63 protein-coding genes and 1 tRNA gene (1 of these 64 only partly in view) are annotated in these 54,251 nt (G+C 64.3%); 28 read left to right on the forward strand and 36 right to left on the reverse strand.

Features of this window, described 5'->3' with window-relative positions; all coding sequences use genetic code 11:
- Positions 1–608, forward strand: the 3' portion of a protein-coding gene (locus NX862_RS14340) for a Gfo/Idh/MocA family protein (protein ID WP_264494613.1). The gene continues 526 nt to the left of window position 1, outside the view; the window shows 608 of its 1,134 coding nt (coding positions 527–1,134); its start codon lies off the left edge, out of view; its stop codon occupies positions 606–608.
- Here the strand turns inward: NX862_RS14340 and NX862_RS14345 are convergent.
- Positions 605–1,576 (reverse strand): LacI family DNA-binding transcriptional regulator, encoded by a 972-nt coding sequence (locus NX862_RS14345; RefSeq protein ID WP_264494614.1) that lies wholly within the window; start codon positions 1,574–1,576, stop codon positions 605–607. The two genes, NX862_RS14340 and NX862_RS14345, sit on opposite strands and share 4 nt — an antisense overlap.
- Positions 1,577–2,059: 483 nt before the next feature.
- Positions 2,060–2,776, reverse strand: coding sequence for a LysR substrate-binding domain-containing protein (locus NX862_RS14350; protein ID WP_264494615.1), 717 nt, complete (start codon positions 2,774–2,776; stop codon positions 2,060–2,062).
- 156 nt (positions 2,777–2,932) lie between these two features.
- Here NX862_RS14350 and NX862_RS14355 point away from each other — a divergent pair, with 156 nt between their 5' ends.
- The 4 genes from NX862_RS14355 (at position 2,933) to NX862_RS14370 (ending at position 4,666) form a co-directional block, all read left to right on the forward strand.
- Positions 2,933–3,424, forward strand: coding sequence for a hypothetical protein (locus tag NX862_RS14355; RefSeq protein WP_264494616.1), 492 nt, complete (start codon positions 2,933–2,935; stop codon positions 3,422–3,424).
- A 96-nt stretch (positions 3,425–3,520) separates the two neighbouring features.
- Positions 3,521–3,919 (forward strand): (R)-mandelonitrile lyase, encoded by a 399-nt coding sequence (locus tag NX862_RS14360; RefSeq protein ID WP_264494617.1) that lies wholly within the window; start codon positions 3,521–3,523, stop codon positions 3,917–3,919.
- Between the two features lie 129 nt (positions 3,920–4,048).
- Entirely contained in the window at positions 4,049–4,204 is a 156-nt protein-coding gene (locus tag NX862_RS14365) for a hypothetical protein (RefSeq protein ID WP_413694578.1), read from the forward strand.
- 60 nt (positions 4,205–4,264) lie between these two features.
- Positions 4,265–4,666, forward strand: coding sequence for a hypothetical protein (locus NX862_RS14370; RefSeq protein WP_264494619.1), 402 nt, complete (start codon positions 4,265–4,267; stop codon positions 4,664–4,666).
- Here NX862_RS14370 and NX862_RS14375 read toward each other — a convergent pair.
- The gene (locus NX862_RS14375) at positions 4,609–6,480 is read right to left on the reverse strand and encodes a potassium transporter Kup (RefSeq protein WP_264494620.1); all 1,872 of its coding nucleotides are present in this window, start codon (positions 6,478–6,480) and stop codon (positions 4,609–4,611) included. The two genes, NX862_RS14370 and NX862_RS14375, sit on opposite strands and share 58 nt — an antisense overlap.
- 144 nt (positions 6,481–6,624) lie before the next feature.
- Between NX862_RS14375 and NX862_RS14380 the strand changes: the two genes are divergently transcribed.
- From NX862_RS14380 to NX862_RS14400, 5 genes are all read left to right on the forward strand, one after another.
- Positions 6,625–8,082, forward strand: a complete 1,458-nt coding sequence (locus tag NX862_RS14380) for a DUF4118 domain-containing protein (protein ID WP_264494621.1) — start codon at positions 6,625–6,627, stop codon at positions 8,080–8,082.
- The gene (locus NX862_RS14385; RefSeq protein ID WP_264494622.1) at positions 8,079–8,762 is read left to right on the forward strand and encodes a response regulator; all 684 of its coding nucleotides are present in this window, start codon (positions 8,079–8,081) and stop codon (positions 8,760–8,762) included. Before NX862_RS14380 ends, NX862_RS14385 begins: the two co-directional genes overlap by 4 nt.
- A 160-nt stretch (positions 8,763–8,922) precedes the next feature.
- Positions 8,923–9,615: a hypothetical protein gene (locus NX862_RS14390; RefSeq protein WP_264494623.1), complete on the forward strand. Its 693-nt coding sequence runs from the start codon at positions 8,923–8,925 to the stop codon at positions 9,613–9,615.
- Complete coding sequence (locus tag NX862_RS14395; protein ID WP_264494624.1) at positions 9,612–10,043, forward strand: hypothetical protein; 432 nt, start codon at positions 9,612–9,614, stop codon at positions 10,041–10,043. The genes NX862_RS14390 and NX862_RS14395 overlap by 4 nt, the downstream gene beginning before the upstream one ends.
- A complete protein-coding gene (locus NX862_RS14400; RefSeq protein ID WP_264494625.1) occupies positions 10,040–10,612 on the forward strand; it encodes a hypothetical protein in 573 nt (190 codons plus the stop codon). The genes NX862_RS14395 and NX862_RS14400 overlap by 4 nt, the downstream gene beginning before the upstream one ends.
- 33 nt (positions 10,613–10,645) lie before the next feature.
- On the opposite strand, the gene NX862_RS14405 is transcribed toward NX862_RS14400, so the two are convergent.
- Both NX862_RS14405 and NX862_RS14410 read right to left on the reverse strand, forming a co-directional pair.
- The gene (locus NX862_RS14405; RefSeq protein WP_264494626.1) at positions 10,646–10,876 is read right to left on the reverse strand and encodes a LuxR C-terminal-related transcriptional regulator; all 231 of its coding nucleotides are present in this window, start codon (positions 10,874–10,876) and stop codon (positions 10,646–10,648) included.
- Positions 10,877–10,980: 104 nt separating this feature from the next.
- Complete coding sequence (locus tag NX862_RS14410; protein WP_264494627.1) at positions 10,981–11,628, reverse strand: BON domain-containing protein; 648 nt, start codon at positions 11,626–11,628, stop codon at positions 10,981–10,983.
- Positions 11,629–11,882: 254 nt separating this feature from the next.
- On the opposite strand from NX862_RS14410, the gene NX862_RS14415 reads away from it, so the two are divergent.
- From NX862_RS14415 to NX862_RS14430, 4 genes are all read left to right on the forward strand, one after another.
- The gene (locus NX862_RS14415; protein WP_264494628.1) at positions 11,883–12,251 is read left to right on the forward strand and encodes a PRC-barrel domain-containing protein; all 369 of its coding nucleotides are present in this window, start codon (positions 11,883–11,885) and stop codon (positions 12,249–12,251) included.
- Positions 12,252–12,602: 351 nt separating this feature from the next.
- Positions 12,603–13,010 carry a (2Fe-2S)-binding protein gene (locus tag NX862_RS14420; RefSeq protein ID WP_264494629.1) on the forward strand — a complete coding sequence of 136 codons (408 nt, stop codon included), beginning with the start codon at positions 12,603–12,605 and terminating at the stop codon, positions 13,008–13,010.
- Positions 13,000–13,365, forward strand: coding sequence for a hypothetical protein (locus tag NX862_RS14425; protein ID WP_264494630.1), 366 nt, complete (start codon positions 13,000–13,002; stop codon positions 13,363–13,365). Before NX862_RS14420 ends, NX862_RS14425 begins: the two co-directional genes overlap by 11 nt.
- A gap of 8 nt (positions 13,366–13,373) precedes the next feature.
- The gene (locus NX862_RS14430) at positions 13,374–13,772 is read left to right on the forward strand and encodes a cupin domain-containing protein (RefSeq protein WP_264494631.1); all 399 of its coding nucleotides are present in this window, start codon (positions 13,374–13,376) and stop codon (positions 13,770–13,772) included.
- Positions 13,773–13,781: 9 nt separating this feature from the next.
- On the opposite strand, the gene NX862_RS14435 is transcribed toward NX862_RS14430, so the two are convergent.
- From NX862_RS14435 to NX862_RS14560, 26 genes are all read right to left on the reverse strand, one after another.
- Positions 13,782–14,441, reverse strand: coding sequence for an ABC transporter ATP-binding protein (locus tag NX862_RS14435; protein WP_264494632.1), 660 nt, complete (start codon positions 14,439–14,441; stop codon positions 13,782–13,784).
- An 11-nt stretch (positions 14,442–14,452) separates the two neighbouring features.
- Complete coding sequence (locus tag NX862_RS14440) at positions 14,453–15,658, reverse strand: ABC transporter permease (protein WP_264494633.1); 1,206 nt, start codon at positions 15,656–15,658, stop codon at positions 14,453–14,455.
- The gene (locus tag NX862_RS14445; RefSeq protein ID WP_264494634.1) at positions 15,658–16,761 is read right to left on the reverse strand and encodes an efflux RND transporter periplasmic adaptor subunit; all 1,104 of its coding nucleotides are present in this window, start codon (positions 16,759–16,761) and stop codon (positions 15,658–15,660) included. Before NX862_RS14445 ends, NX862_RS14440 begins: the two co-directional genes overlap by 1 nt.
- Positions 16,762–17,362: 601 nt before the next feature.
- Positions 17,363–17,770, reverse strand: a complete 408-nt coding sequence (locus NX862_RS14450) for a hypothetical protein (protein ID WP_264494635.1) — start codon at positions 17,768–17,770, stop codon at positions 17,363–17,365.
- Positions 17,771–17,857: 87 nt separating this feature from the next.
- Entirely contained in the window at positions 17,858–18,400 is a 543-nt protein-coding gene (locus NX862_RS14455; RefSeq protein ID WP_264494636.1) for a hypothetical protein, read from the reverse strand.
- A gap of 49 nt (positions 18,401–18,449) precedes the next feature.
- Positions 18,450–18,638: a hypothetical protein gene (locus tag NX862_RS14460; protein ID WP_264494637.1), complete on the reverse strand. Its 189-nt coding sequence runs from the start codon at positions 18,636–18,638 to the stop codon at positions 18,450–18,452.
- A gap of 134 nt (positions 18,639–18,772) precedes the next feature.
- Entirely contained in the window at positions 18,773–19,432 is a 660-nt protein-coding gene (locus NX862_RS14465; RefSeq protein ID WP_264494638.1) for a hypothetical protein, read from the reverse strand.
- 67 nt (positions 19,433–19,499) lie between these two features.
- A complete protein-coding gene (locus NX862_RS14470; protein WP_264494639.1) occupies positions 19,500–19,970 on the reverse strand; it encodes a ribbon-helix-helix domain-containing protein in 471 nt (156 codons plus the stop codon).
- A gap of 526 nt (positions 19,971–20,496) precedes the next feature.
- Positions 20,497–22,938 carry a hypothetical protein gene (locus NX862_RS14475; RefSeq protein WP_264494802.1) on the reverse strand — a complete coding sequence of 814 codons (2,442 nt, stop codon included), beginning with the start codon at positions 22,936–22,938 and terminating at the stop codon, positions 20,497–20,499.
- Positions 22,939–22,953: 15 nt separating this feature from the next.
- Positions 22,954–24,591 carry a terminase large subunit gene (locus tag NX862_RS14480; RefSeq protein WP_264494640.1) on the reverse strand — a complete coding sequence of 546 codons (1,638 nt, stop codon included), beginning with the start codon at positions 24,589–24,591 and terminating at the stop codon, positions 22,954–22,956.
- Positions 24,563–24,952, reverse strand: coding sequence for a phage terminase small subunit P27 family (locus NX862_RS14485; RefSeq protein ID WP_264494641.1), 390 nt, complete (start codon positions 24,950–24,952; stop codon positions 24,563–24,565). Before NX862_RS14485 ends, NX862_RS14480 begins: the two co-directional genes overlap by 29 nt.
- Positions 24,949–25,590 (reverse strand): hypothetical protein, encoded by a 642-nt coding sequence (locus tag NX862_RS14490; protein WP_264494642.1) that lies wholly within the window; start codon positions 25,588–25,590, stop codon positions 24,949–24,951. The genes NX862_RS14485 and NX862_RS14490 overlap by 4 nt, the downstream gene beginning before the upstream one ends.
- The gene (locus NX862_RS14495) at positions 25,587–25,901 is read right to left on the reverse strand and encodes a phage head closure protein (protein ID WP_264494643.1); all 315 of its coding nucleotides are present in this window, start codon (positions 25,899–25,901) and stop codon (positions 25,587–25,589) included. The genes NX862_RS14490 and NX862_RS14495 overlap by 4 nt, the downstream gene beginning before the upstream one ends.
- A gap of 1 nt (position 25,902) precedes the next feature.
- On the reverse strand, positions 25,903–26,334 hold the full coding sequence (gene gp17 / locus NX862_RS14500; protein ID WP_264494644.1) for a tail completion protein gp17: 432 nt from the start codon (positions 26,332–26,334) through the stop codon (positions 25,903–25,905).
- Positions 26,327–26,764, reverse strand: coding sequence for an HK97 gp10 family phage protein (locus NX862_RS14505; protein ID WP_264494645.1), 438 nt, complete (start codon positions 26,762–26,764; stop codon positions 26,327–26,329). The genes gp17 and NX862_RS14505 overlap by 8 nt, the downstream gene beginning before the upstream one ends.
- 1 nt (position 26,765) lies before the next feature.
- Entirely contained in the window at positions 26,766–27,056 is a 291-nt protein-coding gene (locus NX862_RS14510; RefSeq protein ID WP_264494646.1) for a head-tail connector protein, read from the reverse strand.
- 162 nt (positions 27,057–27,218) lie between these two features.
- Positions 27,219–27,875 carry a hypothetical protein gene (locus tag NX862_RS14515; RefSeq protein WP_264494647.1) on the reverse strand — a complete coding sequence of 219 codons (657 nt, stop codon included), beginning with the start codon at positions 27,873–27,875 and terminating at the stop codon, positions 27,219–27,221.
- Positions 27,876–28,379 carry a hypothetical protein gene (locus NX862_RS14520; RefSeq protein ID WP_264494648.1) on the reverse strand — a complete coding sequence of 168 codons (504 nt, stop codon included), beginning with the start codon at positions 28,377–28,379 and terminating at the stop codon, positions 27,876–27,878.
- A 40-nt stretch (positions 28,380–28,419) separates the two neighbouring features.
- The gene (locus NX862_RS14525) at positions 28,420–29,205 is read right to left on the reverse strand and encodes a TIGR04255 family protein (protein ID WP_264494649.1); all 786 of its coding nucleotides are present in this window, start codon (positions 29,203–29,205) and stop codon (positions 28,420–28,422) included.
- A 116-nt stretch (positions 29,206–29,321) separates the two neighbouring features.
- Entirely contained in the window at positions 29,322–29,606 is a 285-nt protein-coding gene (locus tag NX862_RS14530; protein WP_264494650.1) for an HNH endonuclease signature motif containing protein, read from the reverse strand.
- 86 nt (positions 29,607–29,692) lie between these two features.
- On the reverse strand, positions 29,693–30,289 hold the full coding sequence (locus tag NX862_RS14535) for a hypothetical protein (protein WP_264494651.1): 597 nt from the start codon (positions 30,287–30,289) through the stop codon (positions 29,693–29,695).
- 4 nt (positions 30,290–30,293) lie between these two features.
- Entirely contained in the window at positions 30,294–31,826 is a 1,533-nt protein-coding gene (locus NX862_RS14540; RefSeq protein WP_264494652.1) for a phage major capsid protein, read from the reverse strand.
- Positions 31,823–32,149, reverse strand: coding sequence for a gene transfer agent family protein (locus tag NX862_RS14545; RefSeq protein WP_264494653.1), 327 nt, complete (start codon positions 32,147–32,149; stop codon positions 31,823–31,825). Before NX862_RS14545 ends, NX862_RS14540 begins: the two co-directional genes overlap by 4 nt.
- Positions 32,142–33,344, reverse strand: coding sequence for a phage portal protein (locus NX862_RS14550; protein ID WP_264494654.1), 1,203 nt, complete (start codon positions 33,342–33,344; stop codon positions 32,142–32,144). The genes NX862_RS14545 and NX862_RS14550 overlap by 8 nt, the downstream gene beginning before the upstream one ends.
- Positions 33,345–33,434: 90 nt before the next feature.
- A complete protein-coding gene (locus NX862_RS14555) occupies positions 33,435–35,042 on the reverse strand; it encodes a site-specific integrase (RefSeq protein WP_264494655.1) in 1,608 nt (535 codons plus the stop codon).
- A 101-nt stretch (positions 35,043–35,143) separates the two neighbouring features.
- Positions 35,144–35,233: transfer RNA gene (locus NX862_RS14560), tRNA-Ser, on the reverse strand.
- A 433-nt stretch (positions 35,234–35,666) separates the two neighbouring features.
- On the opposite strand from NX862_RS14560, the gene rplU reads away from it, so the two are divergent.
- The 4 genes from rplU (at position 35,667) to NX862_RS14580 (ending at position 37,509) form a co-directional block, all read left to right on the forward strand.
- Positions 35,667–36,050: a 50S ribosomal protein L21 gene (gene rplU / locus NX862_RS14565; protein ID WP_264494656.1), complete on the forward strand. Its 384-nt coding sequence runs from the start codon at positions 35,667–35,669 to the stop codon at positions 36,048–36,050.
- A gap of 11 nt (positions 36,051–36,061) precedes the next feature.
- Positions 36,062–36,331, forward strand: coding sequence for a 50S ribosomal protein L27 (rpmA, locus tag NX862_RS14570; RefSeq protein ID WP_264494657.1), 270 nt, complete (start codon positions 36,062–36,064; stop codon positions 36,329–36,331).
- Between the two features lie 120 nt (positions 36,332–36,451).
- A complete protein-coding gene (locus NX862_RS14575) occupies positions 36,452–36,997 on the forward strand; it encodes a GNAT family N-acetyltransferase (RefSeq protein ID WP_264494658.1) in 546 nt (181 codons plus the stop codon).
- The gene (locus tag NX862_RS14580; protein WP_264494659.1) at positions 36,994–37,509 is read left to right on the forward strand and encodes a GNAT family N-acetyltransferase; all 516 of its coding nucleotides are present in this window, start codon (positions 36,994–36,996) and stop codon (positions 37,507–37,509) included. The genes NX862_RS14575 and NX862_RS14580 overlap by 4 nt, the downstream gene beginning before the upstream one ends.
- Positions 37,510–37,614: 105 nt before the next feature.
- Here NX862_RS14580 and NX862_RS14585 read toward each other — a convergent pair whose 3' ends face one another.
- From NX862_RS14585 to NX862_RS14600, 4 genes are read right to left on the reverse strand one after another with little or no spacing between them, the layout of a single operon-like run.
- On the reverse strand, positions 37,615–39,078 hold the full coding sequence (locus tag NX862_RS14585; protein ID WP_264494660.1) for an aldehyde dehydrogenase: 1,464 nt from the start codon (positions 39,076–39,078) through the stop codon (positions 37,615–37,617).
- A gap of 55 nt (positions 39,079–39,133) precedes the next feature.
- Complete coding sequence (locus NX862_RS14590) at positions 39,134–40,168, reverse strand: LLM class flavin-dependent oxidoreductase (RefSeq protein WP_264494661.1); 1,035 nt, start codon at positions 40,166–40,168, stop codon at positions 39,134–39,136.
- On the reverse strand, positions 40,165–41,793 hold the full coding sequence (locus NX862_RS14595; protein ID WP_264494662.1) for an alpha/beta fold hydrolase: 1,629 nt from the start codon (positions 41,791–41,793) through the stop codon (positions 40,165–40,167). Before NX862_RS14595 ends, NX862_RS14590 begins: the two co-directional genes overlap by 4 nt.
- A gap of 58 nt (positions 41,794–41,851) precedes the next feature.
- The gene (locus tag NX862_RS14600) at positions 41,852–42,451 is read right to left on the reverse strand and encodes an amino acid synthesis family protein (protein WP_264494663.1); all 600 of its coding nucleotides are present in this window, start codon (positions 42,449–42,451) and stop codon (positions 41,852–41,854) included.
- Between the two features lie 89 nt (positions 42,452–42,540).
- Here NX862_RS14600 and NX862_RS14605 point away from each other — a divergent pair, with 89 nt between their 5' ends.
- Complete coding sequence (locus NX862_RS14605; RefSeq protein WP_264494664.1) at positions 42,541–43,179, forward strand: GntR family transcriptional regulator; 639 nt, start codon at positions 42,541–42,543, stop codon at positions 43,177–43,179.
- Entirely contained in the window at positions 43,179–43,460 is a 282-nt protein-coding gene (locus tag NX862_RS14610) for a DUF1330 domain-containing protein (protein WP_413694576.1), read from the forward strand. Before NX862_RS14605 ends, NX862_RS14610 begins: the two co-directional genes overlap by 1 nt.
- Before the next feature lie 130 nt (positions 43,461–43,590).
- Here NX862_RS14610 and NX862_RS14615 read toward each other — a convergent pair whose 3' ends face one another.
- Positions 43,591–44,550 (reverse strand): GlxA family transcriptional regulator, encoded by a 960-nt coding sequence (locus NX862_RS14615; protein WP_264494666.1) that lies wholly within the window; start codon positions 44,548–44,550, stop codon positions 43,591–43,593.
- 68 nt (positions 44,551–44,618) lie between these two features.
- On the opposite strand from NX862_RS14615, the gene bcoG reads away from it, so the two are divergent.
- The 8 genes from bcoG (at position 44,619) to NX862_RS14655 (ending at position 54,042) form a co-directional block, all read left to right on the forward strand.
- Complete coding sequence (bcoG, locus tag NX862_RS14620) at positions 44,619–45,533, forward strand: 3-dehydrocarnitine:acetyl-CoA trimethylamine transferase BcoG (protein WP_264494667.1); 915 nt, start codon at positions 44,619–44,621, stop codon at positions 45,531–45,533.
- A complete protein-coding gene (locus NX862_RS14625) occupies positions 45,530–45,931 on the forward strand; it encodes a hypothetical protein (protein WP_264494668.1) in 402 nt (133 codons plus the stop codon). The genes bcoG and NX862_RS14625 overlap by 4 nt, the downstream gene beginning before the upstream one ends.
- 23 nt (positions 45,932–45,954) lie before the next feature.
- Entirely contained in the window at positions 45,955–47,418 is a 1,464-nt protein-coding gene (locus NX862_RS14630) for a carnitine 3-dehydrogenase (protein ID WP_264494669.1), read from the forward strand.
- The gene (locus NX862_RS14635) at positions 47,415–48,167 is read left to right on the forward strand and encodes an SDR family oxidoreductase (protein ID WP_264494670.1); all 753 of its coding nucleotides are present in this window, start codon (positions 47,415–47,417) and stop codon (positions 48,165–48,167) included. The genes NX862_RS14630 and NX862_RS14635 overlap by 4 nt, the downstream gene beginning before the upstream one ends.
- Before the next feature lie 7 nt (positions 48,168–48,174).
- Positions 48,175–49,338 carry an acyl-CoA dehydrogenase family protein gene (locus NX862_RS14640; RefSeq protein WP_264494671.1) on the forward strand — a complete coding sequence of 388 codons (1,164 nt, stop codon included), beginning with the start codon at positions 48,175–48,177 and terminating at the stop codon, positions 49,336–49,338.
- Positions 49,339–49,773: 435 nt separating this feature from the next.
- The gene (locus tag NX862_RS14645) at positions 49,774–51,759 is read left to right on the forward strand and encodes an acetate--CoA ligase family protein (protein ID WP_264494672.1); all 1,986 of its coding nucleotides are present in this window, start codon (positions 49,774–49,776) and stop codon (positions 51,757–51,759) included.
- A gap of 10 nt (positions 51,760–51,769) precedes the next feature.
- Entirely contained in the window at positions 51,770–52,558 is a 789-nt protein-coding gene (locus NX862_RS14650; protein WP_264494793.1) for a carnitinyl-CoA dehydratase, read from the forward strand.
- A gap of 281 nt (positions 52,559–52,839) precedes the next feature.
- Positions 52,840–54,042, forward strand: a complete 1,203-nt coding sequence (locus NX862_RS14655) for a UbiH/UbiF/VisC/COQ6 family ubiquinone biosynthesis hydroxylase (RefSeq protein ID WP_264494673.1) — start codon at positions 52,840–52,842, stop codon at positions 54,040–54,042.
- The last annotated feature ends 209 nt before the right edge of the window (positions 54,043–54,251 follow it).

Consider the following 54,251-nt stretch of genomic DNA (forward strand, 5'->3'; position numbering starts at 1 on the left):
ACAACCCCCGCGTCCGCTGGCGCTATGATCCGGCGATGGCGGGCGTGTCGGGCCAGTTCGCGGACTGCGGCATCCATGCCCTGCATATGGCCAGTTTCATCTGCAACGACGAGGTCACGCGGCTTTCGGCCGATTTCGCCTCGACCATTGCGTCCCGCCAGTTGGAGGATGACGCCATGGTCAACTTCCGGATGGCGGGCGGCACGGTGGGGCGGCTTTGGACCTCATCGGTTGCCATCGGGCGGCAACATGGGTTCGACATCCAGGTCTTTGGCGAGACGGGGGGCTTTCGCTGGGCATCCGAACAGCCCAACCAGTTGATCTATACGCCGCTGGGGGGCCGCACGCAGATCATGGAAAAGGGCGAGGCGGGATTGTGCGAAGACGCCCGACGTCTTAGCCGCGTGGCGATTGCCCATCCCGAGGGCTTCCCCCTGGCGGTGGCCAATATCTACTGCGACCTGGCCGATGCGATTCGCGGCGCGCCGCGCGAAGGCTTGCCCCGCGCGGCGGCGGGCCTGCGGTCGATGGCGGCGGTCCATGCGGCGGTGGCCTCGGCCAAGGCGGGCGGCGCCTGGGTTGACGCCCGCCCGCCGATGTTCCGCTAACGCAGGGTGGCGCGGTCGATCACCTGACAGGCGAAAAGCCTTGTCTGCGGCGCCATGTCGGGCGCCCCGATCGTCGCCACCACAAGGTCGATGGCCGCGTCGATGATTTCGGCAACCGGCTGGCGGATCGTCGTCAGTCCGATGTTCTGCCAGCGCGACATCTCCATGTCGTTCAGCCCGATCAGGCCGATATCCCCCGGCACCGACAACCCGGCGTCCTGAATGGCGGTCAGGGCGCCGACGGCAAGCAGATCATCGCCGCAGAAATAGGCCTCGGCCGGGGCGTCCAACAAGGCCTGCATCGCGGCGCGGCCCGCGTCAAAGGTGTAATCCGTCGCATAGGACAGCCGCACCGGCAGGCCCGCCAGCCCCTGCACAAAGCCCGCCGCCCGGTCCTGGGTCGAGGTCGCAGCCTCCGGCCCACCCAGAAAGCCCACCGACCGATAGCCGCGCTGGATCAACGCCCGCGCCGCCATCCGCCCGCAGGCGACATTGTCGATCCCCACGACATGCACATCCGGCACCGGGCGACCAAAGGCATGGACCACCGGCAGGTTCGCTGTCTTGCAGGCCAGGGCAAAGCTGGGCGGCAGGGTCGAAGAGGCCACGATGACCCCATCCACCGAATATTGCCGCAGCATCCGCACCGAGGCGGAAGGGTCGCTGGCCCCGCTAAGATTGACCAGCAGGGGCCGCAAGCCGCGGTCCTGCAGGCCGCGGGTGAACAGGTCAAAGACCTCTAATATCAGGGGGTTGTGAAAGTTGTTGGCGATCAGCCCGATCAGCTTGGTCCGCCCGGTCGTCAGGCTGGAGGCCAGCGCGTTCGGCGCATACCCCAAGTCTTGTGCCGCGGACTCGACCTTGGCCCGGGTCTTGGCCGACACCGAAGCCCCATCGGTAAAGGTCCGCGACACCGCCGATCGCGACACCCCGGCCCTTTCGGCCACATCCTTCAGGGTTACTGCCATCACCTGTCCGCGTTCTGCGCTGCAAGCGCGAGTCTATACAGGTTCGGCCCTCCGGATAAAGCCCCCCAGAAAGCCGCCCAGAAAGCCGCCCAGTCCCAGGAAACCTCCCAGAGAACTTTACAGAAGACCTCACAGAAGACCCTGTGGAAGAGCCCACAAAGAACCATCACTTGCCGGTCTGCCCTGCGGCAGGGTCAACGCCCTGCTGTCAGACACGCCGTCCCCGCTTTGGCGGGCGGGGGCAAAACGCGGGTCGCGTGACGGCCTTGGGCGGGGGCCTGTTCCTGCCCCTGGAGATGCGGTGGCCGGCCCGGATGATGCTCGGGACCCTCGGTCATCCCGGGGCGAACAGGGCGGCGCTGCGGTCGGCTTGGGCTTGGCTGCTTTGGTCAGTTGTCCCAACCCCCTCTCGCATCACCCCCGCCAGTGTAAAGCTTCGACCAGGGCGCGAAAGGCGGGGAGGTTGCGGCGGCGGCTGGGGAACTACAGGGGATAGCCGGGGAAATGCGGGCACCAGGTGTCCAGCACCGGCATAAGGCGCCCCTTTGCCACGGCTTTGGCCACCCGGGTCCTCGGAAGATAGGCTATGCCCAAGCCCGCCTCGGCGGCCCGCAGCAGGGGCAAGATCGCATTGAAGGTCAGCTGCCCCGCAACCCGGACCCGCAAGCTGTGCGCGCCACGCGCGAATTCCCAGACACAAAGCCCGCCCGAGGTCGACGGGCAGAGGTTGAAGCCCTCATGCTGGGTCAGGTCTTGCGGTTGGGCGGGCAGGCCCCGCCGCGCCAGATCGTCCGGCGCCGCCACCGTCGCCAACCGCCAATCGGCCGAGACCCGGACGGCGACACGATCGGCGGCCAGACTCTCGCCCAGCCGGATGCCGGCGTCGAAACCTTCGGCGACGATGTCGCGAAAGCCGTTGTCCTGGTTACATTCCAGCGCAATTTCGGGAGGGGCGGCCAGAAAGCCTTGCAGCCGCGGCCAAAGCAGGTTCAGCGCGTGATCCGACAGGGTCAGCCGCACCCGCCCCGCCGGGCGCGCGCCAAGCGCCATCAGGGCGGCGATCTCTTTCATCCATGGCGCAAGGGTCTGATACAGCCGCGCGCCGGCCTTTGCCAGGGCGACCCCGCGGGTGGAGCGATTGAAAAGCCCCATCGCCGCCTCCAGCCCCTTGATCCGATGCGACAGGGTGGGTTGCGACACGTCAAGCTGGCCGCCGCCCGGGTGAGGTTCAGCACCTGGACCGGGGTCTGGACCCACAAAAGGTCGTTCAGCGGCGGCGTCATTCATGGCCATATGGATCAATGCAAGCGGATTGCCGGGCAAATCATCGGGATTGGCCCGGGATAGGCAAGGCCCATGACACGCAACCTGACAATCCCCGCGATGGCGCTGTGCGCAGGCACCCTCGTCGCCTCCGAGTTCCTGCCCGTCGCACTTTTGCCCTCCATCGCCCGCGACCTTGGCATCACCGAGGGCCAGGCCGGTCAGGCGATCTCGGTCTCGGGGCTGTTTGCGGTTGTCTCCAGCCTGATGATCCCCAGGCCGCATGGACCGCAAGCGGGCGCTGGGGCTGTTTGCGCGGGCCAAGGGCGGGCGGGCGTCATCGTGACCTTGGCGCCGAACTACCCGGTGCTGATGGCGGGGCTGGCGCTGTGGGGCCTGATGCGCCAGTTGTCCGCCCTGCCGGCAAGCCCTGCGCTGCCCCTGTTGATCCTGCGGTCCTTTGCGGGGGGCTCTGGTCGGCTGGGGCGCCTGGATGACGCGGGCAATGTGGGCGCGGGCCGAGGCGGGCGGAGGTCTTCGGGTCGCGATCATGGGCGGGGCGGCTTTGGGCGGGTTGGTCTTTGATACGGCGGGCATCCGTGCCACCTTTGGGATGGCCATCGTGGCCCTGTTGGCCGCCAGCGCCCTGGCCGCCGCCACATGCCTTTCAAGGAGAGACTGATGCAGATCACCCGCGCCGGACAAACCCCTTCCCGCAAAGGCCCCGCCGCCTGGTTCACCGGCGAGATCCGGATCGACCCTCTGTTCAACCCCGAAGCCCCCGACCGCGTGCAAGGCGCGCTGGTCACGTTCCAGCCCGGCGCCCGCACCGCCTGGCACACGCATCCGCTGGGCCAGACGCTGATCGTCACGGCGGGACAAGGAAGGGTGCAACGCGCGGGCGGCCCGATCGAGGCGATCCACCCCGGCGACGTCATCACCTTTGCCCCCGGTGAACGGCACTGGCACGGCGCCGCCCCCGACACGGCCATGAGCCATATCGCCATCCACGAAGTCCAGAACGGCGAGACCGTCACCTGGGCCGACCCCGTCACCGAGGCCGATTACCTTGGCCAATAGGAGCCATCATGCGCCCCCATCCTTCACGCTCCCCATCCTTCACGCCCCCGGCGATATTCGCTTTGACGAGGTCCAAAGCCCCGCATCCTGAACCCCACCGATGCGGTCAGCAAGCTGTCGGCAAGCCGTATTTGCGGGTCTGACCTTTGGCCCTGGTGCGGGTTGCAGCCTGTCGCGGGGCCCATGCAGAGGGGCCACGATGACTGCGTCGTGCTGGTCGAGGTGGGCGCCGAGGTCAAGACGGTCAAGCCCGGCCAGTCCGCCCCGGCGTCCTTCTGCATCTGAAACAACACCTGTCCGCATGGCCGGACCGGGTTCCAGTCCTCCTGCAGCCAGCGCGAATTCATGTCGGGCGCGCAGGCCCGCTTTGCGCGGGTGCCTTTGGCCGATGGGACCCTGGTCGCCACGCCCGTGATGCCGGATGATGACCTGATCCCGGGGCTTCTGGCGGCCTCGGATGTCTTGGGCACCGGGTGGTATGCGGCGCGGGTTCAGCCCGGGGCCACGGTCGCCGTGGTGGGCGATGGTGCGGTGGGGCTGATGGGGAGGCCCCCCACTCCTCCGCTCCGCCCCTCCCGCGCCGCCGGCCTGTCGGCCGCGTTCCGGTCGGTTCCCGCCCTTGTGACTTCGGCCGGGAAACCGGGCGCCCTCCTGTTGATCGCACCCGGCCCCAAGGCGCAGGCCCCGGATCAGACGTTGACCTGGGTGCCCAGCTCGACCACGCGGCCGGCGGGGATGCGGAAATAGTCCGAGGCCGGGGCGGAATTGCGCGCCATCAGGATGAACAGTCGTGCCATCCACCCCGGGATCTCGCGCCGCGACGACAGCCGCAGCGACCGGCGCGACAGGATGAACGACGTCGCCATGATGTCGAACTTCCACCCCAGCTTGCGGCACAGCGCCAGGCCCTCGGGGACGTCGGGTTCCTCAGCATAGCCCCAGGTCAGGGTCACTTGCCGGAAGCCGGGGGCAAGATCGACCATGGTCACGCGGTCGTCGGGCGCCACGCGGGGAATATCGGCGGTGCGGATCGTCAGAACCACGTTTTGTTCGTGCAAGACCTTGAAATGCTTCAGGCTGTGCAGCAGGGCCGCCGGGGCATGATCGGGGTCCGAGGTCAGGAAGACCGCCGTGCCCGGCACTTTCTGCAGGGGTTTGGCCCCCAGCATCGCGATCAGTTTGTCCAACCCCATCTCGCCCCGGGCCTCTTTGCCCAGCACAACATCGGTTCCCTTGATCCAGGCCGTCATGATGATCACCACCAGCATGGCCAGCCCCAGGGGCAGCCAGCCGCCTTCGAAGAGTTTCAACAGGTTGGCGCCGAAAAAGATCAGGTCCAGCGCCAGAAAGGGGGTGAACAGCGCCACCGCCAGGGGCGCGGACAGGCCCCAATGCTTGTGCGCCACGATCATGGCCAGCATGGCCGTCACCACCATCGTGCCCGTCACCGCGATGCCATAGGCCGAAGCCAGCGCCGAAGAGGAGCCAAAGACCACGACCAGCGCCAGAACCGCCACCAACAGGCCCTGGTTGACGGCGGGCATGTAGATCTGGCCCTCTTGCGCCTCCGAGGTGTGGCGGATGCGCATCCGGGGCAAAAGGCGCAGTTGGATCGCCTGGCGGGTCAGGGAAAAGGCGCCCGAGATCACGGCCTGGCTGGCGATGATCGTGGCGGCGGTGGCCAGGATCACGACGGGCAAAAGCAGGGTGTCGGGGTAAAGCCGGAAGAAAGGGTTCTCCAGCGCCGAAGGGTCCTTCAATATCAGCGCGCCCTGGCCGAAGTAATTCACCAGAAGCGCGGGCAGGACAACGACGATCCAGGCCGCCTGGATGGGCCTGCGCCCGAAATGGCCCATGTCCGCGTAAAGCGCCTCGGCCCCGGTGACGGCCAGAAAGACCGCGCCCAGGACGACCAGGCCCAGCACGCCATGTGTCAGCAGGAAATGCACCGCATGCCAGGGGTTCAGCGCGCCCAGCACCTGGGGCGCGTCCATCACATGGACCAGCCCGCCCCAGGCCATGACCGCGAACCAGACCAGCGTGATCGGCCCGAAAAAGACCGCCACCGCCGCCGTGCCGCGGTATTGCACCAGGAACAGCCCGATGATGATGACGACGGAGATCAGCTCGATCCAGGGGTCGAAGGCGGTGGTGACAAGGCTTAGCCCCTCGACCGCCGACAGGACCGAAATGGCGGGCGTGATCGCCGCATCGCCAAAAAACAGCGCGGCGCCGATCAGGCCAAGCGCCAGCACCAGCGGCCTGCGCCCGCCAAGCCCGCGTTCGGCCAGGGCCAACAGCGACAGCGTCCCGCCCTCGCCCTGATTGTCGGCCCGCATCAAGAGGGCCACGTATTTCAGCGTCACGATGATCATCAAGGACCAGGTGATCAGCGACAGGACCCCCAGCACGTTGTCACCCCCGCCGCCCGAGGCCTTCATCGCCTCGCGGAAGGCATAAAGCGGCGAGGTGCCGATGTCGCCATAGACCACGCCGATGGCGGCGAGGGAAAGGGAGGCAAGCCCGGCCTTGGCGGGCGGGCTGAGTTGGGGATCGGTCATGGGGGTCTCGGATGGCACCGCCCTTGCGGCGGCCCCCCATCTGCGACCCGGACGCATAAGGAAGCGATGGGGAAGGCGTCAGGGGCCATAAGGATTGCATAAAGACGGTGGACAAACCGCGGGGGCAGGGCGACATCTTGCGCCATGACCGAGGCAAGTGACGACTTTCTGGCAAAGGCCGCCGGGCGCTGGCCGCCGGCCCCGGGGGGCTTGGCCCTGGCGGCCACCCTGGCGATTGTCGGTGGCACGGGCCTGGCCGCGCGGGTGGCCATGGCGCTTTTGCCCGCCCCTGTCTTCGCGCCCGAGATCCTGCCGCTGGTGTTCCTGGTCGCGGTGCTGATCTCGGCCGTGGTCTTCGGCTTCTGGAGCGGGCTGCTGGCCGCCATCACCGGCTTTGGCGCGCTGAATTTCCTGTTCACCGCGCCGCTTTACACCTTTCATGTGGCCCGGGTCTCGGATGTCGTGGCGCTGGTCGAGTTCCTTTTGGTGGCGGCCTTTTCCGGCTTTTTGGCGGGGCGGCTGCACGACCGGGCCCAGGCCGCGCAAACCCGGGCCGAGGCGCTGCAGGTGCTGGGCGACCTGTCCGCCGCCCTTGCCGAGGCGGGGACGGCGGATCAGGCGCTGAAGGCCGCGCTGCCGGCCCTGGCGCGGCTTTGTCAGGGGGCGGCGGTCGTCGTCACGCCCCATTCGACCTTGCCCGAGGGCGTGACGCTGGACGCGGCCACCCAGGCCGCCTGCGACCGCGCCTTGCGCAGCCAGCAGCCCTTGCCCGCCGCGGCCCCGGGATGGGAGGGCAGCCGCCTGACCTTCCTGCCCCTGGCCGAAGCCATCGCCCTTGGCCATGCGCCCCTGTCCGGCCGCGAGGCGCCAATGCGCGAGGCCGCCATCGCCGCCATGGCCCGCCAGTTGCGCTTGGCGCTGCAACGGCTGGACTTTGCCGCCCATGCAAGGGCCGAACGTCTGCGCGCCGAGGCCGAGGCCACACGGTCCGCCGTCCTGGCCTCGCTGGGCCATGACCTGCGCACGCCCCTGGCCACGATCCTTGGCGCGGCCTCGTCGCTGCGGGAACTGGACCTGTCCGCGGCCGCGCGGGATGACCTGTTGACCGCGATCGAAGAAGAGGCCGCGCGGCTGAATTCCCATGTTTCCAACCTGCTGCAGCTTTCGCGGCTGGAACTTGCGGCCGCGCCGCGCCGGGCCTGGGTCGACCTGGGCGACCTTGCGACGGCTGCCGCGACGCGGCTGCACAGGGCGGTCAAGGCGGCTGACCTGCGGCTGAGCCTGGGCGACTTGCCGATGATCCAAAGCGAGGGCGGCTTGATCGAACAGGCGCTGTTCAACCTGATGCACAATGCGCTGTCCCATGGCCGCGGCCCGGTGACGCTCACCAGCCTTGAGACGCCCGCGACCCTGCAGCTGAGGATTGCCGACCAGGGTCCCGGCCTGCCCGCGGCGCTGCAGGCCTGGTTGGACGGTCCCGACTTGCGCCCCGCGCCGGGGCAAAGCGGCCTGGGCCTTGCCGTGGCCAAGGGCATCGCGCGCCACCTGGGCGGCGGCCTGACCTGGACCGAGGGCGCCTTGACCCTGAGCCTGCCGAAATGACCAAGCCCCTGATCCTGATCGTCGACGACGAGGCGCAGATCTTGCGCTTTCTGGGCCATGCCCTGGCCGCGGCGGGCTATGACACCTGCACCGCAGCCACGGGCGCCGAGGCCCTGGCGCAGGTGGCCGCTGCCCGGCCCGACCTGATGGTCCTGGACCTTGGCCTGCCCGACATGGACGGCAAGGCGGTGATCGAGACCCTGCGCGCGGGCTCTGACATCCCGGTGATCGTCCTGTCGGCCCGCGATCAAGAGATGGAGAAGATCATGGCGCTGGACCTTGGCGCCGATGATTTCGTGGCCAAGCCCTTTGCCATAGGCGAGCTTCTGGCGCGGCTGCGGGTTTGCCTGCGTCCGGCCCGCAAGGGGGCCGAGCCGCTCTTGCGCCTGGGTCCGTTGCAAATCGACCTTGCCGCCCATCAGGTCACGCGGGAGGGCGCCGAAATCCACCTGACGCCCAAGGAATTCGACCTGCTTCTGGCCTTGGCCGAGACCCCGGGCCGCGTGTTGACCCACCGCCAGCTTTTGGCGCGCATCTGGGGCCCCGCCCATGTCGAGGACGTGCCCTATCTGCGCGTCTTCATCGGGCAATTGCGCCAGAAGGTCGAGGCCGACCCCGCCCAACCCGTCCTGATCCTGACCGAACCCGGCGTGGGCTATCGCGGTGCGCAGCCCAAATGAGCGACCCGGGCGGCGCCTGGTCGGATGCGGTCGCAGCCACCCGCAGACAGCGGCGGCTTTTGGCCTCTAGGTAGTTTCCGAGCCTGCCGCCGTGACACGCGCGGGCCTAGGCTTGACCCCGAAGTGGTCCGCCCATGCGACCCGAAGGGAAAGGTCCCCCATGCCCGAACACGAAACGCCCCTGATGCCCGATCTTGCAGCGGATGAAAGCCGCATCCTGGCGCGGGTCTTCCAGCATCCGCTGACCCATAACCTGACCTGGCGCGAGGTTGAACGGCTCTTTGGCGCCATCGGGTCCGCAACCCATGCGCCCAATGGCCATCTTGTCCTGACCGTCGGCGCCGGGCGCCTGACGCTGGATGCGGCACGCCACGGCCCGCTTGAACCCGACGACGTCATGGCGCTGCGCCATTTCCTGACCCACGAGGGCAAGGCGCAAGAGGCTGTCACCAGCGATGACCTGGTCGTCGTCATCGACCATGCCGAAGCGCGGGTTTATCCGCTGCCCCCCGCGCCGGGCCCACTTCCGCAGGAACGGCATCACCTGCACCATTCCACCGACCGCAGCCAGCAAGACTCCGACCGCGACGAAAACTTTCCGGCCGACAAGCGCTTCTTTGACGCCATCGCCACGGCGGTGGCGGGCCAGGGGCGGATCGTCGTCATCGGTCACGGCACGGGCCAAAGCAACGAGGCCCATCACCTGATGACCTGGCTTGGCGCCCACCGCGCCCCGGTCCATGCCCGTGTCGCCTGCACCCTGACGGCCGACCTGTCCCATGCGACGCTGCGCCAGCTTCTGGACGACGCGCGTCAATCCCTCTCTGCAACCCACCCGAAAGGTGCATCATGACCAAACCGCAAACCGTGCTAGAGATGGTCCGCCACGACGCCCAGGACCTGCACAGGAAGATCAGCGCCAACCTGGCCAAGGCGGCCTCTGCCAGTTGGGCCGATGTCGAGGCCGTTCAGGCCGATGCCGCCGCCCTGTCGGCCAAGATGAAGACCCTGGCCAAGGACCAGGCCCAGGCGGTGCAAGACGGGCTGAAGGCGGCGATTGCGCGGCTTGAGGCCTCGGCCAAGGTGGTCAAGACCAAAGTCGGCGCCACCAGCGCAGAAATCCACCACGCCAACACCGCGATGCTGGAGGGCGCGCATGAGGCAGCCCTTGGGCTGAGCCAGGCGGTCGCCGCCGCCCGCTCCAAGCTGGCCCATGCCATCGAGCCCAAAGCGGAACCCAAACCGGAACCCAAATCTGGCACGTCGAAGGTGCCCGCATGAACACCTATATCGCTGTCGTCTTTCATTCGGACGCCGAGGCCCGTCTCGCCTTGCGCAAGCTGTGGGTCATGGATGAGGCCGGGGACCTGACCGTCCATGGCGCGGCGGTCGTGCGCCGCGATGACCAGGGCCATATCCGGGTGGCAGACCGCTCGTCAGACCTGGGGATGAGCACCGCGATCGGCGTCGGGGTCGGCGCGCTTTTGGGGCTGCTTGCGGGCCCTGTTGGCGTGGCGGCAGGCATCGCCGGGGCAGCCAGCCTGTCGGTGGGGGCTGCGGCGGGGGTGGGCGCCATGGCAGGCGCCGCCATTGGCATCACCGCCGATGCGGTCAAGGAAGACCGGCGCGAAACGGCAATCGACGAGGCCTTCTTTACGCTGAAACATGGCCAATCCGCCATGGTCGCCGAAATCTCGGAGGACTACACCGCGCTGCTGGATGACGCGATGCAGCCCCTGGGCGGCACGGTCTATCGTTGCCTGAATACGGCTGCGACCAATGCGGCCTTTGGCGACAGCTATTACAGCCGCTACCTTTACCCCTATGATTATCCGCCGATGGGATATTGACCAAAGCCGGGCCGCAGGATGTGCGGCCCGGCCTTATCGCTTGCGGCAATCGCCCTCTTGCGCGGCCCCCAGGGCCAGCCGGGTCAGCGCCGGCAAAGAGGTCGCCCCGGTGCGCGCCATGATGGCGGCCCGGTGATTTTCGACCGTGCGCGGGCTGATCCCCAAAATCCCTGCGATGACCTTGCTGGGCCGTCCGGCCAGCACAAAGCTCAGGACCTGGCCCTGGCGCCGGGTCAGGGAGAAGGGGGAAAGATCAGGGGGCATGACGGGCTCCGGGTTGGGATGTTTCACCCTAGACCGGCGGCCCTGCCGCCCTGCTGCCCCAGATCAGGACGCCGCAGCGAAAGGTTCCGCTGCGGCGCAGGTGTTCAGTTGACGCGGATGTCGTTGCTGACCGAGGTCACGCCCGGCGCGGCCCAGGCGGCATTGCCGGCAAGCTCGCGCTCGTCCCAATATTCCACCGTCCCGGTCAGCGTCACGCGGCCATCGGTCGTGGCGACGTCGATCTTTTCGGGGCTGAACCACGACCGGTTCAGGGCGCTCATGATATCGGCCTTGATATTGACCGCGCTGGCCTGCGGCTTGATCGCGATCTGGTTCGACACCCCCGTGACGCCCCAAAGCCTGCGCACGGCATCGGCGGCCGCGTCATGCTGGAAATGCCAATGCACATCGCCCGTCAACGTGACCCAGCCCTTGTTGACCGTCACCTTGACCGCATCCTTGGGCACCGAGGTGTTCCAGGCCAGCCGGTCCACGGCCGCCGCCGCAATCTCGGCATCGCCATGTTTGACATCCGAGGGCAACTTCACCTCGATCTCTTCGGCCACCGCCTTGACATCCTTGACCCGCAAGGCCGCCGTCTCGGCGCCATGCTTTTCGGCATAGGTCGAAACCGAGCCCATCAGCGTGACGACCCCATCCTTGGCGGTGACGCCAATATGGGCGGCGTTCACCGAGGGCTCCCATTTCAATTCGTCCAGAACGGCTTGCTTCAGGTGTGTGTCATCGGACATCGCTGTCTCCTTGCGGCACCGGGGTGGTGCCTGGGTCTCAGGATAGCCGGGGGGAGGCTGGCGGGGTCGGCCTCGGAAACTACTTAGGGCGCGGGTCTGGGCGGGATCTGGCCAAGCCCCCTTGGCCGCGCGCCATCGGGGAAAGGCGATCGCATCCCGGCGCTGATCCAGGGCAGCGCGGGCCGGGGGGCTGCATGCGACAGAGGTCAAGTCCGGGCCAACCCGGGTCGCCAAGCCCCTCTCAAAGAATCCCCATGAAATACCTCTTCATCGCCGCCTCCCTTCTTTTGTCCGTCCCGGCCTTTGCCGAGACCACGAAACAGACCATCGTCCTGACCGAGGTCGATCCGGTGATCCTGGCCCAGGGCTGGCGGGCCAGCGATATCCTTGGCGCCAAGGTCTATGACGATGCCGGCACCGAGATCGGCAAGCTGGACGACATGATCGTCACCGCCGAAGGCACCGTGCCCTATGCCGTCGTCTCGGTCGGCGGCTTTCTGGGGATGAACACGCATAACGTCGTGGTGGCCGTCTCGGCGCTGGAACTGGTGGCCGACAAGCTGACGCTGCATGGCGCCACGAAGGAAAGCCTGACCGCGCTGCCCAACTTCGAGTTCAAATGACCAAGGGGGGCTTGGCCCCCCAACCCTTTCCCGGAGCCCCGGATGCGCGCCCTTTTCCTTGTGGCCCTTTGCGCCACCCCCAGCCTGGACCAATCCCCTTTGCCGGACACCCTGGGCGCCAATATCCGGGCCGCCACCTGCGCCCCGTGCCATGGCCGGGGCGCGAACAGAACGGCGTTTGGTCCCCGCGGGCCAGTCGCAAAGGCCAGCCCCCATCAGCTGTTGACCCTGACCCTTTACGGCAAGGCGCGTCGCTTGGCTGCGCGTCCAATCGAAACCCGATGCCCCTTGGGCCGATGTTGCACCCCGCCTGGCCGCCCTGCGGACCGGCGGCCAACGCGAGGACTGACGATGATTTCCTTCATCCTGAACGACCGCGAGATTTCCGTTGATGCCCCGCCCGGCACACCGCTCTTGTGGGTCGTGCGCGAGGACCTGGGCGTGACCGGCTGCGAATTCGGCTGCGGCATCGGGATCTGCGGCGCCTGCACCGTCCATGTCGAGGGCCGCGCCGCGCGGTCCTGCATCACGGCGCTGGGGGATGTGGCTGGGGCCCATGTCACGACGATCGAGGGCCTTGGCGGGGCGCATCCGGTGCAACAGGCCTGGGGGTGCGGGGCCAGGTGCCGCAATGCGGCTCCTGTCCGTCGGGCCAGCACATCGGCACCGCACTTGCCCGCATCCTGGCCGAAGAGCTCGGGGCCGCTTTGGCCCGTGTCCGTATCACCCATGTCGATACCGATCCGAAATGGGGAGTGATGGTGGCCGGGGGCAGTTGGTCGGGGCAGGGCGCAATGCCGAAGGCGCCGTGCTGCGTCAGGCCCAGGTCCTGCGCCGGTTTGGGATGGCCCTGCCCGTGGGCGCCGACGTCGCCGCAGGCCAGGGGCGTGACACCAACCTGAACACCTATACGCCCCTGCGCATGGCCGACAGGCCTGCGCTGGACATCCGCCTTGTCGCCGGCCTGGCGGCTCCGGTGGGCCTGGACGAGCCCGCCACCACCGTCGTGGCTCCCGCCATCGGCAATGCGATCTTTGCCGCCACCGGCGCCCGCGTCACCCATCCGTCCCGCAACCGTCCCGCAGCCGTGCTGGCTGCGATCGGCACCCCATAGGAGGCCCCATGAAGGGTTACATCGCTGATATCGAAAGCCTGACCGAGGACAACTCGGCCTTTCGCCGCGTGCTTTATACCGGCGTCCATCTGCAACTTGTGCTGATGTCCCTGACGCCCGGTCAGGACATAGGCATGGAAACCCATGCCACCCATGACCAGTTTTTCCGCATCGAAAAGGGCGAGGGGAAAATGGTGATCGACGGGGTCTCGCACAAGGTCGGGCCGGGCAGCGCCGTGGTCGTGCCGGCGGGCGCGCGTCACAACCTGACCAATACGGGCGACAAGAAGCTTCGGCTTTACACGCTTTATGGTCCGCCGAACCACATGGACCACCTGCAGGTGCAAACCAAGGCCGAGGCGGGCAACCTGGTCGAGACCTTTGACGGCGTCGTGACCGAAGCCTGAGGCAGGGGCCTATCCGGTCACGACCCCATCTCCCACCACGATTTGCCGCCTGCACAGGGCGGCAATCTTTTCATCATGGGTCGAGATCAGGAACGTCGTCCCCTCGTCCCGGTTGATTTCCGCGATCAGGTCCATGACCTGGCCCGCCGAGGCGCGGTCAAGGTTGCCGGTCGGCTCGTCGGCCAGCACCAGCTCGGGGCGGTTCATCAGGGCGCGGGCGACGGCGACGCGCTGTTTCTGGCCGCCCGACAGGTTGGCCGTCGGGAACTGGATGCGGTCCTTCAACCCCATGCGCACCAGCAATTCCGCGCCGCGGGTGCGGGCGGCGGCACTCTCGCGGCCCTCACGCACGGCGGTCGGGAAGATCACATTTTCAAGCGCGGTGAAGTCGGGAAGCAGGTTGTGGAACTGGAAGACAAAGCCGATGTGGCGGTTGCGGAACTCTGTCAGGGCGCGGTCATCGGCCCGGGTCAGATCGACGCCCAGCATGGTATGCGCCCCCGATGTCGGCCGCATCAGCGTGCCAAGGATGGTCAGCAAGGTGCTTTTCCCCGACCCCGAAGGCCCCAACAGCGCCGCAAGCTCTGCGGTCTTCAGCGTCAGGTTCAGCCCGCGCAACACACGGGTTTCGGCCTCTCCGGCGCCGAAGGTTTTTACCAGGTCGCTCACCTGCAACAGGGTCATTGGCCGATGGCCGTGACGGGGTCCAGCCGTGCCGCCGACCGCGCCGGCAGGATCGAGGCCAGGACCGCGCCCAAAGTGGTCAGCCAGATCGCCAGACCATAAGCGCCCTGGGTGATGTCGATGGGCAGGCCCGACCCCGAACTGAAACTTTCGCGCCCGGGAAAGGCCAGCAGCACAAGATACCCCAGCCCCGCCCCGAGCAGCCCGCCCATCACCCCGATCAACCCGCCTTGAATGACGAAAACCGCCATGACAAAGCCGCGTCCCGCCCCCATGGCGCGCATGATCCCGATTTCCGGCCTGCGCCGATAGGTCGACAATAGCAAAGCCGAGGCCACGCCGATGATGATGGTCAAAAGCGCAAAGGCCTTCAGGATGTAACCGGTCTGCGCCTGGGCCTGCAACGCGTCCAGAAGCTGCGCCGCCTGTTCGGTCCAGGATTTCGCGTCCAAGCCCGTCAGTGCCTTGATCTGCGGCGCCAGCGCATCGGCGGCGTAAAGATCGGTCAGCTTGATTTCCACCCGCGTGACGCCCTGCGGCATCTGGATCAGGACCCGCGCGGTCGCAAGCCCGACATAGGCTTGGCGCCGATCCGGCCCGCCCGAGCCCATCTGATAGATCCCCGTCACCGTCAGCAAGGCTTCGACGCCCTGGGTGCTGGTCAGCCGGACTTGCTGTCCCAGGGTGACGTCCAGATCCTCGGCCAGGGTCTTGCCCAAAAGGACGCCGCCTGATGCCAGGTCGGCAGAGCCCTGGAGAATATAAGAGGCCAGATTGGCGATGACGGATTCCCGCCCCGGCTCCAGCCCCATGATCGAGACCTGGATGACCTCGCCGCCCCGGGTCATGAAGCCCGAGCCGTTGATCTGCGGCGAGACGCCGGTGACGCCGGGCAGGGCCGCGATCAGCGGCAGAAGGGCCGCGGTGTCGCGCAGGATGGCGGTGTGTCCCGTGGCGGGGCCCTGGGCCAGCAGGACGCCTTGGGCGGGCCCAAGAAGGGCAGGGTCCTGCGCCTCGGCCTGGATGGTGACATGGGCCATGTCGCCTGCGGTGCGGGCCAGGATGAAAGAGGCCAGCCCGCCAATCAGGGCCGACATGAAGATGAAGATAAAGACCCCAAGCGCCACGCCCAGCACCAAAAGCCCGGTCTGCGCCAAAGAGGCGGTCAGATAGCGGCTGGCGATCTTTGCCGCATACAGCATCAGGGCGCCACCCTTACGGCTTGGCCATCGACCAGGCCCTTGGGGTCCAGGATGACCCTGTCGCCCTCGGTCAGGCCTTCGGTGACGATCAGACGGCTGGCGGGCCAGGGAATGACCACGACGGCGCGGCTGTGGGCCTGGCCTGCGCTTTCGACAAAGACCGCGTCACCGGTCAGGGCGGCGCGGGGGATGGTCAGCGCGCTGCGCGTGTCGATGGTGATATTGGCTGTCACGGTCAGGCCTATGGGCGCGCGGATCGGTTCGTCGGGCGTGATCTTGACCACCAGCCCCCCGGTCGACGCATCGACCTGACCCGCAACATAGCTGACATGGGCCGGGCGCACCCGGGTCTCGCCCGTAAGCTGCAGATTGGCCACTTGCCCGGCCTTGACCTGCAGGGCATGGGATTCGTCCACATCGGTCTCGACCACCAGGCGGTCCAGATCGGCGATGGTCATCAGCGCCTCGGAACTGGCCACCGTCTGCCCCGGCTTGGCGGGAAGCGACAGGACCGTCCCCGCCAGGGGCGCCCGCAGCGTGTATTTCGCAAGCAGGATCCGCGCCTGATCCAGAAGCGCGCCTTGCCGCGCCACCTCTTGCCCTGCCGAGGTGACGGCACGGGCCGAGGTTTCCAGCGTCACCCGGGCGACATTGGCGCCCATGGCCAGGATGCGGGTATAAGAGGCCTGAACCTCGGCCTTGGCCACCAGGGCGGCATCCAGACCGGCCAGCGCCTGCCGCAGGGCGGCTTCCGCCGTGGCGGGGTCTATTCGGGCCAGGACCTCGCCCCGGGCCACCACTTGGCCCTCGATCACCGGGACCTCGGTCAGGACCCCGGCGACCGAGGGCCGCAGATCAACCGAGGCGACCCCCGCCACCCGCCCGTTGACCGCCAGAACCCGCGTGGCCGGCCCCAGGGCAACTGTCTCGACGCGGACTGTGGTCAAGGCCGCGGCCCAAGGGTGCCACCAGGCCAGCCCGGCCGCGACCACAAGCGCCGCGCCCAAAACCCCAAGCGGCCACTTGCGCCGTGTCGCAGGGATGATGGCGGGCAAGACCTCGGCCCCGGAAGCGGGGGCGACAACCGGGGCGCCGGGGATCACTGTCCTTCCACCCCCGCTTTGACGGTCAACACTGTCCAACCCCTGGCACCTTGTCCTTGACCACGAGCGATCCCCATGATCCATCCGCCAGATCAAGACCCCGACACGCAAACTTACCCGGATTGTGGCAGGCCGGTTCTAACCTGCCTCAGCGTCAGGCCCGGCGCAGGATCGCCAGAGGCCGCCTTGGCCAAAGCGCGCTGCACCCGCCACCAGGGCCGCCGCGTTTGGACGAAGATGGTTCCGGGAATGGTCTTGAACCCAACGCGGCGGCCGTCAGTCGGTCCGAAGCGGTCCGGCCGGTCAGAGCCAAGCTGTCAAGCTGGATGCATCCCCGAAGTGGCAATGCGCAAACAGAGCCCCTAGGGGTCATGCATTGCCCGACGATTTCAGGGATAACTGGCGGAGAGGGTGGGAAACGAAAATACGAAATGAAAAGTGTTTATTATCAGTGGCTTGATGGCACTTCTCAGCGTAATTTTGTGGCGACCCTAGCAGCACTTCATGTAGCTTCTTGGTCACAGTCAAGCCGGATATGACGACGCCCGCAAGGGTGAACCTGCGGGCGTCGGTGGTTTGATCAGAGGTCAGGAATAGGCGGCTAAGCCAGCGCCGCGCTGATCAGCGCTAGCAACTCAGCCTCCTCGTCCGCGAGCGCCTCAGCGATCAGTCGATCAGTCGTGCGGTAGATTCCCTGCGTCGGCTTCCTCATTGTCACGATGACACTGTCATTCGGGAACGTGCCATGAATCACCAGCACAGGCCCAACCGGCGTCCCGCTGAAGACTTCGACATAGTCGACTTTCCATTCGGGCTCTTCCCAGAAGACAGCCATCTTGGTCACGACGGTCTGGTCGATAACAAGGTCCGGCTTACCCCAATCATGACCCGTGGGATTGCCGAGAAGCTCCCTCAGGAGACCGTTGAACCGTTTCCGGCCAATCGCGAAAGTTACAGTTTCACTTTCCGCCTCATGGGCGGTCGTGGTAGGCTTCATGTGTGCGGTCATCGGATTTCCTTCTGTAGGATGACGGTTGCACTAAGACGGGCGGCTTCTGATTGGACTCGGGACCGCCCGTCGCTCTTTTGGGCTTCTTCAGCCCGTGACCTTCCATTGCGGGAGGGTCCAGCGGACCTGCTTGTTAAGCTGATCCAGCATCTTGTTCAGTCGCGTCGCTTCTTTCAGCGCCGCCTTCTTCGTTTCCGTGTCCGAAAGATCGGAAGCTTCGATCTCTGCAAGGCGAGCCTTGATCTCCAGAGTCTTGTATTCCCCGACCAGCGAAGCAAGTTCCGCAGCCGCGTCAAGGAGGCAACCGACCATTACCTCGGCCCTGCCTAGTGATCCGGCTGCACCAGGAAACGGCTCATGCACCCCAACTGTCGCACCGTTCAGCACGAACTCTTCCGGGCCGCGATCATCGTCGAACGTGGGCGCTTCTACTCCAGCAAGCGCCAAGTAAAGATCGAAGTCAGTATCCGAGAGATACCTCTTGTTTCCGCTCTGGTCGTCGTCCAGGTGCCGAAAGTAATCATAGAAGGGTCGCCTGAAGGTGTCGGTGACCGCGAGGCTCGCAACCTTCTCGACCTCGCGAACACGTTCCCGATACCGTTTTTGTTTTTCTGCAGGTGTAAGGGTCATCTTGATCTCCTAGCGTCACGGTAACGTTTACACGTTACCGTGACGCTAGTCAAGCACGGCGATTTGCTTCAGCTTCGCTTTGAACACTCTGGGGCCAGATGCCGCCGACCTCGCCGAGCGCCTGCATGATCGCGCTCGGCGCATCCAGGTCATCACGGGCGGCAAGGGCGATAGCTTCGACCAGGGCGCGATAGCTCGGCTCAGTGATGAAGTGATCAGGTGGCGTTTGGTTCTTCATTGGGGTTCTCTCCTGCGTTTCTGATCGCAAAGAATCACAGGAAAGAAGTGACGGTCAAGTGAATTTTTCACCTAAGCCGTTGTTTATAAATGAATTAAGCCCTTACTTATCTATCCCGCCAGTTACCCCGCCAGTTACGCGGGGATGTTCAGTTCGGCGAGAAGGACATCGTCGAGAAGGTCATCGTCAAGGTCATCATCGGGCCTTTCGGCACTCTGCCGCGCCAGCTTTTTCCTTTCACGATATGCCTTTGCATTCGCGGCGTTCCGTGCAGCGCGCTCCTCTTTCGGCCGACCTTTCACATACTCACGGACAGGTTTTCCGGTTTCGGACAGCTTCTTACGCTCATATTCGGCTTTCTCTTCTTTGCGACGTTTCTCAACCTTCCATTTGCGGACTTTGGCGAAAATATCTCTCTGAAGGTCGGTGCAGCTACTCAGCCACCCGTCATAGGCATCGCCATGGTCCGGCTGTGTGGCACTTAGCGCGCCTGCATAGCACCATGCTGCGGCCTTAATATCTTTGTTGTTAGACTTCTTCCATTCTCTCAAGAGACGTTCGATCTCGCGATCATCTTGACCAGGATAAACATTGTTCACATCCAGCCGAAATTTGATCTTCCGCAAAGTAGTGGAAACCGCTGCCTTCAAGGTGGCAGGTTCGCCATATTTTTTCGGCAATGAGCCTTCTAATTCAGACTCGCCGTTCAGCTCCGAAGCAAACCGATCTAATTCCAGCATTGCCTGATCATCTATCGACAGGAACGGCGCATCCTGATCATTTCCATAAAACATGATATCCACATTCCATCCTTGGTGAAAATAAAGGGGCGCGACTTGCGGGAATTGCGCCACCTTTGATTTATAGCGCTGCCGTCTTTTCGATCAGGTCAGCAAGATCGCGAACAATCGTCGGAGCGAGGTTCGTTTCACACGCGCGCACCCTAACATTGACGCCATTTCCTTTGCGACGAACGCGGATTAAACTCAGTCCCAAATCGGGTGCTTGGTGATCAACGAATGCATAGGCCATAAGGCGCGGTTCACTCCCGTCCACACGCGCACGAAGGTCGCTCACAAGTTTCGCGGCCTCATCCGTCTTCATGGCGACGGCCTCGCATCCTTCAAGTCTGATGGTCACACCGCCATCTGTGCGCCTGACGTCAATGCCGGGGATGGTCGCTGCGATAAGGCCTGCGTCAATCTCCTTGCGGATCAGGTAGCCGACAGCGTCGGACAATGACTTGACGCCGAGCTTGTCCGCGATCTGCCTCAGACGCTCAAGTTGGACGGGCGGAAGCTTGATGGTGGATTGTTTTTTCGGTTCGGGCATGGCGAGCCTCCTGAATGGTGCCTACTATCGTCAACGTAAGTAGGCACCCTTTCGAAGTCAAGGCCGGACTGTAAATTTCGCTTCTTACCAGGGCGCCTTAGAAGGGCCTCTCTTGCCGGGGTAGGGGCAAGGCCGAAGGAGCACGTCGTTGCGCTGCAAGGTGCCTCCCATGGGCTCTGTGCGCGTGCGACGGCATGAGGTGCCGGAAGAGGTCTGGACCAGAGTTGACACAAGACGGGAAACGCCTGTCATATGCCGAGGAAGGTTTGGACCGGGAAACTAAGCTCTTAGCCGCGACAGGTTTCACATAGCAGGTTCCTGGGCCGAGTAGAGCAACAGGTGCGTCATCATTTTCCGGTATTAGTTTTCTTCTTTTTTAAGAACTATATTTAATATGGGAAAATGATGACGCAGCGCCTGTCGCGGTTTTGATATGCGTCATCATTTTTCCTTATAAGATAAAATGTAGCGCACAGGCGATCAGTAAAAACTTGACCGGGTGCGTCATCATTTTCCCTTCTTAGGCTCATTGATTACGATCCAGCATGTTCCCCGGGCGTGACTGCCGGATGATCTCGGACTGCACCACCTTACGCATGGTGCCTTCCATCTCACGGGCGACCTTCTGCGCGAGGTCATGGTTCTGCTCCTGTGTGCCGCCATTCGCGTTGACCGTCACGGGCGCGTTGATGGTGACAGACTGTCCGGCCTCTGACCTTTGCGCCTTCACGGCTCTCGCGGTTCCGGTCCTGTGATCGCGAAGGCCGGTGTCAGGATGGCTCGCTCGCGCCAGGGCTGTGAGGGCGCCAGAAGGGGCATCGCCGACAACGCCACCACTCGCATACCCCTTCATGCCGGTTCGGTGAAGCTCTTGCAGGGCCGGAAGGCCGATCCGTTCGACTGCCCTTTTCGGGATGACATATTCGCCCCGATGAACAATCCCGGCAGGCTCAAGAGTGTCGCCGTCGCCCGTGTAGCCGCCCGCATCGAAGCCTATGAGCATCCCGAGCTGGCCCAAGAAGCTGCCAGTTCCGGCCCCAGCGAAGAGGCCCGTGATCTGCTTCTGAAGCTGCACTTCCAAGATTTGCAACAGAAGGCCCTTCAGCGCTTCGCCCGCCGTCATGGTGCCGGAAAGAATACCTGTGAACATCCGCGCGAGACTTTCCGCAGCGCCCTTACCGGCCTCTTGCATCCGTCGCAATTTGTCGGCGGCTTCGTCCACTTTGACGCCGGCCATGACATGAGCTTGTGCGACCTCTTCAATTTGCGCCGTCAATTCCGGCGTGATCTGCTTTCCTTCTTTTTGCGCTTCGATCAGAAGTTTCGCTTTCTCGCGCGCATATTCGACAGCATCGCCATATTCTTTCCCTGCGCCCGCAGTTGCAATCAGAGCCGCAGCTTCGGCCTCAAGGGCGCGCGTTTCAGACTGCATGTCCTGAATTTGCTTCTCGAACGAATTACCCGCGCCGCCACCAGAGCGCGAATTGCGCGGCGTTTCGGAAACGCCAAAATCAATATCAGTCGGTTTTCCTTTCGGTCGCGGCGAAGTCATCGGCGAAACGCCATTCCATGCGCCGACACCGCGCCCTTTCATTCCCGGCAGTTCGGTGCGCTCGGGCGGTTCGACCAGCGTTCCGGGCGTAACACCGGCGAGACGCCCCATCTCATTGACGGCGCTTTGCGCAGCTTCGAAGACGCGATCCAATGCGCCGCCGATCCGATCAATAGCGGCGAGCGCATCAGACAGGTCAACTTTGTTGATCTTCTGCGCCTCTTCTAGCGCGGCCTTCGCCTTGGTCGCGAGACCTGACATTTTCTCGCTGTAGTCTTTCGCCGGAATCTGGCCCTGTTGCATCTTGCCGGTCAGGTCGTTCATCTGTCCTGTGATATCGGCGAGCGTGAGGGCTGTGTCAGTGTCGCCAATGTCGGCGAGGTTGGCGATCTCACCGGACATGGTGCCCGTCGCCTGCGTCACGCTGAAGGTCAGGTCGTCATAGGCCGCCGAGATGTCGGCAAGTTGCGAAGTCGTCTTTTCGACTGCACCAGGATCAACGGCCAAGACTCCCGCGACCTCGGGCGTGATAAGGTTCCCCGCATCCCCGCCCCGATCAGGCTGAAGGTTGGGCAGGTTGTCGTTCAGCGTTTGCACTGCGCCGACAGCTTCGGCGGCGTGAACGGCAACGCTCTGAAAGAAAGTCTGAACCTTCGTCGTCAGGATATCGAACTTGTCATCCAAAAGCGCAGCCGACTTGACCAGACCGTCATCCAGCACGACGCCCGCCTCTTTCGCCCCGGCGATCATGTCATCAAGCGCCTGACCGCCACCTTCCAGCGCCAGGACCATCCCTTTTCCGCCCCGCCCGAAAGCATCGGTGACGAGGGCCATTTTCGCGGCAGGATCAGAGGTCCGGTCAACAAGATCGGCGAACTCTTTCAAGAGGGTCGTCGTGTCCTTCAGCTTGCCTTTCTGATCGCGCAAGGAGATTCCCGCTCGGTCGAAGGTTGCCTTGAGCTTGCCTTCTCCCTGTGCGGCCTGCCCGATCCCATCCACGAACTTCTCAAGCGCGGAAGTCGTCTCGCCTATATCCACGCCCTGAAGCTTGAAGCCGTATTGAAGGCCCTGAAGCGTTTCGGTCGTGACGCCGAGCCGATCGGCAGCGTCGTTCAGGTCACCAAGGTCGCCGATAAGGCCGCGAATGTCGGTTGATACCGCACCCAGGGCGGAACTCAGGACACCCCCAGCGACGCCCCCCAGGAAGGGCACGGCAAGGCCTTTGAAGGCCTTGCCTATGCGCGCCCCTACGCCCTCATAGCTCTTCGCCATGGCGTCGGCGGATTGCTTCGCCCGCTTTTCCATGGTGCCAGCGGCGCGCGCTTGAAGATCGGCAGCGCGTTTCAGGGAACGCTCCAGCTTGTCGATGCGCGCTTCGACGGGAACGATCAGGCCGGGAAGGGTTGTGTCAGTCATGGGTAAATCCTCACTCTAGAAGGTGAACAGCGCCGATCCCGGCGCGCAGTAGCTGGACAAGGAAGACTCGGCAGCACAGGCCCGCGAGACGGCCATAGCGGCGGCAATTGCGCCGTCTATGCGCTCAGTTGCCCGCGCCTTGTGCATCCGGGCGAGGCCAGAGGTGCCCCGCGAGACGACGACGCTCGCGAAGTGCTGCCGAAGCACCGGATGACCGCCATGACGGATCAGACGCCCGTTGACGGTGCGCTCAAGATCACCAGCCGCGACGCCCATGATCAAAGGCGTCTGCCGCATTTCCACGACAGGAAGCCCTTCGTCGGCGAGGTGCTGCATGACGACGCGGGCGAGGTGCGGGTCAAAGGCGATTTCGCGCACGTCATAAGTCGCGCAAAGGTCGCGGATAGCAGCTTCGACCTCTTCCGGGTTGATGATCGGCCCGGCACAAACCCGGATAAGCCCTTCGTCGCGCCACCGCTCATAGGGCACGCCGTCACGCTGCGCCCTTCCGCGAAGGTCTTCACCAGGAACAAAGAAGGTAGGGCGAACGGTGATCTGCCCGTCATCATGCCGCCACGCCGCGACAATCGCGGTCAGATCGCCGTTTATGGACATATCGACGCCAAGCCAGCACGGCAGGGCCTCAAGATCGGCTTCGTCCTCTTCGAAGGTGCGGGCGTCATAAGTGCCCAGGTCAAAGAGCGGGTCACGGCTGTTCGCCTGCCAGACGTTCAAGTTGAACTGAAGGAAGGCCGCTCGGTCGGCAGGTCGGTGTTCGGCTTCGGTCGCAAGGGCGCGCAGGCTCGGCAGCGAGGGGAAGCCATGCACAAGGCCGGGGTTCACCTTCGACCACATCGCCTCATCCTGCCAGTCGTCTTCCGGCCCGGCTTCGAAGATGATCGGCAGGAACTCGGGGTTGACGATCTCGCCCAAGGCGACACGTCGGGCGTAGTCATATTGCTCGGCGCCCAGGTTCTCGCTGCCGCGCCCTGCGGTCGTTGCGATGACCAGGAGGTTAGCGGGCGTTTTGGCCAAACCGGACTTAAGGGCCTCCCAAAGGTCACGGCCTTGCCAGGCGTGAATCTCGTCTGCTAGGACGAAGGAAGGCGTCGTGCCATGTTGCGCCCGCCCGTCGCTGGATACGGCGCGTAGGGTCGCGCCGTTCACGATGTTCCTGATCTGCTTCGCCGAGTTGAAGGCGTCGTTGATTGCCGTGACGACCTTCAGCCGCCGATCCTCACGGATGATATTCGCGGCCTCGCGAAAGCCGATCCCTGCCTGTTCCCGATCCGAAGCGGCAAAGATGACCTGACCGGCAGGCACTTTCTCAGGCCCGATGACATGCAGAAGCGACAGCGCAGCGGCGAGCGAGGTTTTCCGGTTGCCGCGCGGTAGCATCAGGAAGACCGTGCGCACGATCCGCGAGCCGTCTGGGTGACGCGGCCCGTAGATGCGCCTGACGATCCGCTCTTGCCAAGGGTAAAGCTGGAAAGCCCGCCCCGGCGCGGTGCTGGCAGGATGGCGTAGCCGCCGCAGGAAGGTGACGGCGCGCTCTCCATACCCGAGCGGGTCGGGGATGGGCGAGCCGTCATAAATCCAATCAGGGAAGGTCGCGGCAGGCATGTCAGACAGCGAGGGGGTTGTCGTCATCATCCTCGGGCGCGGCGCTGCCGATCCGGGCGCGGCTTGTCGGGGTGAGGCCGTATTCAGCGGCAAGCTGCCGCGCCGTCTGCGCCGCCCGGTTCAGGACGCCAAAGAGCTTCACGTCGATATCGCCACCGGCAGCAATGCGCGCCTCTTCGATCTGCCGGACATAGCCGACAGCGGTGCAGTAGTTCTCAAGCCCTGCAAGATCGGCGCGGGTGATGATGCGCCGTGCGATCAGTTGCGGCATGACGCGCACCCATTCCGCTCGCGCATGGGTCGAAAGGTGCGACGGGCCGCGAGGAACCTTCGTCAGGGCCTCGCTATCCGTCGAAAGGGCAGGCTTCACGCCGCGAAGGTGCTTGCTCATGCTGCCCTCACGCCCGGCGCGCTGCCGAAGTTCGCATCATAGACAGCGCGTATGAACCCGAGCGGGGTGACGCTGCGCGCATTGGCGCGGTCGCGCCCTTTCCCCTTCATGTCACGAATGACATTCTCGCGCGCCGGACCAGGTAAAGGGCACTTCGGCGGCATGACAAAGCCGCCGCCCGTCCAAAGGCAGGTCTTCTTTGTGTAGTGCTCAGACGGCGCGAGCTGGGAATAGTCGCAAGGGTCGAAGGTGCAATCGGGCTTGCGCCAATAAGTGCTGATCGTGCTGCGCGGGTTCTCGATCAGATAAGGCGCGCCTATGAACTCGGCCCATTTCGACGCCACCGCGAAAAGTTCGATGGCAGTGGAGAGGGCGTGAAGCCCCTTGCCCTTGAACCAGAGCGCACCCGAGGTCGCCAGGTCATCGCAGGGCGGGAAGGCCGCAAAGAAGCGGCAGCGGTCAACCATGTCGCGCGTCGGCATCCAGTGTCGGGCGTCGGCTTTGACAAAGTGAACGTTGCCGACCGTGCGTGCCTTCTTGTGCGCGATGTCGATACAGAAGCACTCCCAGCCCGCCGCCGCGAAGGGTGCGGCAGATTGGCCGGACAGTTCATAAAGGAAGATCGCAACCGGCTTCATTGCGCCACCCCGCGCAGTTTCCAGCCCTTGCGCCGTCCGACTTCGACAATCTCCTTCAGGTCATAGGTGGCGCCTTCACAAAGGATGCGGTCGCCGGTCGTGATCGGCGACGGATGCCAACGCACCAGGAAGACCACTGTCTTCGCTTCGGCTTCACCGAAGTCGCCCACGATCTCATCTGCGGTCATTTCCAGCATCGCCGCCCGCACGGCCATGAGGTTCGCCCAAGTCTCGGTGATTGCGCCAGTCGCCGAGACGGTCACGCTCTTGCGCTGGACAGTGATGAAGCGATCAAGTTTGCCCGCTTCCATATCAGGCCCTCCACCGGATGACGGCTTCAAGGGACATGACGCCATGCGAATAGGCGTGTTCAGGCTGCGGGTCGCGCATCCACAGCAGGCGGGGCGCCGCCCATTCATCCACTTCGAAGCCTTGCATCATGGCCGCCGCCTCGGGCGGTTCGATCAGCGCGTTCAGTGCCGCGAAGCCGATGGCGCGGGCGGTGTCAGGCCCGTCTTCGACGGCCCAGATGTTCAGGTCAAGGAAGACGCGCGCCACGAACTGACCAGCGGCAGCGCGCCCGAGGAACTGCGTCTGAGACCCTGCAAGAATGACCGTCGGGAAGACGTCAGGACGGGTGCTTCCGGCGCGGATGCGATCAGCCGGGACGAGCGCCGTCACGGTGCTGTTGCCGATCAGGGTAGCACGCACGGCAGCTTGAAGGGCGAGGGAGGGTTCAAGCATCGCTACCCCCTTGCGCAGCCTGCTTGATCGCCTTCGACACAGCGCGGGCGATGCGGCGTTTGCTCCGGTCGCGGGTCAAGCGCTCGGCCGGGATAAGGAAGGGGTGCGCCTCTGCCTTCACGGTGCCGAACTCTTCAAAGTGCCCGTAGCGCACTTCGGGATTGCCAACGGTGACGAGGGCTTGGTTCTCGCCTGCCGTTCGACGCCCGCCGCCTTCAGCATAGGCGGGTGTTTCGGCGCCGGGCGGGGTAACGGTAACACTCTCGGCGAGCGCGCCCGAGTCTTTCCGCACCAGGGCACGCGCAACATGGGCGAGGTCTTCGGCGCAGGCCACAAGGGTAGGCTGAACCTGAATGACGATCTCAGCGGGGATAGCTTCCAGACGGGCGCAAAGGCGCGCGGCCTGCATGGTCAGGGTATCTTCGCCCATGTCAGACCGTCCAAGCCCGATAGGGTTGCAGCAGGTCGTTGAAGCCGAACGGGACAACGTAGGGCGAACCCGGCGCTGCCGCTTCGCGCGTTTCATACCAATAGGCTGCAAGCATCAGGATTGCTTGGGTCAGGATCGGCGGTAGAGGTTCGCCATAGAAATAAAGGGGGTTGCCGACAGTTGCCGCGACGAAATCTTCCGCTGCGTCCAGCTTCTGCGCGAGAAGCGCATCGTCTGCGGTATGGTCAAGGTTCAGATGCGCCCGAAGATCGGCGACAAGGGTGACGGACATAACAGGCTCACTCGTTACTGTGGTATCATGATACCACAGTAACGGAGGCTGGAAAAGTTATATTATTACACTCTTGTGCGGACCTCCCCGCGCCGGTCCTCAACAACGTGGGAAGTTGGCAGCCACCCCGATAGGCAACGAGCCGACCCAAGCCGCGTGGGTCTAACCGGCCAAAACGATTTCTCGAATCGCCTTTGAAACAGCTTCGACCTCTTCGTGATGTTGAGGCCAATCACTTGGATCAGCGCAGACTGATCCAACGATCTCTTCAGGTCTGAGCCGAATGTAAGGGCCAGCGGCAGTAACTGCGTCAACGTGCCCTTGATTTGCCGAATTTCTCTCCAAAACAGTAACGATTTGCTTCATCCACATCTCATCATCACTTCGCTCCGGCCAATCAACCAAATCCAAGGGAGGTAGGCTCAAAGAATTTAGCACACAGTAAACAAATGTTGCGCATGTCATCCCATGCCCAATTGGGACATCACCAGCATCTCCAGTCGCCGTGCTGAATTTCAAGTTTTCAAATCGAAAGCCATAGGGTATGGCGCTAGCGTTACGCTCAGCCACTAGTAAGCAGAACGCCGCTACGATGTTCTGATTCACCGCATCAAGGCCCGTTTCAAAGCAGAAATAGTTGCAATCATACGGATCAGATCTCAGCCGATGATGCCATGCAAGATCTACCAAGGTCTGGCTCTTGTCTGGATTAACTATCACAAATCCGCAATGAAGCTGCACACCACTAGATGATCCGATAGCAGTGTAGAGAGTATTTTCGGCAGAAGGATACTCTTCCGCTCGAGCAGCCAACTTCATCTACACGAGCCCCCGAAGAACCCTCTTCGCGTTCATTCCTCTATCTTCAACTATATTGACAAGTTTTCCAACAAAAGCAGCCCAAGAAACAATGCGATCACAGTAGCTGTGAGCCGCACGAGCCATGGCTACTAATGCCGTGGTATTCACCGTGAGTGTCTTTTCTTCAGCTAGAATCCTAGAAAGCGTTCGGAAATTACCTTTCGCCACCAGCTCAAGCACACCCGACAAAACTGCTTTGGTCTGAACCACGGTTGCCTCAGGAGCGTCAGAACCAAGCGCGAGCATATCGAAATACCAAGTCAGGTCATCACTCGCTCCAGAAACCACAAGGGGAACAACCGGCTTCGACGCGTGCCCTAACCTCGGAAGGTTATGACGAAAGAAGTCGCATCCCCGGCCGTCGTGGCGATAAACGGGAACGCTTGAAAAGAAATCGGATTCGGTAGGCTGACACGTTGATTCGGGCCGCGTAAAACTCGCGAGTGCTTGCGCGACGTTCATCGTTTGTCCGCCCTGATCTACAATGACAATCTCAAAAGAATTACTTGGGCGCCTGTGGTCCAAGTGCTTTATGAAGGTGTTCTTTGATTGCCCATCGGAAAGCGTTCCGAGTGCACTTGTTGTATGTTGCGAGCGATGAAAAAGCGTCTGCTGCATTTGTATTGCCCTCAGGGCTGAAGAAGTCTGTGTCCAGGACGATCAAGTTGCCATTTTCAGCTGACTTGCGCTGATCGTCATTGAGAATATCCGGGTTTGGGAGGCCGCAATTAAAGGTGCACTTTACATTTCCGCCGTCCAAGGAAAAGTTGGTGACCATTGACTCTATCTTTATCTGGTCATCCGCCCCAAACTCTTCCGACAGTATTCCAAGCAAGGAAGGTCTCAGAAGTTCCGCCCAGGGAATTTCTTTTAGATTCAAATGCGCTCGATCTATGATGTCAACATATCTCAAACCTATTCTTGTGAAGAACTGAACATCATAGACAGCCCCCAACGCATCAATTGCCAACTTTAGTTGGTTTGAAAAGTCTTCCCAGTGCCTATATTGGGACGTGCTGAGGGCGATAAAATCATCTCCGAGAACTATCTTGAACGCCTTGTCTTCGCTGAGAAATTCATAGAAAGTCTTGGAATGACTCTTTGCTTCGCCGAGAGCTACGTCAACATTCACATTAATCGCATGCTTGATTTCAACCAATGGGAAAGACCTGCGCACCAACTCTTGAAATTTTGCAGGAATATCAACACCAATACTCAATATTGTGGGAAATTGAAGTTGTGCAACGACTTCGAACAGTGGGTTGTGGTCGTAGATCACACGATCCATTTCGGGGAACAACCGATCACTCCTTCGCTTTGCTCGGCCCATCCGCACGTTCTGGATCTCGTGCGTTCAATCGAACCTACGGCATCGTATACTCGCCGAGGCTGGCGCTGCAACGACTAAATATTTTTCCTTCTTAACTGCATGTTAGCTTCCTGTCCTTGCTTTCGAGAGCAGTGGCAGTGCACGCAAAGCGCCTGCCAGTTTCGCCAATCCCAAAAGAGCGTCTTGTCGCCCTTGTGCGGCGTGATGTGGTCAACCAAGGTCGCAGCATTGCCGCACATCGCGCATACCGGATGAAACGCCAAGTATTCCTTCCGCGCTTTGTCCCAGTCGGTTGTATAGCCGCGCTCGCGGGCGGAAGGGCGGTTCAGGTCATGGCGCCGCTTCCGGGCGCGGGTCATGGTCTTCTGACAGGTGCAGGGCTGGCCATGGGGCACGATCTTGCCACAGGTGCAGATATGGGGCGGGCGGGGCATGGGAACTCCGTTTACATCAGACTTGCGCGCAAGGCTTCGAAGCCCGCACGGTCGAACTCGTCGTCGGGTAGGTCGGCAAGATCATCACCGGACGCAGCTTTGGCCTTGTCGTCATCTGTGATCCCGTGTTCGGCCTTGAAGAGGCTGATACGCCCTTCGAAAGCCTCGGTGATCTCGGCAGGCGTCGCGGCCAAGGTCTCGGCAGGCGTCCAGCCGAGCCAGCCGGTGCCGATCCGGTAAAGCTCGGCATAGGCTTGCGCCCAGGTCATCGGCTTCGCGTTGGGCTTGGCCGGGGTGCCGTCAGCATCAGAACGCAACAGCGCGCCACAAAGGCCGCGTAGGGCTTCTTGTGTCCCTTCCTGCCAAACAGACAGGGGCAGGCTCGCCGCATGGCTCAGAAAGGCGTCTGCCGCGCCTTTATTGGTTGCGGCGATCTGCATAACCTTGCGCACGGTCAGGGTATCGAAGGCGTCCAGCTTTGCCAGAAGCGCCGGATAGCCGTCATGCAGGCGCTCAAGGCGCATTGCAGCGCGAAGGGACGGACGAAGACGCACGGCGAAGCCGCCGTGCGTGATGGTGAACTCGTCCTCGGTGAAGAGGCCGGTCATGACGTCAGGCCGCGACCTTGATCTTCACGAAGCGGTCAGGGTTGGTCAGGTCTGCGCCAACACGTTTGCGCGCATGGAACCGGACCTGTCCGACCGTCGCGAGGCTGTAGGGGTCGCGCAGCGTCGTCAGGCCGATGCGATCAACGATCCGATAGCCAGACATATCGCCGAAGATGATCGGGAAGAGGCCAGCGCCGATATCGTCCATGTCCAGCATTTCGACCACGGGACGCCCGAGAAGTGTCGTCGGTGCGTTGGCGCTGATCGGGTCAAGCATGAGGTAACGCCCGGTGGAGTCCTTCCAGGTGCGCACGACAGCCATGGTGTTGCGGTTCATCATCCAGACGCCGCGTTGCGCATAGGTCGTCGGCAGCTTGTGATAGGCGGCGATCAGGACATCAGCCGGGTTCGACGCGGGGAAGCTCGCGGCCACGCCCGTTTTGACCTCAGTGATGCCGCTCGCGACCATGAGGCCTTTCGGCTGGCCGGTGCCCGTGCCCTTCACCAGGGCGAAGCCTTCCGCCTTGCCGAAGCTCTCGGCGAAGTCGTTCAGAAGCTCGCCCTCAAGATTGTAGGAATTGTCTTCCAAAAGGGCATTCGAGACCTCGGTGAAGGTCGCAAGCTCTTGCGGAGTGATCGTGACCTGTTCGAAGGTCATGCCGGAAGCGGTTCGGGCGTCGGTTTCGTTCACCCAGGTCGCGGCGGTGCCGGTCAGACGCCGGGGATATTTGATCTCCGATGCGCTGATCTGGATGACGTTCGCATAGGCCCGGATGGGCGAATACTCGATCAGCTTCTTCAGCACTTCGTTGCCGAACTCTTCCGGCGCCAAAAAGCCCCCGTTCGGGTCACTGGCGACGGTCAAGGCCTTGATCTCATCAGGCGAGATGCGTTCGACGCCGCGCCGCAGATAGGACACGAAGGCTTTGCGGTCGGCTTTGTCAGGGTTGGGGCCGGTGATCTGGACGCCGGGGCGGTTGCCCTTGGCTTCCAGCTTGTCCAGGCGCTCGCGGATGAGGTCGAAGGCTTTGGTGTCGATATCCGGCGCATTGGCCGGGGTCTTGGGGTCGTTGTTTTCCATAACGGTCTCACTGGTGACTGATTTGACAGAGGTAATCTGCGCGCCCGGATGCGCCGGGACGGCAACTATGCTGACCTCATGCAGGTCAAGCGCGGTGATGGTGCGCCCGCGTTGGCGGGGCTTGGCGGATTTGGTGACGAAGCCGATGGACAGGCCCGAGACGGCGCCTGCCTTGATCATGGCGCGCACTTCGCGGGCGCGTTCAACCTCTTCGATCAGAAGCCGCCCTTTGACGGTCAGGCCCTCGGGCGTCTCGGCGATCTGATCCCAGACGCCGATAACCTGCCCCTGATCATGGGCGAAGAGCATGGGCAGCGTTGCGGGCGTGGTGTCGAATGCACCCTTTTCGATCACGTCGCCGACGCGGTCGGACGAGCCAAAGGGCCAAGCAAGGCCAGTGATCTCGCCCGCCTCGGTGACGGTCAGAGAAGCCTTCAGTTCAAGCTGATCGGTCATGCTGCGGCCTCCTGCGGCTTGCCCGTCCAGCGCGCATCAAGCACGTCCAGGGCGAGGGGGAAGACCTCGGCGAGCGGGCGGTTCCGGGCGTAGGTATCGACAAGGCGCTTCGCCGTTTCAGGGTCGGTGCCGCCGCCGATCAGCCCAAGCCGGATGATCTCGCCGAGCGTGTCGGCGTTGAACTGCATGTTGATGACTCGGAAATAGAGCGCGCCGATCCCGGTTGCGGTCAGGCGCTCAAGCTCGGCGATCATCGGATCGGTCAAGGTGAAGTTGTGCGTTGCGTCGCCAAAGAAGGTGACATGCGTGATACGGTCAGACATCGGAAGGGTCCTTCGTCGGCGCGGGCAAGGCGGGCGCGGTCGTGGTATAGGGATTTTGCAGCGCGTTCCCCTCGGGATGCGCCGGAAGGTTCAGACCGGCGCGCACTTCATTCGCCGTCATCGCGCCCATACTGCGATACTGACCGAAAGCGGCAGCACGCGCGGCGGTGTCGGTCGTGGTCAGGTCATCGGTGACGAACTCGATATAGAGGCTGCGGCGCTCTTCCGGGGTCAGAAGGCAGCGCGCATAGGCCCAGCACCATTGCAGTAACCAGGGCTTCAGGGTGACGGTCAGGAACTGCCGGGCCATCTCTTCGGTGTTTGACCAAGTGCCGCGCGTCAATTCGAAGAGCATGGTCGGGGGAACGCGGAAGACGCGGGCGATCTCGCGCACCTGTTCAAGGCGGTTCTCGGCGAACTGCGCATCGGTCAGGGTCATGGTGACGGCCTGATAGGCCATGCCTTCATCAAGAAGCGCGACGCCGCCCGCCTTGGGGCCGGAATGCGTGTTCATCCATGCGTTTTTGAGGTTCGCCTTCGCCTCTTCGGTCAGGGTCTTCGGTGCGGTAATGATGCCGCCCGGCTGCGCGCCGTTGGCGAAGACCTTGCCGATATGGGCTTCGAACGCTGCCGCGAGGGCTATGGCGTTCCTGCCCGTGGTGATCGGCGCGACGCCGCCGAACGCTTGGATATGCAGAATGTCGGCATAGCTGTAACGGGTCTGCCCCTGATCGGTCGAAACCAGATAGAAAGGTTCGCCGTCCGGCTGATGGTTGACGGACACGACAGAGGGCGAAAGGCGGTGCAGTTCGACAGGTTCGCCCATGCTGTTGCGGACGACAAGCGCGAAGCCGCCCTTGTCATTCAAGAGCGCGTCGCCGGTCAGGTCGGTTCGAAGGCTCTCAGCGCTTGTCCAGTCGTTCGCTTCACCGTGAAGTAGGCGATAGGCCGGATGATCCTTCACGGCCTCTTTGGTGTCATGGTCGAAGAGCTTCACCGGCAAGGCGCCGACAGTCTCGGCGATCAGCCCGACAGCACAAGCGACGGCAGGGATACGCATGGCGACCACAGGCCCCACGGCGAGGCCTGTGATCGCCGGAACCGTCCCGAAGATCGGGAAGATTTCGGGGTCGGTAAGGCCGAAGCCCTTCGTTTCAGAAGCTCCTCGCCCAAACACGCGGGCGAGGCTGGACATGATACCCATGGGAAAACTCGTTACTCGAACACGGTATTATAATACCACACTCAAGCCGAACCCGACAAGGTAAATGTTATACTATAACGTTCAGGTCTTGAGCGCCTGAATGGGAAGGCCGAAGTTCACTTTGTTCAGGGCTTCAGACATGCGCTTGATGGGCGCTTCATGCACATAGACGGCAGCGACAGACTGATCTTCGTGACCGGTGATCAGGTCTTGCAGTTCTCTCGAACACCCGCTCCTGACAAGCTCGGTCTTGAAGTTATGTCGGAAGCTGTGAAAAACCTTGTCGCTTGCGTCGATGCCGAGCTTCGGAAGGAACGTGCGCAGGAACCAGCGGTTGATCCGGTCTTCAGGCTCCCAGTCGGGGAAGAGCTTCGTCTGTCCTTCCGCACGCAGCTTCGCAGCATATTCAAAGAGGCCGAGCTTGATTAGGTCGGTATGGATCGGAACAAGCCTCTTGCTGCGCGTGTTCTTTGACGCGCCGGACAGGTCGAAAACGTCAATCCCTTGATCCTTGGTGACGTCCGAAAGGGCGATGCGAGCAAGTTCGCTGGACGACCTCGCGCCGGTGTATAGTGCCAGGAGAAGCGCCCACTGACGCGACTCATAGCGGGCAGGGGCGGCGAAAATCTCGTTTCCGAAGATCAGCTTAATCTCTTCAGCGTCGAACGGTCTGCGCGACGGCTCTTTGTGGATCGCGCTGCCGGTATCGACGCGCACGCCCTTCGCCGGATTAAAGTCAATCAGCGCGTTATTCGTGGCCCATTGCAGGATGCTGGACAGATGCGACAGCCACTTCATGTTGATCGTCTGCGGGCTCAGCGTCTCATAGGGCTCGGGGCGCTTGGCGTTCGCCTTGATCGCCTGCGGCAAGGTCAGGCCGGGGAAACGCTGAGTGTAGCGCGTAGGTGTCTCAAGGAGCGTCTTCTTATAGGCGATGACCATTTGCTTTGTGATCGCCTTGACTGCGACAGGCCCGCCTTGCGCCTCTTCGAACATGCGAACGGCGACCTCATGCTCATCCATGGTCTTTTGGGCCAGAGTGCGCCCGCCCGCGTTCCTTTCCTTGTGGAAGCCCTTCAGGACGTCGTTCAAGGTTGCACCGGTCGGCGAGGCCTTTGGCGCGGATACCGGGGAGGGGTCGGGTTCATTCAGGATCGGCAGGGTCGGGGTAGGCAGCTTTATCTTGCCTTCGTCTCGCTCTTCAAATCGGGCGAGGGCTTCGAGCTGGACTTCTGCCAGGAGCTTTAAAAGGTCTGACCTTCGAACGTCAGGCGCGAGGCCACGCGCAATCAGGTCGTTCGCCGCATAACCGATCAGGGCTTCAGCTTCATCAGCTTCCAGCTTGCCGCCGATCAGAAGCCGGAGCTTGCGCGCATAGATCGGGCGCACGGGCAAAGCCCCCGTTCCAACAACAGGAACCTCGCGCTCACGGTCATCGGCCTCTAGTTCGGCTCGGTAATGCGCCTTTCCTGCCGTCGTGGCCGTCGGGCGCGAAGCGGCGAGTTTGTCGCGGGCGTCGTCAAGCTGGGCATGAAAGCCGTTCAAAACCGCGAGGGCGCGGCGTTCCCTCGCCTTCGCCTCGGTCGGCAGTTCTTCGACAAGCTCGCGCTTCCCGATGACAGGACGAAGCTCGTCAGGGACGACGATGCGCGCCACCCATTTTCCCCGGATATGCTGGACGTTTTTCATGCCTTCGCACCTGCGTTCTGTAGCAAGATTTGTAGCGAAGGTTGTAGAAAAGCCCCTTATTTACAAGGGGTCTAAGCAAAATCAGTCTGTTAGGGGATAACTGGCGGAGAGGGTGGGATTCGAACCCACGGTAGGCGCAAACCTACAACGGTTTTCGAGACCGCCACGATCGACCACTCCGTCACCTCTCCGCGGTTTAGGGGTCATCTATAGGGCGGTGATTTAGCGGGGGCTTTCGGCGGGCGCAAGCCCCCTTTGGCGCGATTTTCGAAATTTCTCCGACAGGGTCGCGCGCGCCCCTTCGCCCGCTTTGCCCCCTGTGGCGGGCTGCTCCGGGCTAGACCCGGAGCCTCGGGGGCAAGGCCCTTGGCGTGTCGGCGCCAAAGGCCCGCCACGCCCAGCCCGCAGGCCCGGGGTCAAGCCCGGGGCAGCGCGCCGCCTTTGCCCTGCGGTGCTTGACTTTCCGCCCGGTTCCGGATCATAAGGCGCGACCCGGAAGACATGAGTCGTCGCCCGGGTGTTTTGATTTGTCGCCCCGCCAAGGGGCGCGCAGTCCGAAGGTGGGGCATGCCCCGGCAACTCCCGAAAGGGGACCAAAGGGCGCGGAACTGAAAAGGGAAGACCATGTTCGCCGTTCTCAAGACCGGTGGCAAGCAATACAAGGTGCGTGCGGGCGATGTCCTGCGTGTCGAAAAGCTTGCTGCCATCGCTGGTGAAAAGATCCAGTTCAACGAAATCCTGATGGTTGGCGGCGAAGCCACCGTCGTGGGCGCGCCCCTCGTGGCCGGTGCTGCGGTTCAGGCCGAAGTCATCGACCAGATCAAGGGCGAAAAGACGATCCACTTCGTCAAGCGTCGCCGCAAACACTCGTCGCAGCGCACCAAGGGCCACCGTCAGCAGTGGACGCTTGTCCGCGTGACCGAAGTCCTGGCCTCGGGCGCCGAGACCACCGGTGTCACCGCCGCAACCGGCACCGCGGCCGCACGCCGCGCCGCCCATAACGCGTAAGGAGAGCTTCCATGGCACACAAAAAAGCAGGCGGCTCTTCGCGCAACGGTCGTGACTCCGCAGGTCGCCGCCTTGGCGTCAAGCTCTATGGCGGCCAGGCTGCCATCCCGGGCAATATCATCGTTCGTCAGCGCGGCACCAAGTGGTTCCCCGGTGAGGGCGTTGGCATGGGCACCGACCACACCATCTTTGCCGTCGTCGATGGCAAGGTGACTTTCAAGAAGGGCATGAAGGGTCGCACCTTTATCTCCGTCCTGCCGGTGGCCGAAGCGGCCGAATAAGCCGAACCTTTACATAAGTCGTGTAAACGGGGGATCGGCAACAGCCGGTCCCCCGTGGTTTTTCGGGCTCTGGCTTCCTATATCGGACCAAAGGGCTCCATGCGCTTCGAGGAGGAAGCCATGAATATCGAATTGACACTGACCCAGACGATCCCGGCCGGCCGCTTTTGCCTGCGTCCGGTGCGGCGCTCGGATGCCGGGCTGTTCGCCATGTATGCCGGCGACCGCCGCGTGGCCGAAGCGACGCGGTCCATCCCCCATCCCTTGCCGCCCGGCGCCGCCGAGGCCTTTGTGACCCGCGCGGCCAAGCCTTCGGACGAGGATGTCTGGGTCATGGATGGCGCCGAATCCGGTCTGGCCGAGGTTTTGGGCGTCATCAGCCTGAAGCGGATGGACGAAAGCCGCTTTGACCGCGGCCAATCCGAGATCGGCTATTGGGTCGCGCCCGCCTTTTGGAACACCGGCATCGCCTCCGAGGCCGTGCGGGCGCTGGTCGGCGCCAACCCGCAAAAGAACCGCACGATCTTTGCCGAGGTGTTTCAGGACAACCCGGGTTCTGCCCGCGTGCTGACCAATTGCGGCTTTGAATATCTAGGTGACGCCGAGACTTACTCGGTCGCACGCGGCGCCCGGGTGCCGACCTGGACCTATATCTGCAAGCCGTGACACCGCGCATCGAAACCCCGCGCCTGATCCTGCGCCCCCTTGGGCCGCAGGATCAGGTGTGCGTCCTGCAGGGGCTGAACGATCTGGCGGTTTCCAGCTGGCTGTCGGTCGTGCCCTATCCCTATGTGGCGGCGGATTTTCAGGCCTTTCAAACGGGGATGGCCCATCCGGGCCAGACTTGGGCGATGACGGAGGCGGGGCGCTTTGCCGGCGTGCTGGGGATGGAAAACGCGACCTTGGGCTATTGGCTTTTGCCTTGGGCGCAGGGCCGCGGGCTTGCGACCGAGGCCGCGGGCGCGGCTTTGGGGGTGCATTTCGCGGGGGGCGGCGGCGAGGTTGGCTCGGGGTATTTTGCGGGCAATGCGCGCTCGGCCGGGGTCCTCGCGAAGTTGGGTTTTGCCGAAGTCGCGCGGGATGTGAAGTTCTGTCGCCCGATGGGTCAGGACCGACCCCATGTCACCCTGCGCCTGACCGCCCAGGCTTTCGGGCTTTCCGCTTACAATTTGGTCTAAATCTTCATCTTTCGGCGGCGGTGTCACGGCGCGGAAAGGGGGGCGCTGCCCCCCTCGGCCCTTTGGGCCTCACCCCCCGGAATATTTGGGTCAGTATGAAAGCGATCAGCGCATCACGAAAGGATCGGGGATCGGATCATCCGAGGTGCGCAGCCAGACGGTTTTCGTGGTCGTGTAATCCAGGGCGGCGGCGAGGCCGCCTTCTCGGCCGTGACCGGACAGGCCGTGACCGCCAAAGGGCGCGATGGGGGACACCGCGCGGTAGGTGTTGACCCAGACGACGCCGGCGCGCAGGCCGCGGATCATCCGATGCGCGCGGGTCAGGGAGGCGGTGAAGACGCCCGAGGCCAGGCCATATTCGGTGTCATTGGCGAGCGCCAAGGCCTGTTCTTCGGTGTCAAAGCTTGTGACCGAGAGGACGGGGCCGAAGAATTCGTCGCGGATGGCGGGGGCCTCGGGGGCGGCGCTGCAATCCAGGATCGTGGGGGGGAAGTAAAAGCCGGGGCCGGGCAGGGGCTTGCCTCCGGTGACGAGGGTTGCGCCCTTGGCCAGCGAAGCCGCAATCAGCTGCGTGATATGGTCGCGCTGGCGCTGGGTGCAAAGCGGTCCGACTTCGGTCGTCATCTCTTGGGGACTTGCGATGCGGATCGCCTCTGCCTTGGCCTTCAGTTTGGCCAGGAAGGCGTCCTTGACGCTGGACTGGATCAGCAGGCGGGACCCCGCCACGCAGCTTTGCCCGGTGGCCGCGAAAATCCCCGAGACCTGGGCGTTCACCGCAGAGTCCAGATCGGCATCGGCAAAGACGATGAAGGGCGATTTGCCGCCCAGTTCCAGCGAGGTCGAGGCCAGGTTCTCGGCCGAGTTCCTGACGACCGCGCGGGCGGTGCCGGGGCCGCCGGTAAAGGCGATATGGGCGACTTTGGGATGGGTGGTCAGGATATGGCCGCAGTCGGGGCCAAAGCCGGTGATGATATTCACCACGCCGGGCGGAAAGCCGGCCTCATGGATCAGTTTCGCGAAGTCCAGCAGGGGCGCCGGGCCGTCCTCGGACGCCTTGAGCACCACGGTGCAGCCCGCAGCCAAGGCGGGGCCGAGTTTGACCGCCGACAGGAACAGTTGCGAGTTCCAGGGCACGATGGCGGCCACGACGCCGATGGGTTCACGCCGGGTCCAGACCTCCATGTCGGGCTTGTCGATGGGCAGATGCGCGCCCTCGATCTTGTCCGCGAGGCCCGCATAATAGCGGTAATAATCGGCGACATAGGCGATTTGCGCCGAGGTCTCGCGGATGATCTTGCCGGTGTCGCGGGTCTCCAATGCCGCAAGGCGGGGGGCCGCGGCCTGCACCAGATCGGCCAGTTTGAGCAGAAGCTTCCCCCGCTGGGTCGCGGTCATCTGCGCCCAGGGCCCATGGAACGCGCCGTAAGCGGCCTGAACGGCGGCGTTCACCTGCGGGGCCCGGGCCTCCGGCATCAGTGCCCAGGGCGTGCCGGTGGCGGGGTCCAACGACGGGAAGGTCGCCTCCCCCGGAACGAAGGCGCCGTCGATATAGAGGTGGAATTCGTCCATCGGTTGCTCCAGGTCAGCCGCGTAGCTTGGGGCGCAAGCCCCGGGGCTTTGGGTGTCAGGCGAAAGCCGGCATCACGTCCTTGATGAACCGTTCCAGCGAGGCCTTTTTGCGTTCAAACGGCATCATCGAGTCGATCCAGATCGAGAATTCGTCATAGCCCATCGCCTGATAGCTTTTCACCCGATCGATGACCTCGGCGGGTTGGCCGACGATGTGGTTCTTGCGCAGGACCTCGGCCGAATATTGCGGGAAGGCCTCCATTTCGGCGGCCGACATTTCGGCGATCAGCCCGCCGTCGATGGGGCGGTCGTTGCGGAACCAGGCGGCGAAATAGTTGAAAAACACCGACAGGTCGCGGGCGCCCTGCATCGCGTCATCCTCGCTGTCCGCCACATAGGTGTGGCGCAAGCACATGATTTGCGGGCGCTTTTTATCCGGGAACTTGGCGCAGGCGGCGTTGAACTTGTCCATCAGGCTTTGGACCTCTTCGTCCCCCGCAGCCATCGGCGTCACCTGCACGTTGCAGCCATTGGCCACCGCGAATTCATGGCTGTTCGGGTCGCGCGCCGCCACCCAGATCGGCAATTCCGCCTGCAAGGGCCGCGGGCAAGAGGTGGTTTTCGGAAACTGCCAGAACTGGCCGTCATGGGCGTAATCCCCCGCCCAAAGCCCCTTTAGCGCCGGGATCATCTCGCGCATCTTTTGCCCCGCGGTCCAGGCGTCCAGACCCGGCGAAACCCGTTCATATTCAAAGCCATAAGCGCCGCGTGCCACGCCCAGGTCGATCCGCCCGCCAGAGATGATATCGGCCATCGCGGCCTCACCTGCCAGCTTGATCGGGTGCCAGAAGGGCGCGATCACCGTGCCCGTGCCCAGCCGGACATTTTTGGTCCGCCGCGCCAGATCCACCAGGTTCAACAGCGGATTGGGCGCGATGGTGAAGGCCATGCCATGATGCTCACCGGTCCAGATGGCGTGAAAGCCGCCCTCATCCGCGATGCGGCACAGTTCCACCATTTCCTCGTAAAGCTGCGCCTCGGACTGGCCGGGGTCGATCCGCTCCATATGGACGAAGAGCGAGAATTTCATGGGGTCTCTCCTGATACCCGGGCGACGCGGCCCTGGGTCTGGTTGCCGAAATAGATGCCGTAATTGCCTTGGGCGCTTTCCTCGGACAGGCGCAAAAGCATGGTGCGCAAGGCCGGGTCGGTGACATCGGCCAGGCTTGCGGGCGACAGGTCGACAAAGCCGCCACGGGTGGGGGTGCCCCCGGTGCAGGGGCAGTGAAAGGCCATGTGCTGATGGCCGCGCGCGATGTCCTCGAAGACCGAATAGATGAAGCCGGGCGCGGCGTTCAGCCCCAGCGCTGCGATCAGGTCGCAGACCGTGGCCGAAGCCCCCTTGGCGCCGACCTTGGCGGTCGGCAGCGTCAGGCCCCCCAAGCCGTCATCGACCAGCAGGACCGCGCCATTCTGCTCGATCACGGCAGAGACCACGACTTCGGGCCCGGTCCGCACCGCCGCCGTGGCGGTGAAATAACTGCCCCGGTAATAGCCAAGCCCCGGCGCGGGCGTCGCGCCAAAGCTGTCGATCCGCCCGATCAGCAGCGCATGATCCCCCGCATCCACCACCTGATGTGTCGTGCAGTCAAACCAGGCCGCCACCCCCAAGAGGATGGGCGAGACCTGGGGCCCGACATGCCAGTTCACCTGGGCAAAGCGATCGGCCACGGGCTTGGCAAAAACGGTCGAGACGTCGCGCTGATCTTCGGCCAGGATGTTGATGGCGAAATGCGTTCCTTGGGTGAAGGTCTTGTAATTCGAAGAGGATTTCGCAATCGACACCAGCAGAAGCGCGGGGTCCAGCGACACCGACGAAAAGCTGTTGGCGGTGAAGCCCACCGGTTTGCCGTCCCCATCCAGCGTGGTGACGACGGTGACGCCGGTCATGAACGTGCCGAAAGCGTCCCGCAGGGCGCGGCGTTGATCCTGGGTCATTCTGTCCTGTCCTTGTGCGGGCCGCGCAAGCCAATCCCCTAGGGCGGCGCTCACGGCGTCTGGTGCGGTCAGGGAAACCATATGCCGATGTCCCGCGATGACAAGGACACGGCCGTCCGGGGCGGTGCCGGACATGGCCCTGGCCATCTCGGCGGTCGAGTTCGCATCGCCATCCCCGGTCAGGAACAGCGCGGGGATGGTCAGGCGGGCCAGGCCCTCGGCATGGGTCGCATCGCCAAGCGCAAAGGCGCGGTAGGCCATGGCATAGCCCTTGCGGTCGACCCGGGACAGCCAGCCCGCCACAAGGGAGCGATTGGGGTCCGTGGCATCGAACCAGCGGTTCAGCGGCGTGTCGAGGTCGAATTCCCCGCCCGCGATGGCCTCGGCCCGGGCCAGCACGGCGGCGCGGGCCTCTGGGGCGCGGCGGTGGACGGCGTTCAACAGCGCCACCCGCGCCACCTTTGCCGGATGATCCACCGCCAGGCCCAAGGCGATCAGCGCGCCCATGGAGTGACCCGCGACATTCACCCGGCCCAGGCCCAGGGCGTCAATCGCCCGTGCCGCCCAGGCGACATAGTCCGGCAACAGCGCGCCATCGGGGAGCAGGCTTGAACCATGGCCCGGCATGTTCAGCGCAATCACCCGGTGGGTCTGCGACAGGGTGGCGATCTGCGGACCCCAGGCCTCGGCGCACATGCCGACACCGTGAAGTAGCACCAGCGGCTCCCCGCCGTTTGCAGACTGGGGGCCCGCCTCTGCCCAAGTCAGGGTGCCGTCAGACCCCTGCAGGGTTTTTGACATCATGGCCCAGGTCCTTCAGGTCTTGATACCGGTCGCCGATGCGGTGATGCGGGCGCCCGCCGATGGACGCACCAAGCGCCACGACGATCTCATCGGCGGCGGGGGCATCGGGCAGCGCGAACTGGATCGTCAGGTAATGTGACCGGCGGCCTTCGTCGTTCTTGTCCATCAGGGGGATCATGATCGGGCAATTGGCCGGGCCACGGGTGTTGGTGAAGGCCAGATAGGTCTTGGCGCCGACCGCGGTGCGGTAGTGATTGCCGAACCGCAGCGTGTGGATCAGCGCCGAGGCATGTTCGACCTCGCCGTCCAGCCCCACGACCGCGGCCTTGCCATAGCCCTCGACCTTGTCGCCGCCACCGGCTGCATCCAGGATCATCGCGGTCAGCGTCTCGCCCAGGATCGGGGCCACGGCCCAGATCTCGGGCCTCAGGTCCTGGACAAAGCCGCGACCGGCCCAGGGGTTCTTGATCACGGCGGCGGCGGCGATCAGTTTCAGCGGACGTTCCGCCGCGCGGCCGCCCTCGACCAGGGTGGTTTCGATTTGCAGATGGGTCTTGCGGATCAGCGTCATGGGGCCTCCAAGCTTTCGCCAAGTTTGGTATACCATAAGACGGAATGTCAACGTTGATTTTGCCACAGGGGCGGTTTAGGGTCGGCCCCATGGAAAGCGATCTGAAAATCGAGGCCCCGGCGCGGCTGCGGGATGTGGTGCTGGAACGGCTGCGCGGCGCCATCGTCGCGGGGCGGTTCGCCAGCGGCGAGCGGCTGATCGAGCGCAACCTCTGTGACCTTCTCGGCGTCTCCCGGTCCGTGGTGCGTGAGGTCATCCGCATCTTGGAGGCGGAAGGCCTGGTCGAAGAGGGCACGCGCGGCCCCATGGTGGCGCGGCTGGATTGGGGCCAGGCGCGGCAGATCTATGACATCAGGGTGATGCTGGAGGCCCATGCGGCGCGCGAATGTGCCGGGCGGGCGGATGACATGGTGCGGGCCGATGTGCGCGCGGCTTTGGCCGGGATCGGCGGCGAGGGCGCATTGGACGCCACAGCGCGGTTCTATGAGGTGATCTTCAAGGCCGCCGGTCACGACATCGCCTGGGAGATCGTGCAACGGCTGAACGGCCGCATCTCGCGCTTGCGGGCTTTGACGCTGGCGTCCAGCGACCGCAAGGTCTCGGGCCTGGTGCGGATGACGCGGATTGCCGAGGCGGTGATTGCCGGCGACGGCGCAGGGGCCGAGGCCGCCGTGCGCGCCCACCTGACCGAAGCGGCCGCCATCGCGCGGCGGATCTTGGAGGCGTGATGGCGGCCTATTGGATTGCCCATGTGACGGTGACGCACCCCGAGGCCTACAAGGCCTATCAGGCGCTTGCGCCCGCGGCCTTTGCCGCCCATGGCGCGCGGTTTCTGGCGCGGGGGCCGGGCGAGGTGCTGGAAGGGCCTGAGGCGCCGCGCCATGTGGTGATCGAGTTTCCCTCGCTGGCCGCGGCCCGGGCCTGTTACGCGAGCGCGGAATATCAGTCCGCGCGGGCGGCGCGGGTCGGGGCTGCCGAAGTGGCCGTCGTTCTGGTGGATGGCGTGTAAGTGGGGGCCGTGTAAGCGGGGGGCAGCCCCCGCACCCCCGGGATATTTTTGAACAGATGAATGGGGCGGGGGGACCCCTGCGCCAGAACCGGGCCTTGGGTCGCAGCCGAGCGCGACGATGGGCTTGGTCCTAGCGCAGGCTGCTTGGCGGCTGGCCATAGCGGGCCTTGAAGGCGCGCGACAGCGCCGAGGGGCTGGAAAACCCGGTGCGCAGGGCGATTTCCGTCAGGGGATGGCGGGTGTCCTTGAGCAGGCGGCGGGCGGCGGCCAGGCGCAGGCCAAGCGCATGGGCGGCGGGGGTGGTCTGCAGGCTTTGGGCGAACAGCGACTCCAGCCGGCGCGGCGACAGGCCCACGGCGCGGGCCGTGGCGCTGGCGGGTTCGGGATGTTCCAGCCGGGCTTCCATCCGGGCGATGGCCTGGGCCACCCGCGGGTCCAGGGAACTGGGGGCAGGCGGCGTCACCTGGGGCTCGTGGCCCGGGTGCGGCGTGGTCAGGAAGCTTTGCGCCACCTGACGGGCCAGCGCCGGGCCATGGCGCCTGGTGATCAGGTGCAGCATCAGGTCGGCTGCGGGCGCGGCGCCGCCGGCGGTAAAGCGGTTGCGGTCGATGACCCAGCGGTCGGGCAGGACCTCGACCCCGGGATGGGCTGTGGCCAGGTCCTCCAGGTCCTCCCAATGCACGGTGGCGCGGTAGCCGTTCAAGAGCCCCGCCCGCGCCAGGACCCAGGCGCCCGCGTCGATCCCCCCCAGGGCGGCAAAGCGCGGCGCCATGCGGGCCAGGTCGCGGATCAACTGCGGCGTGGCCACCTCGGCTTGGCGAAAGCCCACGACCGCGATCAGCGCATCGGCGCCTTCGGCTTCGGTCAGCGGGCCATGCGCGGGCAGCGAAATCCCGCAGGTCAGGGGGGCCGACGCACCATCGGGCGTGACGACGCGCCAACGATAGGCCTCGGCCCCCAGGTGCCGGTTGGCCGCGCGCAACGGGTCCAGCGTCGAGGCGACCTCCAGGATCGAGGCCTGGGGCAGGACCAGAAGGGCCAGGGTCAGGGGCTTGGGCGATGGGGCGAAGATTGTTGCGGAAAGTGACATGGGAATTTCGTAAATCGTCAAGCGCGGCCGCGCAAGGCCGCTATCATGGGCGAAAAGGGAGTCCCGATATGCCGCTGACCATGAACCGCGAAGTCTTCATCACCTGTGCCGTGACCGGATCGGGCGGCACGCAGGACCGCTCGCCCCATGTGCCGCGCTCGCCCCAGCAGATTGCCGAAAGCGCGATTGCGGCGGCCAAGGCGGGGGCGGCGGTGGTCCATTGCCATGTGCGCGACCCGGAAACCGGCAAGCCGTCGCGCGATCTGGCGCTTTACCGCGAAGTGACGGAGCGGATTCGGGACTCGGGCACGGATGTGGTTCTGAACCTGACGGCGGGGATGGGTGGCGACATCTATTTCGAGGGCACCGAGGATATGGGCCGCATCGGGCCGCGGTCCGATATGGCAGGCGCGACGGAGCGGGTGGCCCATGTGGTCGAATGTCGCCCCGAGATCTGCACGCTGGATTGCGGGACGATGAATTTCAACGAGGCCGATTATGTGATGGTCAACACGCCGGGGATGTTGCGCGACATGGCGCGGCGGATGACGGCGGCGGGCGTGCGCATCGAGATCGAGGCCTTTGACACCGGCCACCTGTGGCTGGCCAAGCAGCTGGCGTCCGAGGGCGTGATCCCTGACCCGGTGCTGGTGCAGCTGTGCATGGGCGTGCCGTGGGGCGCGCCCGACGACCTGCACACCTTCATGGCGATGGTGGCGAATGTGCCGTCTTCGTGGACCTTCAGCGCCTTTGGGCTGGGCCGCAATCAGATGCCCTATGTCGCGGCAAGTGTCCTGGCAGGCGGCCATGTGCGGGTGGGGTTGGAGGACAACCTGTGGCTGGACAAAGGCGTGCTGGCCACCAATGCGCAGCTGGTTGAACGCGCGGTGACGGTGATCAGCAACCTTGGCGCCCGGGTGATCACGCCGGCCGAGGTGCGCGCGAAACTGAAGCTGGAAAAGCGGGCGCCGCTGCCGAAATGAGGGGCTGGGTCGCCCTGTGCCTGACGCTTGCCCTGGCCCTTCCGGCCGGGGCCGAGGCGAAATGGGTAACGCCCGCGGGCAAACCTCTGACCCTGGACAGTTGCAGCGCCTATCGTTCTGCCACCTCCGGGGGGGCCACGGTGTGCTATGCCCGCCGCATCACCAAGGCGCCGGCCGACCTTGCCGCCTGTGCCGCCGATGGCGGGACGCCGCGGCTTTCGGACACGATGGCGCCGGTTTTCACCTGCAGTTTTCCCCGCCTGGATGCCGGGAAAGCTTGCACAAAATCAACGGATTGCGAATTGGCCTGCGATGCGCTTACCCGGGAATGTCGCGCCTTTTCGGCCATGGGACAGATCCTGGATAAAACCGGTCGCAGCGTTCAGGTGGTCAATTGACCGCCCCAAAGGAAGGATATGACATGACCAGAACAGCAACCATCATCGGCGGCGGCGTTATCGGCGGGGGCTGGGCGGCGCGGTTCTTGCTGAATGGCTGGAACGTGCAGGTCTTTGACCCCGACCCGCAGGCAGAGCGCAAGATCAATGCGGTTCTGTCCAACGCAAGGCTGGCGCTGCCGGCGCTGTCGGATGTGCCGATGGCCGAAGAGGGGCGCTTGACCTTCCACGACACGATCTTTGACGCGGTGGCGGGGTCGGAATATGTGCAGGAAAGCGTTTCCGAGCGCATCGAGCTGAAGCGCAAGGTCTATGCGCAACTTCAGCAGGCCAATCCCGGGGTGCTGATCGGGTCATCGACCTCTGGCTTCAAGGCCAGCGACCTGCAAGAGGGCTCCCCCGCCCCGCAGAATATCATCGTGGCGCATCCGTTCAACCCGGTTTACCTCTTGCCGCTCTCGGAAGTCTCCGGCTCCCCCGCGAACACCACGGAGACCGTCGAGCGCACCGCCCAGATCATGCGCGACATCGGCATGTATCCCCTGGTGATCCGCAAAGAGATCGACGCTTTCATCGGCAACCGCTTCCTGGAGGCCGTCTGGCGTGAGGCGCTCTGGATGCTGAAGGACGGCATCGCCACGACCAGCGAGATCGACGAGGCGATCCGCATGGGCTTTGGCCTGCGCTGGGGTCAGATGGGCCTGTTCGAGACCTACCGCGTCGCGGGCGGCGAGGCCGGGATGCGGCACTTCATGGCGCAATTCGGCCCGGCGCTGAAATGGCCCTGGACCAAGCTGATGGATGTGCCAGAGTTCAACGAAGAATTGGTGGACCTGGTGGCCAACCAGTCCGACGCGCAGTCGGGCGCTTATGGCATCCGGGAACTGGAGCGGATCCGGGATCAGAACCTGGTGGGCTTCTTGCGCGCCTTGAAGGAACGGAACTGGGGCGCCGGCAAGGTGTTGCGCGACCATGACGCGGCCCGCGCGGCGGTCTTTCACGCGCAGACCGACACCGCGCCCAAGGCCGAGCCCCTGACCATGGCCCGTATGCAGGTCCTGCCCGGCTGGATCGACTACAACGGCCATATGACCGAAAGCCGCTATTACTTTGCCAATTCGGAAACCGTGGATGCCTTCCTGCGGCTGATCGGCGCGGGGATGGACTATGTGGCGGGCGGCCACTCTTATTACAGCGCCGAGACCCATATCCGCCATCTGGGCGAGGCCAAGCTTGGCGACCGTCTGACCGGGACGATCCAGATCATCTCGGCCGACGAAAAGCGCTTCCGGTCTTTCGTGCGAATCATGAAGGGCGACGAGGTCGTGGCCACGATCGAACAGCTTTGCCTGCATGTCGACATGGCGCAGGGCAAGACCGTGGCCGCAAGCCCGCAGGTCTGGGCCAATCTGAAGGCCATCGCCGAGGGTCATGCGGGGCTCCCTCTGCCCGAGGGCGCAGGCCGCGCCGTGGGGCAGCCCCGGTGAAACGCGTCCTGATCACCGCAGGCGCGAATGGCATCGGGCGGGTGATGGCGCAGGCCTTCGCCGACGAGGGCTATCGTGTCTGGGTGACGGATGTGGACCGCGCGCAGATCGCGACCCTGCCCCGGTGCATCCGGGGCGATGCGGTGGATGCCAGCGATGAACCCGCGATGGCGGGGCTTTTCGACCGGATCGCGGCGGACTGGGGCGGCCTGGATGTGCTCTGCGCCAATGCCGGGATCAAGGGACCGACCGCGGCGATCGAGGACATGGACCTGACGGCCTGGTCGGCCTGTCTGGCCGTGAACCTGAACGGCGCCATGATCGCGGCCAAACACGGTGCGCGGCTGATGAAGCCGGCGGGGGCGGGCTGCATGATCTTCACCTCCTCGACCTCGGGGCTTTATGGCACGCCCTATCGCGCGCCCTATGTGGCGGCGAAATGGGGGGTGATCGGGCTGATGAAGACCGTGGCGATGGAGCTTGGGCCCTTTGGCATCCGCGCCAACGCGATCTGTCCGGGCTCGGTGAATGGCCCAAGGATCACTTCGGTGATCGAGGCCGAGGCCGCAGCCAAGGGCATGACGCCCGACGCCGTCCGCCAAGGCTATGCGTCCGGCACAGCCCTGAAACGCCTGAGCGACCCCGAAGACGTGGCGGCGATGGCCGTCTTTCTGGCCAGCCCTTCGGCGCGCATGATCTCTGGTCAGGCGCTGGCGGTGGATGGCATGACCTATAACGTGGACCCCTGAGGTAGACATGGATTTCGGACTGACCGAAGAGCAGAAGATGATCGTCGAAACCACCCGGGCTTTCGTCGAGACCGAACTTTACCCACATGAGCAGGCGGTGGAGCGGTCAAACCACCTGCCGCTGGAACTGATCCGCGAGATCCAACAAAAGGCCATGGCGGCGGGGCTTTATGCGGCCAACATGCCCGAAGAGGTCGGCGGCGCGGGGCTCGATACCCTAACCTGGCTTCTGTATGAAAAGGAACTCGGCCGGGCGAATTACGCGCTGCACTGGACCTGCGTGGCGCGGCCCTCGAACATCCTGCTTGCTGGCAATGCCGAACAGCGCGAGCAATACCTGATGCCCTGTATCCGGGGTGAGACCTGGGATTGCCTCGCCATGACCGAACCGGGCGCCGGGTCTGACCTGCGCGGCATGAAGGCCACGGCGCGGCAGGATGGCGACGACTGGGTCCTGAACGGGACCAAGCACTTCATCTCTCATGCCGATATGGCGGGCTTTGCCATCGTCTTTGTGGCGACGGGCGAAGAAGACACCCCGCGCGGCCCGAAAAAGAAGATCACCGCGTTTTTCGTCGACAAGGGCACCCCGGGCTTCACCGTGCGCGACGGCTACCGCAACGTCTCGCACCGGGGTTACACCAATGCCGTGCTGGAGTTCGACGATTGCCGGGTGAACAAGCGCCAGATCCTGGGCGATGTGCACAAGGGCTTTGAGGTCGCCAATTCCTGGCTGGGGGCGACGCGGCTTCAGGTGGCCTCGACCTGCCTCGGCCGCGCTGAACGGGCGCTGGGCCATGCGCTGACCTATGCGGCCGAACGCAAGCAATTCGGCCAGCAGATCGGCAAGTTCCAGGGGATCAGCTTCAAGCTGGCCGATATGGCGATGGAGCTGAAGGCGGCGGAGCTTCTGACCCGCGAGGCGGCGTGGAAATACGACCAGGGCACAGTGACCGAGGCCGACATGTCGATGGCGAAACTCAAGGCCACAGAGGTCCTGGCCATGGTCGCCGACGAGGCGATCCAGATCCACGGCGGCATGGGCCTGATGGACGAGTTGCCGCTGGAACGCATCTGGCGCGATTCACGGGTCGAACGCATCTGGGAGGGCACCTCCGAAATCCAGCGCCACATCATCAGCCGCGAATTGCTGCGTCCCCTGGGCGCCTGAAGGCGCGCCTGATCCAACCCGCGCAGGGGGGCGCTGCCCCCCGCCTGCGGCTCCCCCCGGGATATTTGTGAAAAGATGAAACCAAATGTTAACCATCTTGCACGAGGCTGAAGAGGCCGAACAGGGAGGGATCCCGATGGCGGTAAAAGGTGAAGATTCCCTGTCCCGTTGGCTCGGGACAGGGCGTCATCGTGGCAACGAGCAGTGCCCCCCGCGTTACACGCAAGTTTCTCCATGTCTTGAAATCGCTTGTCCCGGGCGAAGTGCGACCGGTCGTCACGACATCCCCATGTTCCAGAACGCCGCGCCCCGCCTTGGGGCTTTATGTGTTGGTCGAGTGGCCCTCAAAGTTGCGCCTTCTTCCCATTCATCTTTTCATAAATATCCCGGGGGTCTGGGGGCAGCGCCCCCAGCCTTTGGGATCGGAGCCGCCGCATGACCTCTCTCACCCGCCTCCTTCGCCCCAAATCCATCGCCGTCCTCGGCGCGGGCTGGGCGCTGAACGTCATCGAACAATGCCGCAAGATGGGCTTTGACGGCCCAGTCTGGCCCGTCCATCCCACCAAGCCCGAGATCGGGGGGCTGAAGGCCTATGCGTCGCTGGCCGATCTTCCGGGCGTGCCGGATGCGACCTTCATCGGGGTCAACCGCTTTGCCACGATCGAGGTCGTCCGCGAGCTGGCCGCCATGGGCGCCGGGGGGGCGATCTGTTTCGCCTCGGGTTGGACCGAGGCCGGAGAGCCCGGTTTGCAGGCGCAATTGGTCGCTGCGGCGGGGGACATGCCGATCCTGGGGCCGAATTGTTACGGCGTGATCAATTACCTGGATGGCGCGCTGTTGTGGCCCGATCAGCATGGCGGGGTTCGGGTTGAAAGGGGCGTGGCGCTGGTCAGCCAGTCTTCCAACATCGTCATCAACCTTGGCATGCAAAAGCGCGCCTTGCCCGTGGCCTATGTCGCCTGCCTTGGCAATGCCGCGGTCGTCGGGCTGGCGGAGCTGACCGGCGCGCTGCTGGACGATCCGCGCGTCACGGCGGTGGGCCTTTACATCGAGGGCATCGACGACGCCCCGGCCTTTGCCGCCCTGGCCGACAAGGCGCGCGCTTTGGGAAAGGGCATCGTCGCGATCAAATCGGGCAAGACAGAGCTGTCGCGCACCGCCGCAGCCTCCCATACCGCCAGCCTTGCCGGGGGGGGGGCTGCCTCCAGCGCCTTCCTCGCCCGGATCGGTGTGGCCGAGGTGAACACCCCCTCCGAGCTGATCGAGACGCTGAAGATCTTTCATGTCCACGGGCCCAGCCTGGGGCCGCGGATCTGTTCGCTGTCCTGTTCGGGCGGCGAGGCGGGCTTGGTTGCGGACCTTGCCGCCCCCCATGGCATCGACTTCCCCCCGGTGCCCCAGGCGACCCATGACCGGCTGTTTGCCGTGCTGGGAGAGATCCCCACAATCTCTAACCCTTTGGATTACCACACCTTCATCTGGGGCGATGGGCCAAAGACCACCGAGGTTTTCACGGCCATGCTGCAGGCCTATGACGCGGGGCTTTACATCATCGACCCGCCGCGTGACGACCGCTGCGACCCGTCGGGCTATCAACCCGCGCTGGAGGCCATCGTTTCGGCGCAAAGAACCAGCGGCCGGCCGGCTTTCCCCGTGGCCTCGATGGCCGAAAACTTCGGAGAGGTCCGGGCGCAGGCGCTGATGGATCAGGGCGTCGTCCCGCTGATGGGGCTGGAAACCGCCCTGGCCGCGATCAAGGCGGCGCAGACGCCGGCGGGGGCGCCCGGTTGGCGGCCGCTGACGGCGCTTGCCCCGCGGGGGGCGGCGCTATTGACCGAGGCCGAGGGCAAGGCGCTTTTGGCCGCGGCGGGCGTGCCGGTGCCGCGGGCCATCACCGGGACCCTGGCCGAAGTGACACAGGGTGCGGTGCGCTTAAGCGCACCCTACGCCATGAAGGGCCTGGGGTTCGCCCACAAGACCGAGGCGGGCGCCGTGCGGCTTGGGCTTTCGACCCTGCAGGGCCAGCCAGAGATGCCCGGCGCCACCGGATACCTGGTCGAGGAAATGGTGACGGGCACGGTGGCCGAAATCCTTCTGGGCCTGCGCCGCGACCCGGTTTACGGCGTGACGCTGACGCTTGGGATGGGCGGTGTCACGGCCGAGGTTCTGGCCGATACCGTGACCTTGGTCCTGCCCGCAACCCGCGCGGAGATCTTGGCCGCCCTGGCGCGCCTGCGGCTTTGGCCGCTTCTGGATGGCTATCGCGGGCGTCCCAAGGCGGATGTCGCAGCCCTGGCCGATGTCGCCCTGTGCCTTGCCACAGCGATGGAGGACCCCGCGCTGGAAGAGATCGAAATCAACCCGGTGATGGTAAGGGCGCAGGGCGCCATTGCTGTCGATGCCCTTGTCAGGAAAGTGTAACCCCATGGAAATGCGCAGCGAAGGCCCGATCAAGACCCGGCGCGAGGGCGCCATCCTGGAGGTCACGCTTGACCGGCCCAAGGCCAATGCCATCGACCTTGTGACCTCGCGGATCATGGGGCTGACCTTTCGCGAGTTTCGCGATGATGACAGTTTGCGGGTCTGCATCCTGCGGGCCGAGGGCGCCAAGTTCTTCTGCCCTGGTTGGGACCTGAAGGCCGCGGCCGGGGGCGATGCGGTGGACGGCGATTACGGCGTGGGCGGCTTTGGCGGCCTGCAAGAGCTGCCGAACCTGAACAAGCCGGTGATCGCCGCGGTCAACGGCATCTGCTGCGGTGGGGGGCTGGAACTGGCGCTGTCGGCCGATCTGATCCTGTGTTCGGACAATGCGACCTTTGCCCTGCCGGAAATCCGGTCGGGCACCGTGGCTGATGCGGCCTCGATCAAACTGCCCAAGCGCATCCCCTATCACGTCGCGATGGACCTCTTGCTGACCGGCCGCTGGTTTGACGCAACCGAGGCGCTTCGCTGGGGCATCGTCAAGGAAATCACCACGCCAGAGACCCTCTTGGACAAGGCCTGGGACCTGGCTCGGCTGTTGGAAAGCGGCCCGCCGCTGGTCTATGCGGCGATCAAAGAGGTCGTGCGTGAGGCCGAGGCTTTGCGCTTCCAGGACGCGCTGAACCGGGTGACGAAGCGCCAGTTGCCGACGGTGGACCAGCTTTATTCCAGCGAAGATCAACTGGAGGGCGCCCGCGCCTTTGCCGAAAAACGCGACCCGGTGTGGAAAGGCAAGTAAACCGCCCCAACCCCAACCCCAACCCCAACCCCGGCGTGGCGACCCCGGACCGCGGGTAATCCCGCCGACACAAAGCGCCCTTGCCTCACCCGGGGCCGGGGCCCCCAGACCTTCGCCCCCAGACCTTCGCCGCCAGACCGTGGCCCCCAGACCGTGGCAACGCGGTCGAAGGGGGCTCGATGCCCCCGCCGACCGCCCCATTCGGCCGCCGGGATTGGACAGACCGTCCACTGGCGCACCCCCCCATCTTGCCCTAGGTTGCCCATGGAAAGAGGTGCGACATGGATGGCGAAGTTCTGATCGTGGGCGGCGGGTTGAACGGGCCCGCCTTGGCCTTGGCCTTGGCACAAGGCGGCATTTCTTCTGTCGTGATCGACGCGCGCCAGCCGCAGGCCCGGGCCGAGGCGGGTTTTGACGGCCGCTCTTATGCCTTGTCCTTGGCCTCACAGCGGCTTTTGCAGGCGGTGGGCGTCTGGAAGGGCCTGACCGCGCAACCCATCCTCAAGGTCGTGGCCTCTGATGGCCGCCCTGGCCAGGGCGCCTCGCCCTTCGCGCTGCGCTTTGATGCGGCCGAACTCGAAGAAGGCCCGGCCGGTTACATGGTCGAGGACCGCCATCTTTACGCGGCCTTCCTTGCCGCCGTGCAACACCCGCTGATCACCCATCGCCCGGGCGAAACCGTCGTCGCCCAGGGCGAAGGCTGGGTCGACCTCGCCTCGGGTCGGCGCCTGACCGGTCAGGTCGTGGCGGGCTGCGATGGCCGCACTTCGGGGACCTGCGCCCGGGCCGGGATCAAGCGGCAGGGATGGTCCTATGGCCAGACCGCCCTTGTCGCAGCCATCGCGCACGAAGGCCCCCACAACGGCGTGGCGCATCAGTTCTTCATGGGCGGCGGGCCGCTTGCCATCCTGCCTCTGGCCGGTGGGCATGTCTCTTCGATCGTCTGGTCCGAACGCGAGGCCGAGGCCGCCCGCATCGCCTCCCTGGACGATGCGGGCTTCATGGCCGCGCTGCACCCCCGTTTCGGCGATTTCCTTGGGGGGATCACCCTTGCTGGCGCCCGCTTCACCTATCCTTTGTCGCTGACCTTGGCCGACCACTGGGTCAAGCCGCGGCTGGCATTGGTGGGCGATGCCGCCCACGGCGTCCATCCCATCGCGGGCCAGGGCCTGAACCTTGGCCTGCGCGACGTGGCGGCCCTGGCCGAAGTCCTGGTCGAGGCGCGCCGTCGCGGCGAAGACATCGGCGCGCTGAACGTGCTGGAGCGCTATGAACACTGGCGCCGGTTTGACACCACGACCCTGGCCTTGGGCATGGATGGGGTGAACCGGCTTTTCTCGAACGACAACAGCGCCCTGCGCGGGTTGCGCGACCTGGGGATGGGCCTGATCAACGCGCTGCCCGGCGTGAAACGCGGCTTCTTGCGCCAGGCCGCGGGGCTTTCGGGGCGATTGCCCAAGCTGATGGCGGGGCAGGGGCTTTAGCTTTCGATCTGGTGCAAATGCTCACACCGACCGCTCCGGCTGAAAGGTCGCAAGCGAGTCTTTGAGCCAAATCGAAAGCAGCGGCCCCCCCTTTCATACTGACGCAAATATTCCGGGGTGAAGGGGCAGCGCCCCTTCGGCGCCCTTGCGGACAAGACTGCGGCCAAGGCTGAGGTCGGAGCCTCCGGCGGGAGATATTTGGGTCAGTA

The sequence above is a fragment of the Stagnihabitans lacustris genome (genome assembly GCF_025950525.1).
In the GTDB taxonomy this organism is placed as follows: Bacteria; Pseudomonadota; Alphaproteobacteria; order Rhodobacterales; family Rhodobacteraceae; genus Stagnihabitans.

Excerpts from the sequence above, each read along its gene's own strand:
- NX862_RS14535 (WP_264494651.1), bottom strand. The coding sequence starts at position 30,289 with ATGACCGGCCTCTTCACCGAGGACGAGTTCACCATCACGCACGGCGGC.
- NX862_RS14645 (WP_264494672.1), top strand. The coding sequence starts at position 49,774 with ATGACCTCTCTCACCCGCCTCCTTCGCCCCAAATCCATCGCCGTCCTC.
- NX862_RS14575 (WP_264494658.1), top strand. The coding sequence starts at position 36,452 with ATGAATATCGAATTGACACTGACCCAGACGATCCCGGCCGGCCGCTTT.
- NX862_RS14440 (WP_264494633.1), bottom strand. The coding sequence starts at position 15,658 with ATGCTGTATGCGGCAAAGATCGCCAGCCGCTATCTGACCGCCTCTTTG.
- NX862_RS14545 (WP_264494653.1), bottom strand. The coding sequence starts at position 32,149 with ATGTCTGACCGTATCACGCATGTCACCTTCTTTGGCGACGCAACGCAC.
- NX862_RS14345 (WP_264494614.1), bottom strand. The coding sequence starts at position 1,576 with ATGGCAGTAACCCTGAAGGATGTGGCCGAAAGGGCCGGGGTGTCGCGA.
- NX862_RS14395 (WP_264494624.1), top strand. The coding sequence starts at position 9,612 with ATGACCAAACCGCAAACCGTGCTAGAGATGGTCCGCCACGACGCCCAG.
- NX862_RS14650 (WP_264494793.1), top strand. The coding sequence starts at position 51,770 with ATGCGCAGCGAAGGCCCGATCAAGACCCGGCGCGAGGGCGCCATCCTG.
- NX862_RS14405 (WP_264494626.1), bottom strand. The coding sequence starts at position 10,876 with ATGCCCCCTGATCTTTCCCCCTTCTCCCTGACCCGGCGCCAGGGCCAG.
- NX862_RS14585 (WP_264494660.1), bottom strand. The coding sequence starts at position 39,078 with ATGGACGAATTCCACCTCTATATCGACGGCGCCTTCGTTCCGGGGGAG.
- NX862_RS14470 (WP_264494639.1), bottom strand. The coding sequence starts at position 19,970 with ATGCCCGAACCGAAAAAACAATCCACCATCAAGCTTCCGCCCGTCCAA.
- NX862_RS14425 (WP_264494630.1), top strand. The coding sequence starts at position 13,000 with ATGGGGAGTGATGGTGGCCGGGGGCAGTTGGTCGGGGCAGGGCGCAAT.
- NX862_RS14400 (WP_264494625.1), top strand. The coding sequence starts at position 10,040 with ATGAACACCTATATCGCTGTCGTCTTTCATTCGGACGCCGAGGCCCGT.
- NX862_RS14475 (WP_264494802.1), bottom strand. The coding sequence starts at position 22,938 with ATGACTGACACAACCCTTCCCGGCCTGATCGTTCCCGTCGAAGCGCGC.
- NX862_RS14410 (WP_264494627.1), bottom strand. The coding sequence starts at position 11,628 with ATGTCCGATGACACACACCTGAAGCAAGCCGTTCTGGACGAATTGAAA.
- NX862_RS14630 (WP_264494669.1), top strand. The coding sequence starts at position 45,955 with ATGACCAGAACAGCAACCATCATCGGCGGCGGCGTTATCGGCGGGGGC.
- NX862_RS14590 (WP_264494661.1), bottom strand. The coding sequence starts at position 40,168 with ATGAAATTCTCGCTCTTCGTCCATATGGAGCGGATCGACCCCGGCCAG.
- NX862_RS14375 (WP_264494620.1), bottom strand. The coding sequence starts at position 6,480 with ATGACCGATCCCCAACTCAGCCCGCCCGCCAAGGCCGGGCTTGCCTCC.
- rplU (WP_264494656.1), top strand. The coding sequence starts at position 35,667 with ATGTTCGCCGTTCTCAAGACCGGTGGCAAGCAATACAAGGTGCGTGCG.
- NX862_RS14480 (WP_264494640.1), bottom strand. The coding sequence starts at position 24,591 with ATGATGACGACAACCCCCTCGCTGTCTGACATGCCTGCCGCGACCTTC.
- NX862_RS14505 (WP_264494645.1), bottom strand. The coding sequence starts at position 26,764 with ATGGGCGAAGATACCCTGACCATGCAGGCCGCGCGCCTTTGCGCCCGT.
- NX862_RS14370 (WP_264494619.1), top strand. The coding sequence starts at position 4,265 with ATGTCGGGCGCGCAGGCCCGCTTTGCGCGGGTGCCTTTGGCCGATGGG.
- NX862_RS14625 (WP_264494668.1), top strand. The coding sequence starts at position 45,530 with ATGAGGGGCTGGGTCGCCCTGTGCCTGACGCTTGCCCTGGCCCTTCCG.
- NX862_RS14385 (WP_264494622.1), top strand. The coding sequence starts at position 8,079 with ATGACCAAGCCCCTGATCCTGATCGTCGACGACGAGGCGCAGATCTTG.
- NX862_RS14485 (WP_264494641.1), bottom strand. The coding sequence starts at position 24,952 with ATGAGCAAGCACCTTCGCGGCGTGAAGCCTGCCCTTTCGACGGATAGC.
- NX862_RS14530 (WP_264494650.1), bottom strand. The coding sequence starts at position 29,606 with ATGACCCGCGCCCGGAAGCGGCGCCATGACCTGAACCGCCCTTCCGCC.
- NX862_RS14615 (WP_264494666.1), bottom strand. The coding sequence starts at position 44,550 with ATGTCACTTTCCGCAACAATCTTCGCCCCATCGCCCAAGCCCCTGACC.
- gp17 (WP_264494644.1), bottom strand. The coding sequence starts at position 26,334 with ATGCTTGAACCCTCCCTCGCCCTTCAAGCTGCCGTGCGTGCTACCCTG.
- NX862_RS14455 (WP_264494636.1), bottom strand. The coding sequence starts at position 18,400 with ATGACCCTTACACCTGCAGAAAAACAAAAACGGTATCGGGAACGTGTT.
- NX862_RS14495 (WP_264494643.1), bottom strand. The coding sequence starts at position 25,901 with ATGGAAGCGGGCAAACTTGATCGCTTCATCACTGTCCAGCGCAAGAGC.
- rpmA (WP_264494657.1), top strand. The coding sequence starts at position 36,062 with ATGGCACACAAAAAAGCAGGCGGCTCTTCGCGCAACGGTCGTGACTCC.
- NX862_RS14390 (WP_264494623.1), top strand. The coding sequence starts at position 8,923 with ATGCCCGAACACGAAACGCCCCTGATGCCCGATCTTGCAGCGGATGAA.
- NX862_RS14605 (WP_264494664.1), top strand. The coding sequence starts at position 42,541 with ATGGAAAGCGATCTGAAAATCGAGGCCCCGGCGCGGCTGCGGGATGTG.
- NX862_RS14420 (WP_264494629.1), top strand. The coding sequence starts at position 12,603 with ATGATTTCCTTCATCCTGAACGACCGCGAGATTTCCGTTGATGCCCCG.
- NX862_RS14490 (WP_264494642.1), bottom strand. The coding sequence starts at position 25,590 with ATGAAGCCGGTTGCGATCTTCCTTTATGAACTGTCCGGCCAATCTGCC.
- NX862_RS14550 (WP_264494654.1), bottom strand. The coding sequence starts at position 33,344 with ATGTCCAGCCTCGCCCGCGTGTTTGGGCGAGGAGCTTCTGAAACGAAG.
- NX862_RS14600 (WP_264494663.1), bottom strand. The coding sequence starts at position 42,451 with ATGACGCTGATCCGCAAGACCCATCTGCAAATCGAAACCACCCTGGTC.
- NX862_RS14415 (WP_264494628.1), top strand. The coding sequence starts at position 11,883 with ATGAAATACCTCTTCATCGCCGCCTCCCTTCTTTTGTCCGTCCCGGCC.
- NX862_RS14540 (WP_264494652.1), bottom strand. The coding sequence starts at position 31,826 with ATGACCGATCAGCTTGAACTGAAGGCTTCTCTGACCGTCACCGAGGCG.
- NX862_RS14360 (WP_264494617.1), top strand. The coding sequence starts at position 3,521 with ATGCAGATCACCCGCGCCGGACAAACCCCTTCCCGCAAAGGCCCCGCC.
- NX862_RS14450 (WP_264494635.1), bottom strand. The coding sequence starts at position 17,770 with ATGACCGCACACATGAAGCCTACCACGACCGCCCATGAGGCGGAAAGT.
- NX862_RS14655 (WP_264494673.1), top strand. The coding sequence starts at position 52,840 with ATGGATGGCGAAGTTCTGATCGTGGGCGGCGGGTTGAACGGGCCCGCC.
- NX862_RS14355 (WP_264494616.1), top strand. The coding sequence starts at position 2,933 with ATGACACGCAACCTGACAATCCCCGCGATGGCGCTGTGCGCAGGCACC.
- NX862_RS14555 (WP_264494655.1), bottom strand. The coding sequence starts at position 35,042 with ATGAAAAACGTCCAGCATATCCGGGGAAAATGGGTGGCGCGCATCGTC.
- bcoG (WP_264494667.1), top strand. The coding sequence starts at position 44,619 with ATGCCGCTGACCATGAACCGCGAAGTCTTCATCACCTGTGCCGTGACC.
- NX862_RS14380 (WP_264494621.1), top strand. The coding sequence starts at position 6,625 with ATGACCGAGGCAAGTGACGACTTTCTGGCAAAGGCCGCCGGGCGCTGG.
- NX862_RS14640 (WP_264494671.1), top strand. The coding sequence starts at position 48,175 with ATGGATTTCGGACTGACCGAAGAGCAGAAGATGATCGTCGAAACCACC.
- NX862_RS14520 (WP_264494648.1), bottom strand. The coding sequence starts at position 28,379 with ATGAACGTCGCGCAAGCACTCGCGAGTTTTACGCGGCCCGAATCAACG.
- NX862_RS14430 (WP_264494631.1), top strand. The coding sequence starts at position 13,374 with ATGAAGGGTTACATCGCTGATATCGAAAGCCTGACCGAGGACAACTCG.
- NX862_RS14510 (WP_264494646.1), bottom strand. The coding sequence starts at position 27,056 with ATGTCCGTCACCCTTGTCGCCGATCTTCGGGCGCATCTGAACCTTGAC.
- NX862_RS14610 (WP_413694576.1), top strand. The coding sequence starts at position 43,179 with ATGGCGGCCTATTGGATTGCCCATGTGACGGTGACGCACCCCGAGGCC.
- NX862_RS14465 (WP_264494638.1), bottom strand. The coding sequence starts at position 19,432 with ATGTTTTATGGAAATGATCAGGATGCGCCGTTCCTGTCGATAGATGAT.
- NX862_RS14460 (WP_264494637.1), bottom strand. The coding sequence starts at position 18,638 with ATGAAGAACCAAACGCCACCTGATCACTTCATCACTGAGCCGAGCTAT.
- NX862_RS14525 (WP_264494649.1), bottom strand. The coding sequence starts at position 29,205 with ATGGATCGTGTGATCTACGACCACAACCCACTGTTCGAAGTCGTTGCA.
- NX862_RS14515 (WP_264494647.1), bottom strand. The coding sequence starts at position 27,875 with ATGAAGTTGGCTGCTCGAGCGGAAGAGTATCCTTCTGCCGAAAATACT.